This is a genomic window from Pedobacter sp. KACC 23697, from assembly GCF_045348445.1.
Taxonomy (GTDB): Bacteria; Bacteroidota; Bacteroidia; order Sphingobacteriales; family Sphingobacteriaceae; genus Pedobacter.
Window position 1 is genome coordinate 4,556,046 of record NZ_CP157485.1, and the last position, 57,671, is coordinate 4,613,716.

At 39.2% G+C, this 57,671-nt stretch carries 59 protein-coding genes (2 of these 59 cut by a window edge); 24 read left to right on the plus strand and 35 right to left on the minus strand.

Annotated elements, in window-relative coordinates; all coding sequences use genetic code 11:
- Together ABEG20_RS18425 and ABEG20_RS18430 are read left to right on the plus strand one after the other, a co-directional pair.
- On the plus strand, positions 1–477 hold the final stretch of the coding sequence (locus tag ABEG20_RS18425) for a DHA2 family efflux MFS transporter permease subunit (RefSeq protein ID WP_406824710.1). Its footprint begins 1,071 nt before the window's first position; the window shows 477 of its 1,548 coding nt (coding positions 1,072–1,548); its start codon lies beyond the left edge, outside the window; it ends in the stop codon at positions 475–477.
- 262 nt (positions 478–739) lie between these two features.
- A complete protein-coding gene (locus ABEG20_RS18430) occupies positions 740–3,325 on the plus strand; it encodes a phosphoenolpyruvate carboxylase (protein WP_406824711.1) in 2,586 nt (861 codons plus the stop codon).
- Between the two features lie 263 nt (positions 3,326–3,588).
- On the opposite strand, the gene ABEG20_RS18435 is transcribed toward ABEG20_RS18430, so the two are convergent.
- From ABEG20_RS18435 to ABEG20_RS18455, 5 genes are all read right to left on the minus strand, one after another.
- Positions 3,589–3,837 (minus strand): DUF6952 family protein, encoded by a 249-nt coding sequence (locus ABEG20_RS18435; protein WP_406824712.1) that lies wholly within the window; start codon positions 3,835–3,837, stop codon positions 3,589–3,591.
- A complete protein-coding gene (locus ABEG20_RS18440) occupies positions 3,837–4,145 on the minus strand; it encodes a thioredoxin family protein (protein WP_406824713.1) in 309 nt (102 codons plus the stop codon). The genes ABEG20_RS18435 and ABEG20_RS18440 overlap by 1 nt, the downstream gene beginning before the upstream one ends.
- Positions 4,146–4,159: 14 nt before the next feature.
- Entirely contained in the window at positions 4,160–4,792 is a 633-nt protein-coding gene (locus tag ABEG20_RS18445) for a peroxiredoxin (RefSeq protein WP_039479644.1), read from the minus strand.
- Positions 4,793–5,049: 257 nt separating this feature from the next.
- A complete protein-coding gene (locus ABEG20_RS18450; RefSeq protein ID WP_406824714.1) occupies positions 5,050–7,434 on the minus strand; it encodes a prolyl oligopeptidase family serine peptidase in 2,385 nt (794 codons plus the stop codon).
- Between the two features lie 158 nt (positions 7,435–7,592).
- Complete coding sequence (locus ABEG20_RS18455; RefSeq protein WP_406824715.1) at positions 7,593–8,777, minus strand: hypothetical protein; 1,185 nt, start codon at positions 8,775–8,777, stop codon at positions 7,593–7,595.
- 98 nt (positions 8,778–8,875) lie between these two features.
- Between ABEG20_RS18455 and ABEG20_RS18460 the strand changes: the two genes are divergently transcribed.
- The 4 genes from ABEG20_RS18460 (at position 8,876) to ABEG20_RS18475 (ending at position 12,495) form a co-directional block, all read left to right on the plus strand.
- Positions 8,876–10,273, plus strand: a complete 1,398-nt coding sequence (locus ABEG20_RS18460) for an aldehyde dehydrogenase family protein (protein WP_406824716.1) — start codon at positions 8,876–8,878, stop codon at positions 10,271–10,273.
- Between the two features lie 168 nt (positions 10,274–10,441).
- Complete coding sequence (locus ABEG20_RS18465) at positions 10,442–11,494, plus strand: fibrobacter succinogenes major paralogous domain-containing protein (RefSeq protein WP_406824717.1); 1,053 nt, start codon at positions 10,442–10,444, stop codon at positions 11,492–11,494.
- 3 nt (positions 11,495–11,497) lie between these two features.
- Positions 11,498–12,022: a YfiT family bacillithiol transferase gene (locus ABEG20_RS18470; protein ID WP_406824718.1), complete on the plus strand. Its 525-nt coding sequence runs from the start codon at positions 11,498–11,500 to the stop codon at positions 12,020–12,022.
- Positions 12,019–12,495 (plus strand): DUF6265 family protein, encoded by a 477-nt coding sequence (locus ABEG20_RS18475; RefSeq protein WP_406824719.1) that lies wholly within the window; start codon positions 12,019–12,021, stop codon positions 12,493–12,495. Before ABEG20_RS18470 ends, ABEG20_RS18475 begins: the two co-directional genes overlap by 4 nt.
- 1 nt (position 12,496) lies before the next feature.
- On the opposite strand, the gene ABEG20_RS18480 is transcribed toward ABEG20_RS18475, so the two are convergent.
- The 8 genes from ABEG20_RS18480 to ABEG20_RS18515 form a co-directional block, all read right to left on the minus strand.
- Positions 12,497–13,216 (minus strand): heavy-metal-associated domain-containing protein, encoded by a 720-nt coding sequence (locus tag ABEG20_RS18480; protein ID WP_406824720.1) that lies wholly within the window; start codon positions 13,214–13,216, stop codon positions 12,497–12,499.
- A gap of 221 nt (positions 13,217–13,437) precedes the next feature.
- Positions 13,438–14,262 (minus strand): 4,5-DOPA dioxygenase extradiol, encoded by an 825-nt coding sequence (ygiD, locus tag ABEG20_RS18485; protein WP_406824721.1) that lies wholly within the window; start codon positions 14,260–14,262, stop codon positions 13,438–13,440.
- 123 nt (positions 14,263–14,385) lie between these two features.
- A complete protein-coding gene (locus ABEG20_RS18490) occupies positions 14,386–14,958 on the minus strand; it encodes a YceI family protein (protein ID WP_406824722.1) in 573 nt (190 codons plus the stop codon).
- Positions 14,959–15,229: 271 nt separating this feature from the next.
- Positions 15,230–15,790, minus strand: a complete 561-nt coding sequence (locus ABEG20_RS18495; protein WP_406824723.1) for a helix-turn-helix domain-containing protein — start codon at positions 15,788–15,790, stop codon at positions 15,230–15,232.
- Entirely contained in the window at positions 15,790–16,293 is a 504-nt protein-coding gene (locus tag ABEG20_RS18500) for a DUF3347 domain-containing protein (RefSeq protein WP_406824724.1), read from the minus strand. The genes ABEG20_RS18495 and ABEG20_RS18500 overlap by 1 nt, the downstream gene beginning before the upstream one ends.
- Positions 16,294–16,298: 5 nt before the next feature.
- Positions 16,299–17,111: a hypothetical protein gene (locus tag ABEG20_RS18505; RefSeq protein ID WP_406824725.1), complete on the minus strand. Its 813-nt coding sequence runs from the start codon at positions 17,109–17,111 to the stop codon at positions 16,299–16,301.
- Position 17,112: 1 nt separating this feature from the next.
- Complete coding sequence (locus ABEG20_RS18510; RefSeq protein ID WP_406824726.1) at positions 17,113–17,649, minus strand: heavy-metal-associated domain-containing protein; 537 nt, start codon at positions 17,647–17,649, stop codon at positions 17,113–17,115.
- 114 nt (positions 17,650–17,763) lie between these two features.
- Entirely contained in the window at positions 17,764–18,165 is a 402-nt protein-coding gene (locus tag ABEG20_RS18515) for an HYC_CC_PP family protein (RefSeq protein WP_406824727.1), read from the minus strand.
- A gap of 94 nt (positions 18,166–18,259) precedes the next feature.
- On the opposite strand from ABEG20_RS18515, the gene ABEG20_RS18520 reads away from it, so the two are divergent.
- The 4 genes from ABEG20_RS18520 to ABEG20_RS18535 all read left to right on the plus strand — a co-directional run bounded on the left by ABEG20_RS18520 (position 18,260) and on the right by ABEG20_RS18535 (position 22,223).
- On the plus strand, positions 18,260–18,958 hold the full coding sequence (locus ABEG20_RS18520; protein ID WP_406824728.1) for a peptidylprolyl isomerase: 699 nt from the start codon (positions 18,260–18,262) through the stop codon (positions 18,956–18,958).
- Between the two features lie 214 nt (positions 18,959–19,172).
- On the plus strand, positions 19,173–19,940 hold the full coding sequence (locus ABEG20_RS18525) for an exodeoxyribonuclease III (RefSeq protein ID WP_406824729.1): 768 nt from the start codon (positions 19,173–19,175) through the stop codon (positions 19,938–19,940).
- Between the two features lie 83 nt (positions 19,941–20,023).
- On the plus strand, positions 20,024–21,262 hold the full coding sequence (gene hutI, locus ABEG20_RS18530; RefSeq protein WP_406824730.1) for an imidazolonepropionase: 1,239 nt from the start codon (positions 20,024–20,026) through the stop codon (positions 21,260–21,262).
- Positions 21,240–22,223, plus strand: a complete 984-nt coding sequence (locus ABEG20_RS18535; RefSeq protein WP_406824731.1) for a formimidoylglutamase — start codon at positions 21,240–21,242, stop codon at positions 22,221–22,223. Before hutI ends, ABEG20_RS18535 begins: the two co-directional genes overlap by 23 nt.
- Before the next feature lie 135 nt (positions 22,224–22,358).
- Here ABEG20_RS18535 and ABEG20_RS18540 read toward each other — a convergent pair whose 3' ends face one another.
- The 10 genes from ABEG20_RS18540 to ABEG20_RS18585 form a co-directional block, all read right to left on the minus strand.
- On the minus strand, positions 22,359–22,517 hold the full coding sequence (locus tag ABEG20_RS18540; protein ID WP_167354761.1) for a hypothetical protein: 159 nt from the start codon (positions 22,515–22,517) through the stop codon (positions 22,359–22,361).
- Between the two features lie 10 nt (positions 22,518–22,527).
- The gene (locus tag ABEG20_RS18545; RefSeq protein WP_406824732.1) at positions 22,528–23,088 is read right to left on the minus strand and encodes a 5-formyltetrahydrofolate cyclo-ligase; all 561 of its coding nucleotides are present in this window, start codon (positions 23,086–23,088) and stop codon (positions 22,528–22,530) included.
- A gap of 346 nt (positions 23,089–23,434) precedes the next feature.
- On the minus strand, positions 23,435–23,995 hold the full coding sequence (efp, locus tag ABEG20_RS18550) for an elongation factor P (RefSeq protein ID WP_138819317.1): 561 nt from the start codon (positions 23,993–23,995) through the stop codon (positions 23,435–23,437).
- Between the two features lie 131 nt (positions 23,996–24,126).
- Positions 24,127–24,687 (minus strand): elongation factor P, encoded by a 561-nt coding sequence (efp, locus tag ABEG20_RS18555; protein ID WP_406824733.1) that lies wholly within the window; start codon positions 24,685–24,687, stop codon positions 24,127–24,129.
- A gap of 471 nt (positions 24,688–25,158) precedes the next feature.
- Positions 25,159–25,773 (minus strand): ATP-binding cassette domain-containing protein, encoded by a 615-nt coding sequence (locus tag ABEG20_RS18560; protein ID WP_406824734.1) that lies wholly within the window; start codon positions 25,771–25,773, stop codon positions 25,159–25,161.
- Positions 25,763–26,254, minus strand: coding sequence for a GNAT family N-acetyltransferase (locus ABEG20_RS18565; RefSeq protein ID WP_406824735.1), 492 nt, complete (start codon positions 26,252–26,254; stop codon positions 25,763–25,765). The genes ABEG20_RS18560 and ABEG20_RS18565 overlap by 11 nt, the downstream gene beginning before the upstream one ends.
- A gap of 43 nt (positions 26,255–26,297) precedes the next feature.
- Positions 26,298–27,083 (minus strand): acyl-ACP--UDP-N-acetylglucosamine O-acyltransferase, encoded by a 786-nt coding sequence (lpxA, locus tag ABEG20_RS18570; RefSeq protein ID WP_010599175.1) that lies wholly within the window; start codon positions 27,081–27,083, stop codon positions 26,298–26,300.
- A complete protein-coding gene (locus tag ABEG20_RS18575) occupies positions 27,083–28,495 on the minus strand; it encodes a bifunctional UDP-3-O-[3-hydroxymyristoyl] N-acetylglucosamine deacetylase/3-hydroxyacyl-ACP dehydratase (protein WP_406824736.1) in 1,413 nt (470 codons plus the stop codon). Before ABEG20_RS18575 ends, lpxA begins: the two co-directional genes overlap by 1 nt.
- Entirely contained in the window at positions 28,485–29,561 is a 1,077-nt protein-coding gene (lpxD, locus tag ABEG20_RS18580) for a UDP-3-O-(3-hydroxymyristoyl)glucosamine N-acyltransferase (RefSeq protein ID WP_406824737.1), read from the minus strand. Before lpxD ends, ABEG20_RS18575 begins: the two co-directional genes overlap by 11 nt.
- Positions 29,562–29,683: 122 nt before the next feature.
- Positions 29,684–30,907 carry an HD domain-containing protein gene (locus ABEG20_RS18585; protein ID WP_406824738.1) on the minus strand — a complete coding sequence of 408 codons (1,224 nt, stop codon included), beginning with the start codon at positions 30,905–30,907 and terminating at the stop codon, positions 29,684–29,686.
- A gap of 111 nt (positions 30,908–31,018) precedes the next feature.
- On the opposite strand from ABEG20_RS18585, the gene ABEG20_RS18590 reads away from it, so the two are divergent.
- Entirely contained in the window at positions 31,019–32,572 is a 1,554-nt protein-coding gene (locus tag ABEG20_RS18590) for a PglZ domain-containing protein (RefSeq protein ID WP_406824739.1), read from the plus strand.
- 308 nt (positions 32,573–32,880) lie between these two features.
- Here ABEG20_RS18590 and ABEG20_RS18595 read toward each other — a convergent pair whose 3' ends face one another.
- A complete protein-coding gene (locus ABEG20_RS18595; RefSeq protein ID WP_406824740.1) occupies positions 32,881–33,930 on the minus strand; it encodes a C39 family peptidase in 1,050 nt (349 codons plus the stop codon).
- Positions 33,931–34,037: 107 nt separating this feature from the next.
- Between ABEG20_RS18595 and tsaE the strand changes: the two genes are divergently transcribed.
- The 3 genes from tsaE to ABEG20_RS18610 all read left to right on the plus strand — a co-directional run bounded on the left by tsaE (position 34,038) and on the right by ABEG20_RS18610 (position 36,533).
- Entirely contained in the window at positions 34,038–34,454 is a 417-nt protein-coding gene (gene tsaE, locus ABEG20_RS18600; RefSeq protein WP_406824741.1) for a tRNA (adenosine(37)-N6)-threonylcarbamoyltransferase complex ATPase subunit type 1 TsaE, read from the plus strand.
- Positions 34,455–34,527: 73 nt separating this feature from the next.
- A complete protein-coding gene (locus tag ABEG20_RS18605) occupies positions 34,528–35,754 on the plus strand; it encodes an alanine dehydrogenase (RefSeq protein ID WP_406824742.1) in 1,227 nt (408 codons plus the stop codon).
- Positions 35,755–35,852: 98 nt separating this feature from the next.
- Positions 35,853–36,533: a M15 family metallopeptidase gene (locus ABEG20_RS18610; protein ID WP_406824743.1), complete on the plus strand. Its 681-nt coding sequence runs from the start codon at positions 35,853–35,855 to the stop codon at positions 36,531–36,533.
- Between the two features lie 208 nt (positions 36,534–36,741).
- Here the strand turns inward: ABEG20_RS18610 and ABEG20_RS18615 are convergent, their stop codons facing one another.
- From ABEG20_RS18615 to ABEG20_RS18630, 4 genes are read right to left on the minus strand one after another with little or no spacing between them, the layout of a single operon-like run.
- Positions 36,742–37,242, minus strand: a complete 501-nt coding sequence (locus tag ABEG20_RS18615; RefSeq protein WP_406824744.1) for a phosphoglycerate mutase family protein — start codon at positions 37,240–37,242, stop codon at positions 36,742–36,744.
- Positions 37,243–37,279: 37 nt separating this feature from the next.
- Entirely contained in the window at positions 37,280–38,326 is a 1,047-nt protein-coding gene (locus ABEG20_RS18620; RefSeq protein ID WP_406824745.1) for an aminotransferase class I/II-fold pyridoxal phosphate-dependent enzyme, read from the minus strand.
- A 1-nt stretch (position 38,327) separates the two neighbouring features.
- Positions 38,328–39,353, minus strand: a complete 1,026-nt coding sequence (locus tag ABEG20_RS18625) for a glycosyl hydrolase family 18 protein (RefSeq protein ID WP_406824746.1) — start codon at positions 39,351–39,353, stop codon at positions 38,328–38,330.
- Positions 39,354–39,383: 30 nt separating this feature from the next.
- Entirely contained in the window at positions 39,384–40,712 is a 1,329-nt protein-coding gene (locus ABEG20_RS18630) for a D-alanyl-D-alanine carboxypeptidase/D-alanyl-D-alanine-endopeptidase (protein ID WP_406824747.1), read from the minus strand.
- A gap of 51 nt (positions 40,713–40,763) precedes the next feature.
- On the opposite strand from ABEG20_RS18630, the gene ABEG20_RS18635 reads away from it, so the two are divergent.
- The 5 genes from ABEG20_RS18635 (at position 40,764) to ABEG20_RS18655 (ending at position 47,092) form a co-directional block, all read left to right on the plus strand.
- Positions 40,764–42,011 (plus strand): aspartyl protease family protein, encoded by a 1,248-nt coding sequence (locus tag ABEG20_RS18635; RefSeq protein ID WP_406824748.1) that lies wholly within the window; start codon positions 40,764–40,766, stop codon positions 42,009–42,011.
- A 91-nt stretch (positions 42,012–42,102) separates the two neighbouring features.
- On the plus strand, positions 42,103–44,619 hold the full coding sequence (locus ABEG20_RS18640; RefSeq protein WP_406824749.1) for a zinc-dependent metalloprotease: 2,517 nt from the start codon (positions 42,103–42,105) through the stop codon (positions 44,617–44,619).
- A gap of 305 nt (positions 44,620–44,924) precedes the next feature.
- Positions 44,925–45,800, plus strand: coding sequence for a phosphodiester glycosidase family protein (locus ABEG20_RS18645; protein ID WP_406824750.1), 876 nt, complete (start codon positions 44,925–44,927; stop codon positions 45,798–45,800).
- A gap of 69 nt (positions 45,801–45,869) precedes the next feature.
- Positions 45,870–46,796, plus strand: coding sequence for a hypothetical protein (locus ABEG20_RS18650; RefSeq protein ID WP_406824751.1), 927 nt, complete (start codon positions 45,870–45,872; stop codon positions 46,794–46,796).
- Between the two features lie 104 nt (positions 46,797–46,900).
- Positions 46,901–47,092 (plus strand): cold-shock protein, encoded by a 192-nt coding sequence (locus ABEG20_RS18655; RefSeq protein WP_010599196.1) that lies wholly within the window; start codon positions 46,901–46,903, stop codon positions 47,090–47,092.
- Between the two features lie 344 nt (positions 47,093–47,436).
- Here the strand turns inward: ABEG20_RS18655 and ABEG20_RS18660 are convergent, their stop codons facing one another.
- The 4 genes from ABEG20_RS18660 to ABEG20_RS18675 form a co-directional block, all read right to left on the minus strand.
- A complete protein-coding gene (locus tag ABEG20_RS18660) occupies positions 47,437–47,922 on the minus strand; it encodes an anti-sigma factor family protein (RefSeq protein WP_406824752.1) in 486 nt (161 codons plus the stop codon).
- Positions 47,919–48,500: an RNA polymerase sigma factor gene (locus ABEG20_RS18665; protein ID WP_406824753.1), complete on the minus strand. Its 582-nt coding sequence runs from the start codon at positions 48,498–48,500 to the stop codon at positions 47,919–47,921. The genes ABEG20_RS18660 and ABEG20_RS18665 overlap by 4 nt, the downstream gene beginning before the upstream one ends.
- A gap of 700 nt (positions 48,501–49,200) precedes the next feature.
- Positions 49,201–49,521, minus strand: coding sequence for a DMT family transporter (locus tag ABEG20_RS18670; protein WP_406824754.1), 321 nt, complete (start codon positions 49,519–49,521; stop codon positions 49,201–49,203).
- 64 nt (positions 49,522–49,585) lie between these two features.
- Positions 49,586–50,158, minus strand: a complete 573-nt coding sequence (locus tag ABEG20_RS18675) for a Crp/Fnr family transcriptional regulator (RefSeq protein ID WP_406824755.1) — start codon at positions 50,156–50,158, stop codon at positions 49,586–49,588.
- Between the two features lie 207 nt (positions 50,159–50,365).
- Here ABEG20_RS18675 and ABEG20_RS18680 point away from each other — a divergent pair, with 207 nt between their 5' ends.
- Both ABEG20_RS18680 and ABEG20_RS18685 read left to right on the plus strand, forming a co-directional pair.
- On the plus strand, positions 50,366–50,728 hold the full coding sequence (locus tag ABEG20_RS18680; protein WP_406824756.1) for a DUF6249 domain-containing protein: 363 nt from the start codon (positions 50,366–50,368) through the stop codon (positions 50,726–50,728).
- A gap of 13 nt (positions 50,729–50,741) precedes the next feature.
- Entirely contained in the window at positions 50,742–51,842 is a 1,101-nt protein-coding gene (locus ABEG20_RS18685; RefSeq protein ID WP_406824757.1) for a serine hydrolase domain-containing protein, read from the plus strand.
- 43 nt (positions 51,843–51,885) lie between these two features.
- Here ABEG20_RS18685 and ABEG20_RS18690 read toward each other — a convergent pair whose 3' ends face one another.
- The 3 genes from ABEG20_RS18690 to ABEG20_RS18700 are packed head-to-tail and all read right to left on the minus strand — an operon-like array spanning position 51,886 to position 53,996.
- Positions 51,886–52,308 carry a hotdog fold thioesterase gene (locus tag ABEG20_RS18690; RefSeq protein ID WP_406824758.1) on the minus strand — a complete coding sequence of 141 codons (423 nt, stop codon included), beginning with the start codon at positions 52,306–52,308 and terminating at the stop codon, positions 51,886–51,888.
- Entirely contained in the window at positions 52,298–52,807 is a 510-nt protein-coding gene (locus ABEG20_RS18695; protein ID WP_406824759.1) for a DinB family protein, read from the minus strand. Before ABEG20_RS18695 ends, ABEG20_RS18690 begins: the two co-directional genes overlap by 11 nt.
- The gene (locus ABEG20_RS18700) at positions 52,788–53,996 is read right to left on the minus strand and encodes a sensor histidine kinase (protein ID WP_406824760.1); all 1,209 of its coding nucleotides are present in this window, start codon (positions 53,994–53,996) and stop codon (positions 52,788–52,790) included. Before ABEG20_RS18700 ends, ABEG20_RS18695 begins: the two co-directional genes overlap by 20 nt.
- Positions 53,997–54,219: 223 nt before the next feature.
- Between ABEG20_RS18700 and gltX the strand changes: the two genes are divergently transcribed.
- From gltX to ABEG20_RS18715, 3 genes are all read left to right on the plus strand, one after another.
- Entirely contained in the window at positions 54,220–55,728 is a 1,509-nt protein-coding gene (gltX, locus tag ABEG20_RS18705) for a glutamate--tRNA ligase (RefSeq protein ID WP_406824761.1), read from the plus strand.
- 162 nt (positions 55,729–55,890) lie between these two features.
- Positions 55,891–56,733: a neutral zinc metallopeptidase gene (locus ABEG20_RS18710; RefSeq protein WP_406824762.1), complete on the plus strand. Its 843-nt coding sequence runs from the start codon at positions 55,891–55,893 to the stop codon at positions 56,731–56,733.
- A 103-nt stretch (positions 56,734–56,836) separates the two neighbouring features.
- Positions 56,837–57,671: the 5' portion of a sensor histidine kinase gene (locus tag ABEG20_RS18715; RefSeq protein WP_406824763.1), read on the plus strand. It continues 299 nt past the right edge of the window; the window shows 835 of its 1,134 coding nt (coding positions 1–835); it begins with the start codon at positions 56,837–56,839; its stop codon lies beyond the right edge, outside the window.

Genomic DNA, 57,671 nt, shown 5'->3' on the forward strand with positions numbered 1-57,671 from the left:
GGAGATTTCTTTTTGCCATTGGTCATCAGGGGGATAGGTATGGCCTTATTGTTTGTACCCTTAACCACGCTGGCTATCCAGGATTTGAAAGGACCAGAAATTGGTCAGGGATCGGGTTTAAATAATATGATGCGCCAGTTGGGCGGTTCGTTCGGTATAGCGGCTTTAACCACGTTGATCCACATCCGATCAGGTTTCCACAGAAGTAACCTGTTGACTAACCTTAACGATTATAACCAGCCATTTGTTGATCGTTTTAATGGTCTGATCAAAGGTTTTATGGCTAAAGGCCAGACCTTGTTTGATGCCAAAATTATGGCAGCAAAGGCGATGGAAGGAATCGTAACCAGGCAAACGATGTTACTTACATACGACGATGCCTACTGGGTTGCAGGATTGATCATGCTGTTCTCCATCCCTTTATTATATCTTCAAAAGTTTAAGAAAAATGCAAACATTCCTGCCGATGTGCACTAAAATTTGCAAGGAAATGCCATAAATAATGGCAAAAAATAAAAACAGCCGGTGTATTTTATTACATCGGCTGTTTTAACCCAAAAAATTAACAATCAATGCAATGCCCTTAAACATTGCAAATGTTCTTACTTAACCACATCGTGGCCAAATAAGATTCTAAAAATAAAATTTATTCTACAATTTTCCAAATTGTAAGCTTTAGAATTTTAATACCTTATGCATTTTTTGTAGTATTACGGTACACAAAACTATTGCATAACCTATGCCGAAACTTCGTTTAACTACGCAACGTGAATCTATTTTCAATAATGAGGTCATCTCAAAATTCGAACTGTTTAACAGTTTATTTCTCACCTTGCCTTTTTACAAAATTAAGGATACCGGAACGTTGCTTCCGTTGTTTTTTAAGAGCTGTGAAGAAGGAATCGCCAACGGAGAAAAACCCGCACAGATTATTGAAGAATTTTTCGCCAAGTATACCAGTTATACCGAGCCTAAGGATATTATTGATCTTCTTTTCAGGTTTATCCAATATATCGAACGTCAGGTAGTACTTTTTGATGCGGTTGAAGATGCTTCTTTTACCAAATTAAATACCACTGATGAGCAGAGTACACTGGCCTTTATTTTAAAGAAGAATGCGGATAATAAACCTGTACTGGCCAAAATTGAAAAACTGATTGATGAACTTTCGCTCCGTTTGGTTTTAACCGCACACCCTACCCAGTTTTATCCCGGAAGTGTTTTAGCCATTATTACTGATTTGACCAAAGCGATTAGGGATAACGATATTACCTCCATGAATTCGCTTTTACAGCAGTTGGGTAAAACGCCATTTTTCAATAAAAAATCGCCAACACCGGTTGATGAAGCCTTAAACCTGGCCTGGTTCTTAGAAAATACTTTTTATTTTGCCGCGGCAAATATACAGGAAGAAATAGACCAGAACCTGGATGAATACAACCTGGAAACCAAGAAAATTTTAGAACTGGGTTTCTGGCCGGGGGGTGATCGGGATGGAAATCCGAACATCCATGCCGATACCACATTGGAAGTTTCTAAGATGTTGCGACAGATCCTTTTCCGCTGTTACTACCGCGATTTCAGAGTGATTAAACGCCGCATTACTTTTAGGGGAGTTGAAGAAAACATTGCCAAACTGCATAATGTACTTTATCAGAATGCTTTCGATCAGACCTGCGAGCTTCATGATATTTCTGATGAATTAAGGGATAACCTGAATAAAATCAAAGATACATTATTGGCAGAACACGAAGGTTTGTTTGTTGATCTGGTAAACAATCTGATCCGTAAAATAGACTTATATGGCAATTACTTCGCCTCGTTGGATATCCGCCAGGATAGCCGTGTATTGAGAAAGGTGCATGCCTATTGCCGCGAAAATAAACCAATTTCTTCTTTATACCCTGCTAATTATGATCAACTTTCGGAAGCAGAGAAATTAGCACTGATTTCATTTAAGGAAGCAACTGTTGTTTACGCCAGTGAGGCTGATGCCTTAACAAATGATACGATTGAGGTCATTAAAGAAATTAAAGGCATCCAAAAACGAAATGGCGAAAAAGCCTGTCACCGTTTTATTATCAGCAATTGTCAGCAGGCCAGTGATATCCTTCAGTTGATCGAGCTTTTCCTTTGGAACGGTTGGAGCAAAGATTCGTTAACCATTGATTTTGTGCCGCTTTTTGAAACGGTAAACGATTTAAAAGGTGCTGCGGCCATTATGGAAACCTTGTATAGCAATCCGTTTTATAAGGCACATCTGGCTAAGCGTGGCCATAAACAACACATCATGTTGGGTTATTCTGACAGTACCAAAGATGGTGGTTATTTAATGGCGAACTGGTCTATTTTTAATGGTAAAACGTCGTTGTCGGCCGTTGCGGCAAACCACAATATCCAACTGTCCTTTTTTGACGGACGTGGTGGCCCGCCTGCACGTGGGGGAGGTAAAACACACCGTTTTTATGCTTCAATGGGTAAGGAAATTGCGAACAAAAATATGCAGTTGACCGTTCAGGGGCAAACCATCAGTTCTCAATACGGTTCTGTAGAAAGTGCTGAATTTAACATTGAGCAATTGATCAATGCGGGATTAACCTCCGGACTAAAAGAAAAACATAATGTGCTTTTAGATCCTGAAAATAAAGCCCTTCTGGATGAAATGGCAGAAGATGGTTACAAGGCTTTTGTAGACCTGCGCGAGCATCCGCTGTTTGTAAGTTACCTGGAAAAACTTTCGCCTTTAAAACTATTATCGCAAGCCAATATCAGTAGCCGCCCGGTAAAAAGAAATGGTGGCGGCGAAATGAAACTTGAAGATTTAAGGGCTATCAGTTTTGTAACGGCCTGGAGTATGCTTAAACAGAACGTACCGGGTTTTTATGGAATGGGTACGGCAATGAAAAATCAGGAAAAGGCGGGTAACTGGGATAAGGTGGTTAAAGTTTATGAGGATTCTGATTACCTGAAAACCATAGTCGATAACTGTATGATGAGTATGAGCAAATCAGATTTTGTGATTACAGCTCATTTGGCCAACGATAAAGAGTTTGGTGCCTTTTGGACCCAATTACATGAAGAGTTCAATTTAACCAAAGAGATGCTCTTGAAACTCTCAGGACAGCCAACTTTAATGGCTAACTACCCGGTTGATAAAAAATCGATCGCCACACGCGAGAAAATTATTCTGCCTTTGGTTTTGATCCAGCATTTCGCGTTAGAGAAACTGCAGCACGATCAGAACGAGAAAGACCAACAGGCTTTAGAAAAACTTGCGGTAAGAACGGTATTTGGTATTGTAAATGCAGGTAGGAATTTGGCTTAGTTAAGCCAAATCTGTAAGGTGTTTAATATATTTCCAAGGTCTGTGTCCTCACAGGCCTTTTTTTTGGAAGCAAATTCGGTCGTCACCCTGAATTCAGTTCAGGGCCTTAATAGCACGAAAAGATTGCTTCCCCGAAATCTGGGCAGGTTATGAGTTGAAAAAGCCTCCTCACCAAGACGAATGTAATAAAACAAAAATCTCCCGCTGATTTTCATCAACGAGAGATTTAATATTTCGAAAAGCCAGATTAAGGCTTAAGACGATTATCGATCAATCGAACCTATCACTTTTTGGCCGAAGGCATTTAATGCGTCTTTTTCGGCAGCACCTTCACTTACCATCTGGTGCACTTCCAGTGCGCCACAGATATTGGTAATCATTTCACCTGCCACATCAACTTCATGTTCGCTAACGCCTCTAAATTCACAGAAAGCCTCTAAAACCTCTAAAGTAGTCTCCAGCTGTGCAGGAGTGGTGTTTTGAAATAACTGTCTTATAACCGGAATCTTCATTACTTTATCTTATTAAATAGTTCAATCAAGCCCTCTGCTTTGTTGGTTTGTACCTGGTCTACCAAAGCACCACTCTCAAAGGCTGCAAAGGTTGGTAAATTATCAACGTTTGCAAATTTGCGTGAGTTTGGAAGTTTTTCGGCATCAACAATCAGGAAAGCTACCTCTTCATTTTCTGAAGCCAGTTTTTTAAACTTAGGTTTCATGATCCTGCAGTTTCCGCACCAGGATGCAGCATACTGAACCATCACCTTTGGGTTATCGGCTAAATATTGTTGAAGATTATCTTCTGTTAATTCTAAAAACATAATGTTTTGTTTAATTAGTTAGCGGCTAAATATTCAGCTACGCCTGTTCTGTTTGCGTTCATTGCTTCTTTTCCTTCTTCCCAGTTTGCAGGGCAAACTTCGCCATGTTTCTGAACGTGAGCATAAGCATCAATTAAGCGTAGATATTCTTTAACGTTTCTACCGAGTGGCATATCGTTAACGCTTTCGTGGAAAACCTTACCGGTTTCGTCGATCAGGTAAGTCGCTCTGAAAGTTACGTTAGAACCTGAGAATGATTCATTGCCTTCTTCGTCGTAATTAACTTCCTGATCTAAAATATCTAAGATACCTGATAATTGTCTGTGGGTATCTGCTAAAATCGGATAAGTAACACCTTCAATACCACCATTATCTTTTGGCGTATTTAACCAGGCGAAGTGAACTTCGTTGGTATCGCAAGATGCACCAATAACGATTGTATTTCTTTTTTCAAATTCAGGTAGCGCCGCCTGGAAAGCGTGTAATTCTGTAGGGCAAACGAAAGTAAAATCTTTTGGATACCAGAATAATAATACTTTGCTATTTTTGTTTACAGCTTCTTCAAATACATTGATTTTTAAGTCATCACCCATGTCTGACATTGCATCAATACTAACACTCGGGAATTTTTTACCTACTATTGCCATAATTTTTTGTCTTTAATTTTGTTGGCACAAAGGTAAGGCTAAAAGCGGAGTCAGTCAACCCTGATCTACCAATAGTTAATTGTATTTATTGATAACGATATAGAAGAAAACTATATTGTTTTTGTAAAGAATAGCAGAGCTCTATTTTGCTTTTGTCGTCACAGCGAGCGGAGGGCAGCGCCGTCGAGAAATCTTCCTTGAGAAAGATCTCTCCACTCCACTGCGTTCCGGTCGAGATGACGGTGTTTTATTAAAAACTATCTCTTCAACGTATTCTCGTATAATTTAAATATCCTTTTGTATTCATCTGTCCAGCTGCTTGGCTCGATAAAACCATGGTCTTCTACCGGGTAAACCGCAAGTTCCCAGTTATTTTTGCCCAATTCGATAAAGCGTTGCGTTAGGCGTACAATATCCTGAAAATGCACATTTACATCCACCATTCCATGTGCCATTAACAAATTGCCTTTTAATTTATCCGCGAAGTAAATCGGAGAGCTTCTTTTATAGGCAATCGGATCGTTGAAAGGTTCGTTTAAAATATTCGAAGTATAACCATGGTTATAATGTGCCCAATCGGTAACCGATCTTAAAGCGGCACCGCTGGTAAAAACATCCGACTGGTTAAACATCGCCATCAAAGTAATAAAACCACCATAAGAGCCGCCATATAGGCCTACATGCCTCGGATTAACACCGTATTTCTCTACCAAAAACTTAACCCCATCTGCCTGGTCGGTTAAATCTTTTCCACCCATATGGCGGTAGATACCTGTACGGTGATCGCGGCCATAGCCCGAACTTCCGGTATAATCGATATCGATTACGGTGTAACCATTATCGGCCAGTAAATTATTGAACATAAACTCACGGAAGTAGGTACTCCAGCCAAAGTGTACATTTTGAAGATAACCTGCGCCGTGAACAAAAACTACCGCTGGATGGTTAGGATGCGGATTTTCCGATTTATAAACCCTTGCATACACATCTGCACCGTAACGGTTTTTAAAAGAAACCATATCGGGCTGGCGCCATTTGTAGGAATTAAATTCAGCTGATGTAGATTGGGTAATTTTTACAGCTTTGGCGCCAAATTTATTGGGCTGGAGATATAACTCTCCGGGTTTGTCTATAAAGGAATAATTAATGGCAAGGTATTTCTCATCTGGGGAAAGGGTAATTTCATTTAAGCCCTTCATGGTGGTAATCTGTACCAGTTCACCACCATTTACGCCGATTTTGAAGAAATTGGTAATACCGGGGTGCTCCTTATTCGCTTTGATATAAAACGTATTTCTATCTTTTGATAACTGTACCGATTGTACCTCCCATTTGCCAGATGTAAGCTGTTTTTTATCTCCGGTATTTACATTGGCTACATAAAGGTGTGAGTACCCTGTTGCTTCGCTTTGGTAATAAAAACGGTTATTGTCTATCCATCCCGTATTGCCCTGGTAAAAGCCACTAATGCCCGGGCCTCCAATCCAGGCTTCATCGCGTTGACGGTCGACCACAGAAAACGTTCCTGTTAAAGCATCTAGTTTTAAAATCCAGCGGTCTTTATTATCAGTAGAAGTAGCCACAACAACTGCATAACTTCCATTATCATTCCAAAGCGGGCCAAAGAAATTTACAGGCCGGTCTGCATTTTTCTTTTTTAAGGTATCCAGTTCTTTCGGATAATCTTTCAGATAATCGGGAAGATCTTTTATTCCGGTAATGGTCGAAGTTTGGATGGCATACACCGTATCCCGTTGTGTATCATATATAAAACCCTTTGAGATATTTTCGTTTTCTCCAACCTTGGTTCTTCCGGGGATATCTTCTGTGTAACCAGAAGAAGTTACATAATTCGGAACGATGGTACTGTGGTTATTCTGTGCGGGTGTAGTTAATTTATAAGTAATAAAATGCCCATCCGGACTGATGATTACGTTATTTAAGAACTTGTCTTCAGTGTATAGTTCTTTTAATGATTTTGTATCTGCCGAGCTATTCCCAAAGCGGCCTCTTCCGCCGCGGGAACCGTTTTTGGTTTCGGCATTTCGTTTTTTAATAATATCGAATAGTTCTGTCTGTTGTGCTTTTAACCATTTATCCTGTTCGGTGGCTGGTTTGATTTCCGCTCTTCCAGCTTTTTTACCTTTAACAAAATTGGTAAGCTGCTTGGTTTCTGCTGATTTTAAATCAATCATGAAAAGATTATCGCCCAATTGATAAACAACATTTCCATTGGTTAAAAAAACCGGACTGCTTTCCCTCTCCTGTGTGCTGGTTAAGCGCGTTTCTTTATTCGTTTTGAAGTTCTGTAAATAAATATCTCCGCTTTTTTCTACTAAGCCAAGAGAGCGATCAGCATTGTAGGTATAATTTAAACTCAATAGCTTTTCATCTTCCTTTTCTGCTGCTTTAACAGGTTTAGCAGAAGTTGCAGAAACTTTGAATAATTCTTCTTTGGCTTTATTTTCGGGGTTCCAGTTAAAATAAAGGGTTTTGCTATCTGCCGTCCAGCGAAAGTTGGTTGGCGCAATGCCCATCCACTTCGGATCGCGCATTATTTTTTCGACTGTTAAGGGCGCTAGTTGTTGCGCAAAAGTATATTCGCCTGTGCAGAGCAATAGGAAAAGTAAATATTTCTTCATGAATTTTAGGTTTGGATGCAATTTAGATAATGGCAAGGTTAAATCCAGAAGGAAATGGAAATGTTACACCATCCAGTATATCAGTTGCCACAGAGGCACATAACTTATAGAAAAAATTTAATAATATTCCGTGTAATCCAGTTTCCGCAGCCAGGAAATTATCGGATTACTCTTCCGGTTTTATCTATATTCACATCATCAAAAGGCTTCAGATAGTCGTTAATGATAACGGCAAACTCTCTTCTGGTCAACACCTTTTTAAGGTCGTATTTGGAACTAAATTTATAATTTTTATTCCACTTCTTTTGCAATTCGGTTTTGGTTGCCTCAACTGATTTATTCCCCACATAACAAAGCATGGCAATGGTGTTTTCTAAATTGATGGGGATATTCTGATGATCATCGAACCAGATCTGGGCTTTGTAATAATAATCTTTGATGGGTTGCTTAATCTCATCGTAAGTTATTTCTTTTTCAGGATTAAAATAAGCTTTGTTTTGCTTTATTTCAGCCTTAATAATGCCGGTTACACCAACTTTTTGAATGGCCAGCCAGTTAGTATCTGTCGCATTTACATCTTCAAAGGGCATTAGTGCATGTTTGTAGGCCAATAACTCGCCCTGGATTCTTTTTAAACTTGATAAACTGGTTTTGGTGTCAAAAAATGCGGCATAAGCTGCGGTTGCGCCAGCGGCTTGTCCAATTTCAATTTGATCTTTAGCAATGTATAGCAAATTTTCCTGATCTGGGATCAATAAGCCGTATAGAGATAAAAAGCGAGCTCCTGAAGAAATTTTGGATACAGTTGTCCTGTAAGTATTTTCGTTATAGTTTAATGGACTTGAAAATGCCGGATTTAAAGTGGAAATTTTTAATGCTGTAAGCAATTTTTCAGAATTATCGGCCAGCACAAGAACTTTGGCTTTAATGCTTTTATCTTTGGTCAACTTAGCTTCCCAACCAATTCCAGAACGTTTAATTTCTGTATAAGGAGTGTTGTTAATGACATTCAAAAGTAAGGTACTATCTACAAGATTTACTTTCGGCCGGTTTTTTTTATCGGGTTTAGGTTTTGGAGCTTCTAAGCTTTTTGAATTTTCAGTTTCCCGCTTTAAAAAATTTTGGTAAAAAGGCAGTAGAGCCCTTTTATTTTCAGTTATTTTATTTAAATCCAACTGCTCTTTTTGGGTAAGCAGGATGGTTTTTACTCCCGATTTAAAAGCCTGAAAAGACGCGGCATAAGCGGCATCACCGTTACCGATAACCAGTACATCTGTTTTTATGGTTTGGGCATGAATAACCAAAGGAATTATGAATGCGAAAACAAAAAACAGTCTTTTCATCTTTATATTAAAATTTGCTGCAATATGCTTTAAATGAATGAATTTTTAATGAAAAGGCTGCATTTTAAATAAATTTAACGCGTAATTTCAGGTAAACTATGGAACAAGAGATCAAATCGGTTTTCGATTTACAGCAAAAGCATCAATTCAGTTTACGTAAAACGGATGCAAAAACCCGTATAGATAAGCTGAAATTACTGAAACAAGCCTTAGCAGGAGCAGAAGAGGCCGTATTTACGGCGTTGGAAAAGGACCTGCGTAAAAACCGTTTCGAAAGTGCTGTAACTGAACTGTATTTTACCTATGCCGAAATCGATTTTGCCATTAAAAAACTGAAAGGATGGATGAGCCCCAAATCCGTAGGCAAAACCATGAGTAATCTTTTTGCGCAGAACAAAATCTATTATGAACCCAAAGGCGTTTGCCTGATTATAGCGCCCTGGAACTACCCGTTACAATTGATGATGAGTCCATTGGTTTCGGCAATTGCCGCAGGAAACTGCGTAATGTTGAAACCATCAGAATTAAGTGAAGCAACTGCTGGCGTAATCAGTAAATTAATTGCAACCACTTTTGATCCTAAAGAAATTGCCTGTTTTGAAGGCGATGCTGATGTTTCTACCGAATTGCTAAAACTCCCGTTCGATCATATTTTTTTTACCGGAAGTACCACAATTGGCAAAGTGGTGATGGAAGCTGCTGCAAAAAACCTGACTTCGGTTACGTTGGAGCTTGGCGGAAAATCGCCGGCTATTGTAGATGGAACCTGTAATATTAAAAAGGCTGCCGAAAAAATTGCCTGGGGCAAATTGGTTAATGCAGGGCAGACCTGTATTGCACCGGATTATGTCCTGATCGAAGAAAATAAGCGGAATGACTTTATCGAACATTACAAAATTGCAGTCGGAAGAATGTTTGGTGAAGGCGCTGGAATTAATAAAAACGATTATGCTAAAATAATTAACGATAAACAATTTAAGCGTTTGGCTAAATTAAAAGAAGATGCGATTGCCGATGGAGCAGTATTGACTTTTGGTGGTGAAACAAATGAAAAAAGTTTAACCGTATTGCCCACACTTTTAACTTCAGTAAACGAAAAAAGTGCCATCATGCAGGAAGAAATTTTTGGTCCCATTTTGCCTGTTATTACTTTTAAAAACTTAGAGGAAGCTATCAATATTGTGAACAGCAAAAATAAACCTTTGGCACTTTACATCTTTTCAGATAACAAACAGCATCAACATAAAATCATTAATGAAACCAGTGCTGGCGGAACTTGTGTAAATGATGTATTAGTTCATATCAGCAACCCCAATTTACCATTTGGAGGTGTGAACAGCAGTGGGATAGGAAGCTGTCATGGCTTTTTTGGCTTCAAAACCTTTTCGCACGAAAGGGCGGTTGTTTTTCAATCAAAATTGGGTGTGACCAAAATGATTTATCCGCCTTATGCACCAAAAATGGGTTTGTTAAAATGGTTGAAGAAGTTGATGTAATATTTATTATGTTCCTTAAGCTGACGTAATTATATTTGCAATAAAAAGATGAAAAGACGCTCATACCTCTTAGTATTTTTTCTTTTGACAATTTTTACGGGATGTCAGAAGGAAAATAATCCAATGCAATCACCTGAACTTTCTGATTTTAACCTAAATATAGTCAGAGTGGGAGAGCCTTCCTTTACGCTCACCAATCCGAAAAGTAAAAGCACCGGAGCTTTTACTTTTAAAACGAATGATGCGTCGTTGGTTACTATCCAGGGGAATGTTGTTACGATAAAAAAAAGTGGTACTTGTGTGATAACGGCTATACAACAAGCAACAGAAAGCTTCAGTAAAGATTCTATTACGGCAAAGCTGATCATTGCCCCTCGGCTTTGGCCTTCACTTGGGTTTGTAATTCCTGATAAAAAAGTAGGCGATCCGCCATTTATTTTAACGCCTAAAAGTAATAGTAATGCAGAAATCACTTTTAAAAGTGACAATGCTGCTGTTGCAGTTATTGAGGGGCATCTGGTAACCATTAAGGGCCCGGGGAAGGCTGTTATAACGGCTTATCAGGCTCAATCCGGGATTTACGAAGCATCTAGTGTTTCTGAAAATCTTATCGTTACCGAAGCATCAACAGCTGAAACATTGAAGGATATAGATGGGAATGTATATAAAACGGTAAAAATAGGGAATCAGGTGTGGATGATGGAAAACTTGCGGACAACGCATTACAGAGATGGAACGATAATACAAAATGTGACAGACAATTCCAGCTGGGCCGCACAACTAAATGGGGCGTATTGTAACTATAATAATAGTATAGAACTAGGCAAAACATATGGATTTTTATATAATTGGTATGCGGTAAATAGTGATCATAAGCTTGCGCCACAAGGATGGCATATCCCAACCAGTGCTGAATGGACTATTTTGTATAATTATATTGGGGGCGACCGTTATAGTGGCGGCAAAATTCAGGAAAGTGGCATCAGTCATTGGAGTAATGATACAGGTGCTTCAAACATAACACAGTTTACAGGCTTACCTGCAGGAAGTAGGAATGCAGATGGGACATATCATGGTATAACTTCTGATTCTAATTGGTGGACTGCTACGGCTAATCCTAATGGAACAGCATCGTATTACAATTTATATGTTAAAGGTTATATTGAAATTGCGGAGAGCATTAAAAGTTTTGGTTACTCGGTAAGATGCATTAAAGATTAATTAATGGATTTAGAACAGCTTAAATACCCTATCGGTCAGTTTGTTATGCCTGATATCTTTGATCAAAAACAGATTGATGCCTGGATTTCTGATATAGAAGCATTACCAGGCCAAATAAAAAAGGCTACAGAAAATCTGACAGATGAAGAACTGGAGCAGACCTATCGTCCCGGAGGCTGGACATTGCGGCAGGTTGTTCATCATGTTCCGGACAGTCATATCAATGCCTATATCCGTTTTAAGCAAGCCGTTACTGAAGACATTCCGGTAATCAGGTCATATTTTGAGGAACGCTGGGCAGAAACCGAAGAGGCCAGGAATGGTGATATTAAATTGTCAGTTGAGTTGTTAACAGGTTTACATCAGCGTTGGGTTGCTTTTTTAAAAACATTAAAAATAGAAGATTATCAAAGGAAATACATTCATCCGGCCTATAATAAAGAGCTAACTTTGGCCAATATGCTTGGCATGTATGCCTGGCACGGGAAACATCACCTTGCTCACCTCGCTAATACCATATATAAATGAAAAGAATCTATTTATACTCCCTGATTTTATTTCTTGCCAGTTTTTATAGCAATGTTAAAGCGCAAAAAAATTCATCAAAAACCTTTTCATTTGTATTGGGCTCATGGGAAATGCAAACGCCCAAAGGAAAAATTGTGGAACAATGGATCCAGGGGGCTGATAAAATAATGAAAGGCAAGAGCTATCGCGTTAGCATAAAAGGAGATAGCATACTTACTGAAACATTACAGATCAGAAAAACTGGAAAAGATGTTTTCTATTGTTCAACTGTTGCTCATCAGAATGAAGGAAAAGAAGTATGTTTTAAGCTTATTTCCACAAAGGATCGAATTTATATTTTCGAAAATGCGGCACACGATTTTCCACAAAGAATAGTTTACCAAAACCTGGGTAAAAATGAAATGCTCGCCTGGATTGAAGGCGAGCTTAATGGCAAAAGCCGGAAATCGGAGTTTAGGTATAAGCGCCAATAGCTTACATCAATATCAACATGGCTGCGCTCATGGCCATCATAATCGCATCTTCCACAATGGTTACGGTACTCATCGGCAAGTTAAAAACAGCCCCTAAACAAGCACACTGAATCTTTTTCTTATTTAAAACGCTTTCTAAAACTCCAAGTATACTGATGGTCATGACGATCAGGGTAATCCAGTTTACAATATTTGGCGAAAGGTTCAATGCAAAGGATAAACCTAGGCCTAATTCGATAAAAGCATAGATATAACCCCATGCGCTGAATTTTTTAGCTACAACATCATACATGGCATAACTTTCGGCAAAGGCCTTTAAGTTGAGCATTTTAAAGAAAGAAAAGGTCAGGAAGAAACCTGCCATAAAAATGCGCATGAATACCATAAAATTGATTGTATTGTCCTGCCAGGAAACGACTAAAGATATTGCGGTAACATATCCGAATATCAATAGAATGGGTTTGTAGGTTTCGGCCCACGATTTTGCATCTTCAAGTGTTTCATTATGGTGCGCGGCAGAAATTTGATATTTACTGCCGGAGCCGCCTAAAGCTTGCTGCAAAGTCTCCAAGCCAATATGTTTATCCATGCTGATGGTAGCCGTATTGGCATCTTTAGAAACCTCTACAGCGGTTATATCTGGTAAAACAAGCAGGTTACTTTTTACTTTATTTTCGCAACCACCACAGGTCATGCCCGTGAGTTGATAGGTATGTGTCATGATTAAATTCTTTCAGGCAAATTTACCGCTTCTGGAGGCCAAAAGCGTTACAGAATAATCATAAAGTTTTATAGAATTTTAGTTTATGTTGTTCCACTGGAAGTCGTCATTTCGAGCGGAGTGTAACGTAGTCGAGAAATCTTTCTTGAGATAGATCTCTCCGCTCCACTGTGTTACGGTCGAGATGACGCATTTTTGCTTCGCACTTCATTTAAATCCTATTACCCCACCAAAACCGAAGTCATTGTTAACGAACCGCCCACTGCCTTATCATTAAAAAACGAAACCTCTTCTTTGTCGTTTTTCATGCCAAGGGTATAAATAAGCGGCAAATAATGTTCTGGCGTAGGAATGGCTAACATCGCATCATTGCCAAGGTTACGGTAGTTGATTAAAGGCTGATGATCACCGTTTGCAATTAGATTTTTAAACTTATCATTCATTTCAATTGCCCAATCGTAACCGCCTCCATTAATCATTTCCCAACTGAGCATGCGCAGATTATGGACCATGTTGCCACTGCCGATAACCAGCACGCCTTTTTTTCGGAGCGCGTAAATTTCTTTGGCAATTTCATAATGTTGTGCCGGCGATTTGGTATAATCGATACTCAGTTGCAAAATAGGAATAGCTGCATCAGGATACATGTGCCTTACCACCGTCCAGGTGCCATGATCGAGGCCCCAATCGTGGTCTAAGCCAACAGGAGTGGAGTGGATTAAGCCAGGTATTTCTGCAGCCAGTTTCGGATCTCCCGGTGCAGGATACTGAACATCGAAAAGTGCCTGAGGGAAACCGCCAAAATCGTGAATGGTAGCCGGGAAATTCATTGCCGTTACAAAAGTACCGTGCGTGTACCAATGCGCCGATACCACCAAAACAGCTTTTGGAACAGGAATATGTTTGGCCAGATCTGCCCAGCTCTCACTAAACTCATTGTTTTCGATACCGTTCATTGGTGAGCCGTGGCCAATAAAAAGCGTTGGCATTAAATCCGTTTGAGACAGGCGTTGAGTAAAGTTTCTGAATTGGGATAGTGCAGACATGGATATTCTATTTAAGTAATCGTCATTTCGACTGAAGTGGAGAAATCCTTGAAGTTTGTAACTATTACGGATTAAAAGATCTCTCCATTTCGCTGCGCTCCAGTCGGGATGACGATTTATGAATTATTTTCCCTGAACAAATTCCAGGTTTAATTTGATCGCAACATCTTTTGCAACACCCGCACCAGTTGGATCATATTTTATATTATAATCTAAACGGTTAATGGTTGTAGTAGCGCCGAAACCTGCTTTCGTATTGCCTTGCTGATCTTTAGCTGTACCGCCATAAACAACCGCAAATTTTACATCTTTAGTAATGTCGCGGATGGTTAATTTACCGCTTAACTCATAATTGTTACCATTTAGTTTTTTGAAAGAAGTGCTCTCGAATTTCATGGTTGGAAATTTCTCCGCGTTAAAGAAATCATCTGTTTTTAAATGGCCATCTCTCATATCCACACCTGTAGTAATGCTGTTTACATCAACCGTAAAGCTGATTTTAGCGTCAGTTAAATCTGGTTTAGCAGCGGTAACCGTTCCATCGAATTTTTTGAATGAACCATCAACAAAAGAAATGCCCATGTGTTTAACCGAAAAGTTTACAAACGAGTGCATTGGATCTATTTTCCAGCTTGTTTGTGCAAATGATGCCACACTGATTGAGGTAGCGATCAGAAATAAAAATAATTTTTTCATATTTAGTGATTTTATTTAGTTGCAAAAATAGCTGATTATCAGCCGATCAATCTTGACGTATGATAAGAAATTGTTTAGAGAAATAAGTTAACCGGTTAACTGCTTAAATCGGTTAATTGATGGATAGTTAAATGGTTAGAATTGCAGATAAGTGGTTAATGGTTTTTTGGTTCATAGTTCATAGCCGATAGGCTCATTGGCCATCAACCATAATCTATCTAACCATAAACTTTAAGCCCGTTCTCCATCTTACCTTTTCCATTTTATGTCCTCAAACCTCGTCCAGTGTTTTCCGGCTATCTGTTGATGTTAATTTATAAACAGAAGGCGTAATTCCGGTAACTTTTTTAAATTGTGCCGATAGGTGTGCTACACTGCTGTAATTCAGTTGGTAAGCAATTTCGCTCAAGTTAAGTTCGCCGTAGGTAAGCATTTCTTTTGCCTTTTCTATTTTTTGAGCAATAAAATATTTCTCAATTGTTTGGTTTTCGATTTCAGAAAAAATGCTGCTTAAGCTGGTATATTCCTGTTTTAAGTGCTTGCTGAGATAGACAGAAAGATTGATTTTTAAAGGTTCTCTGGTATAATGAACCAGGTTAATGATGGCCGTTTTAACCTGCTCCGCAATTTGGGTCTTTTTGTCTTCCAGCAGTTCGAAACCAAAATGGGTTAATTGCTCTGCAATTTTAATTTTATCTTCAGCTGTTATGTTTTCGGCAAGGGTGACTTCGCCAAGTTCAACCAATAGCGGTTTAAAGCCGAGCTTTTCCAGCTCGGCCTTAACCACCATTTTACAACGGTTGCATACCATATTTTTGATATGCAAGTACATTATTTCGACTTTATGGTTTCAGAAACATCGCCGCAATCAAACATCATGCTTCCATAATAAGGGTTTTCGATGTTTTCTTTTTCATTTAACCAGCTTGCCTTAGCCATTGGGCAGTGTTGAACATAAACGGTCTGGCTGTTAAACTTCAGGGTTTTCAATGTTTTGATCATTGCATAAGAAATCCCTTCAAATGCTTTTCTTTGTGTTTTAATGTTGTTCGAGCCAGCAAGTTCAGCAGATTTACTTTTAATAATTGCAGCTTGTTCCATGAATATTTTATGCTGCTCTGCTGGCAAATCTTTGTGGTTTACCGCATTTACCTTTGCCGATAAAACTTTCACTTTTTCGATGGCGATATCCTTTTTATCTGTGGCTAATGCGTTTTTTACGTCATAATAAGCCGTTAATACCTGGTTTAATGCTACATCTGTTTTGGTTTGTGCATAAGTGAATGCTGTGGTAGCGATCGTCATGATGGCAACCAATCCTAATATTTTTTTCATCTTTTTTATTTTAAAACGTTAAAGAAATTGAATTCTGCACGAAGCAGGTACATGTTTTTGGTATATCGGTTATCCATGTTTCCAATGGCCTGAAAACGATAGCCGAAATCGATGCGGGTGGTACTGTTTAAAATCATTTGTACAGCAGGGGCAATGTCTAAATAAGATTGTCCGCTACCTGGATCGGTTTTGCCCAATAATTCCAAATAGACATTAAAGTTAGGCTGCTTATAATCTTTGTAAACCACGGGTAGCACCAAATAACCCGACGATAAGCTATAAGACAACATATTCTTTGGCTGCGGCATTCCCGCAATTTGCCTGTCGCTATTTTCGAAAGCATGTGCATAACCTAATGTTGATGATAAAGCCAGTTTGTGTAGCAATTGGGTGAAAACTAATCCGCCCTGTAGGCCACTATTGTCGCCCTCAAGGTTAATGTCTTTGGTATATGTTGGTCTTCTGCTGGTACTAATCCTTCCAAAAGCCGCAGCCCTGAAGTGGCTTTGCGCTTCATCCAATGATAGAAACCGGTATTTGGCATATAAACTTCCGCCTTCTAGACGGTACCGGCCATCCATGTCAGACATAAAACCTTGCGCATGCATCATCAGGTTTTTATTGAATCCAATCATCACTTCCGGAATAGTACGGCTTACGTAACCGGGGTAGTTGAACATACCCTCGTTGGTTATCCTTACGCCAATCGATTTGGTTGGCATATTACTGGCAGGCTCTGTAAATACATATAGTTCTTGTGCAAAACCATTTGTATAGGCGCCGATCATCATCAGCGCCAATACGAATATCCGCTTCATTTTAAGAAAGAACTAAATGGTAAATACGTATCTTTTTTCCGTTAATGATGCCTGTTCCACTGGCATAAGCATCAGAATTAGCAGTTGCGGCCTGTTTTTTAAATGCAGAACCAGATATAAAATCTTTATCCACTACACTGGCCTTAACAGTACCACTAAGCGTTTTACCTTTTACATTTACAAAACGGTATACATTGCCATTAATAACGGCCTGACCTTTGTCATCTACCTTAACATCGTTAAAATTGAAGTTAGCAGTTAATCCACCTACTGAAAAACCTGCATCCTGAACTTTTTTACGAACCAGGTCGAGATTAACATTGGCTTCTTTCTTAAAGGTTAAAACAAATATGTTTTTATTTAAATCAGGCTTAACGCTGCTGATAAAGCCTAGGGTTTCTAAAGATTTTTGTGTTGCATTTGAGCACATGGAACAGGTTAAACCGGTTACCTGTAAATCAGCTGTAGAGATTTGTTGTGCCGAAATATTAACGGCAAAGAATAGCATAATAATGCTGAATATTTTGATTGCTTTCATGATTTTTTTGAATTAGAATAATTTTTAAACTGTCGTCTCCCTGGATTCATTTCAGGGGCTTATGACAAAATAGATCCTGAAATAAGTTCAGGATGACGGAAAAGTAGAAAAATCCTAATTTCTAAAAATACAATTGAAAATGTGCAGGGCAATCCGCGAGGAAAGTGGCGGCGCTTTATTTGAAATTTTACTAAAAAATTTCGGGGTAATATTATTTAAAAACGTTAAAACGGGTGGATGAAGAAAAAGCTGGATAGAAAAGAGCTTTGGCATTTTTACTTGCGCCTCTGCCTGGTGACTATCTTTTACCTTAACCGTTAACTGGGTGTTTTTGCAGCAACCATCATCTTTCTTATCGCTAGGGATATCCTTACAGAACTTACAGGAAACTTCGTTGCTGAACAGTTTAACATTTTCGAGTTTGCCTCCACAGAAATGCAGGCTTAAAGCCAAACCCATAACACTAACTGCATAGAATACAGCCAAAGAAAGTGCTATTTTTTGTTTTAACTTCATTAACACAAAGGTAAAGCAAAAAATGTCGAATAATGCCAGTAATTATTTACTGAATTTCATTTTTTAGCTTACTTTAGCCTTAAACACTGATTAAATGAAGAAAATATTATTATTCCTCTGCACCTTTTCTATTCTTTCGGCCTTTGCTGCAAAACCCAAAAATCAATATGTAAGGATTAAAACTGAATTTGGAGAATGCATCGTTAAGCTGTATAATCAAACCCCATTGCATCGCGATAACTTTTTGAAGCTGGCTAAATCTGGATATTATAACGGGGTTTTATTTCACAGGGTAATTAATAATTTTATGATTCAGGGTGGCGATCCGGATTCTAAAAATGCCAAACCAGACTCTCTTTTGGGCGAAGGTGGGCCAAAATACACCATACCGGCAGAGTTTAATGATAGCTTATTTCACAAAAAAGGCGTTTTAGGCGCGGCCAGGGAAGGTGATGACGTTAATCCGGCCAAGGCATCGAGTGGTAGTCAGTTTTACCTGGTGCAGGGAAAAGTTTTTACCGATCAGCAATTGGACAATTTGGAAGAAAAACGGCTAAAATTCAAAATTCCGGAATGGCAGCGTGAAATATATAAAAAGATAGGTGGAACACCACATTTAGACCGTAATTATACGGTTTATGGAGAAATTGTGGTAGGTTTGGATATGGTTGATAAAATTGCCGCTCTGGCTACCGATAAAAACAACCGCCCGAAACAGGATGTAAAAATGGATATTACCATTTTAAAACGAAGAGCCGCGAAAAAACTGGAGAAACAGTTGTTGATGGGTTAATCAAAGATAATGGTCATTTAGATGGTCATTTCCCTGGTTAGCGTCATCTCGAGCGGAGTGGCAAAGTAGCCGAGAGATCTATTGAAGCAGATATCTCCATTCCACTGCGTTTCAGTCGAGATGACGGTCGCTAATAAATATCATTAATTGGATTACTAAGCATTTATTCAATTAATTTCTAAATTTACCACCCACAACAACTGAAATTTACTGAATGAAGATTATCTCTTATAATGTTAATGGGATCAGGGCAGCAAGTACCAAAAATTTTTTTGGCTGGTTACAGGCTACGAATGCCGATATGGTCTGTTTACAGGAAGTAAAGGCGCTGCCTTCGCAGATCCCTGAAATTATTGCTTTGATTGAGCAACTGGGTTATCACCATTACTGGTTCCCGGCAGAGAAAAAAGGATATAGCGGCGTAGCCATTTTATCTAAAATTAAACCCAACCACGTAGCATTTGGCTGCGGTGAAGAATGGATCGATAAAGAAGGACGCATTTTAAGAGCTGATTTTGACAGCTTTTCTTTAATGAGCCTTTATATGCCTTCGGGTTCAAGCGGAGATGACCGGCAGGTAAAGAAATATGAATTTATGCGGTTTTTTGATGCCTACATTGGAGAATTGCGTAAAGAAATCCCAAATTTGATTGTGAGTGGTGATTATAATATTTGCCATACCGCTATTGACATTCATAATCCTAAATCCAATGCCAATTCATCTGGCTTTTTACCAGAAGAAAGGGAATGGATGCAATTATTCTTAGATAATGGTTTCATAGATACTTTCCGCCATTTTAACAAAGACCCACATCACTATACCTGGTGGAGCTACCGTGCAGGATCGAGAGGGAAGAACCTGGGCTGGCGGATCGATTACCACCTGGCTACAAAACCAATGGAAAACCGTTTGAAAAATGTAAGGATTTTACCCGATGCCATACATTCAGATCATTGTCCGGTTCTTTTGGAAATGGAATAATGTAAGATGTAAAATGGATCAGGGTTTACAAACTCGGATCCAGATACTTATTACTCGATCATTTTACTCAATAAGCGAACCAAATGCTAATCACCAATATAAAAGGCCTTGTGGGCGTTCACCATCGAGATCAATTAGTGCTTCAAGGCAGCGAACTGGATCATTTGCCTGTCCTTGAAAATGCCTGGCTTTTAATAGAAAATGGCCTGATCAAAGATTTTGGAAAAATGGATACTTTCCCATCTTCCATTGCAAATCTTCCAGCTCACAGCGCCGAAGGCCGCTACGTTTTTCCCTCCTGGTGTGATAGCCACACACATATTGTTTTTGCAGCCTCACGTGAGGAAGAGTTTGCCATGAAAATACAGGGTAAAAGTTATGAGGAAATTGCAGCGGCAGGTGGTGGGATTTTAAATTCTGCGAATAAACTTCAACAAGCAACAGCAGATGAATTGTTTCAAAGTGCTGCGCTTAGGTTAAAACAGATGGTTCTGCAGGGCACAGGAGCGGTTGAAATTAAAAGTGGTTATGGATTGACCACTGAAAGTGAAATCAAGATGCTCCGCGTAATCCGCAGGCTGAAAGATCAATTTCCTATTCCGATAAAAGCAACCTTTTTGGCGGCACATGCATTTCCGGCCGAATTTAAAAATAACCATCAAGGTTATATTGATTTGATTATTAATGAAATGCTGCCGCTCATAGCCAAAGAAAAACTGGCGGATTATATTGATGTTTTTTGTGAAAAGGGGTTCTTTTCTGTTGCAGAGACCGATCAGGTATTAAAAGCTGGAGCGAAATATGGATTGAAGCCGAAAATACACGCCAACCAACTTTCTGTTTCAGGAGCAATAGAGGTTGCTGTTGACCATGCGGCCATTTCGGTTGATCATTTAGAGGAAAGTAACGAAGAAACAATTGCAACGTTAAGAAATGCCAATACGATTGTAACATTGCTGCCTTCTTGCTCGTTTTATTTAGGGATTCCGTTTGCCGATGCCAGGGGCTTTATTAAAGCTGACTTACCAGTGGCTTTGGCTACGGATTATAACCCAGGCTCAACACCTTCCGGAAATATGAATTTTGTAGTTTCATTAGCTTGCATTAAAATGAAGATGTTTCCGGAGCAGGCGATTAATGCCGCAACATTAAACGGTGCTGCAGCAATGGAGTTGAGTAAAGATTATGGAAGTATTGCTGTTGGGAAAAAGGCAAATTTATTGATTACCAAACCGATGCCTTCAATTGCTTATTTGCCTTATAGTTTTGGCGAAAGCCAGGTAGATCAAGTGATCTTAAATGGCGAAATTTATAATGGATAACCTTAAAATATATACCCAGCACGACATCGATCGTTTGATTATTCACCGCAAGGGCGAAACCAAACTAGGTGAAAAAGTAGCGGTTTTATCTACATGGGAAGAATTGCCAACTACAAATGCAAAATTTGTGTTGCTGGGCATTCCTGAAGACATTGGCGTACGCGCAAATGCAGGCATTGCAGGAGCCGCATCGGTTTGGCGACCGGCACTAACGTCCTTTTTAAATATTCAAAGTAACCGGTTTTTAAATGGTGGGGAGGTTTTGGTTTTGGGCCATTTCGAGATTGACGAGCCGGCTGATTCTTCCATAAAAGGCCTGCGGGATAAAGTTGCTGAAATTGATGCATTGGTTTATCCTGTAATTGAGAAAATCGTGGCTGCGGGTAAAATCCCGGTTGTAATTGGTGGCGGGCACAATAATGCCTATCCAATTATTAAAGGGACTTCTTTAGCAAATAAAAAGCCAATTGATGTATTAAATATTGATGCACATGCCGATTTAAGGGAATTAGAAGGCCGGCATAGCGGAAATGGGTTTTCTTATGCTTTAAATGAAAATTATCTTGATAATTATTTGATGTATGGGCTGCATCAGAATTATAATAACGAGGCTATTTTAAGCCATATCGATCACCATCCTAAATTAAAGGCTGTATTTTTTGAGGATATTTTAACCGGGCAGGATTATAGTGGTTTATTTGATGAGTTAGGATCAATAATCGGTTTGGAAATAGATCTGGATTGTATGGAGAATGTACTTTCGAGTGCCGAAACGCCCTCTGGGTTTGGGGTTAACGATATCAGAAAGCTAATCATCTTGCGCAAAGCCAATAAATTTTCTTATCTACACATTTGTGAAGGGGCTACGCGGATGCTGGATGGAAGGGTGAGTAAGCTCACATCTAAGTTAATCGCATATTTAGTGAGTGATTTTGTGAAAGCAAATATCTCTTCGGTTTAGGCACCTGATACGAAAAAACACGGAGTATTTTGCGCGAGTCGTCATCCTGAACTTGTTTCAGGATCTTTCTTGCTGTAAATGCCTTATAAATAGACCCTGAAATAAATTCAGGGTGACGATTTGAGAGTAGGCCCTTTACAAATGCTCCGCTTCATATTTTTCTCCGGCTTTGAGCATCAATTCAATCTGTTTCAGGTCTTCTGCCGTTAAATCTTCCTTTTCCTGAAGTTCAAATACGGCAATCATATTGTCTTCGTACTGTTTTTCGGTTTTGATTACGATTTCCTGTGGCATGCCGGTACGCTTAAAACTTTATAATTTCTGTTGGTGTAATGCAAAAATCGAGTTTAATATCATGTTCATGTACATCATCGATTTTTTCAATTGCAGGATACAAAGATAAACCTATTTTTTGAGCATTTAAACCTTTAAGAAAACGATCATAAAAACCTTTGCCATAACCTACACGGTAACCCTGTTTATCAAAGGCTAACAGTGGGATAACAACCATGTCTATTTCTCCTTCGTGCAAGTTTCCTTTTTGTGGCTCCAATATGTTGTAAAGGTTTTTTTTCAGGTCTTTTTCGCCCAGGTATTCGTGGTGGGTCATCAGGGCTGTTTCAAAATCAGCCTTGGGTATAATAATTTTAACTTCAGGATAGGTTTTGCTTAGCCATTTGATCAATAAAAAAGTATCCGGCTCTTTTTTTTCTGTAATGGGTAAAAAGATATGAAGGGTTTTAATTCGGCTAAAATCGATTGTTTTAAACTGTTTTAAAAGTGATTCGTTCAACGCATAATAGGTTGGGTCGTTTAGTCGCAACCTGTCTTTTAATGCTAGTTTTCTGATTTCGGCTTTTAACATAAAACAAAGATAATATTTTTCAGACCTCGCAGGTTTTGAAACCTTGCAAGGTTTTATGACCTAAGACCTCAAGGCTTTAGTTAAATAAACCCGATAGCAGCGTAAAACCCGAAGGTGAGACACAAGCCGAGGTTTTGAAGCGAATAGCGGGACAGTTGTATCCCCATGCGCACGAACCCTGCTTTTCTTAAAAAAAAGACCACCTAAGTCATCTCAGTAAATCTAAGCGTTACGGTTACTTAGCATTATGGGTTTAAGCCTCACAGATTTTAAAACCTTATGCTTCTTAAACAAAAAAAGCCCCTAAAAAATTAATTTTAAGGGCTTTTAGGATATGAGATCCAAATTATTTTACACGCTCAACGTAATCGCCGGTACGGGTATCAATTTTAATTTTATCACCCTGGTTTACAAACATCGGAACTTTAACTTCAACACCATTTTCTAATGTTGCTGCTTTTAAGGCATTAGTAGAAGTATCACCTTTAACTGCTGGTTCCGAGTAAGTAATTTCAAATTCAGCAAAGTTTGGCAATTGTGCCATAATGGCTTCATCGCTTTCCATAGAAACGATAATATTCATGCCTTCTTTTAAGAATTTAATAGCTGAACCAAATAAAGATTTCTCTACATTAAACTGCTCGTAACTATTATTGTCCATTACTACCAAATAATCACCTTCTTCGTATAAATATTGGTAATCATTGGTTTCTACGCGGCATATTTCTACAGCCTCGTCGGTATTCATACGTGCTTCAACAATTCTGCCCGATTTAATATTACGGAATTTACCGGTATAAAATGCGCCACCTTTTCCTGGTGTACGGTGATTCCATTCGTCAACAGTAACCAGTTCATTGTTTATGCGAAGAATGTTACCTGTTTTAATTTCTGATGCTTTTGCCATATTGTCTGATCCTAAATTGGATTTATATTTCCGTTTTTCGTGACGGCAAAGGTAAAATTATTTTGATAAAAAACGATAAAGGTTTAAGGTATAAGGCTTAGGGTTTAAGAAAATTTAGACCTTTAATCAGGCTATTTTACCCGCTCCATATATTCACCTGTTTTGGTGTCAATCTTTACCCTGTCTCCTTGATTGATGAATAAGGGGACCCTGATTTCTGCACCTGTTTCTAGGGTGGCATATTTTTGCGCACTGGTAGAGGTGTCGCCTTTTACAGCGGGTTCAGAGTAGGTGATTTCCAATTCAACGCTATTAGGCAGCTGGGCCACAATAGGCTCATCACTTTCAAAGGCAATAGTCACATTCATACCTTCTTTTAAGAATTTAATCGAACTGCCAAAAAGCAGTTTTGGGATGTTGTATTGTTCGTAAGTGTTATTGTCCATCACGACCAGATAATCGCCATCTTCATATAGGTACTGATAGTCGTTGGTCTCGACACGGCAAATCGTTACCTCTTCATCGGTGCGGAAACGGTATTCTACAATTTTGCCGGTTTTTACATTGCGCATACGGGCCTGATAAAAAGCCCTTAAATTTCCGGGGGTACGGTGGATGTATTCTTCTACACTTACCAACTCTCCGTTAAAACGAAGCACATTTCCGCTTTTTACTTCTGATGCCTTAGCCATTTTATGATCGTGAATATTGTTTTTGTTTTGGATTAAAAATCAAAGTTAAAAAATGCATACAGATTTGAAAAGTAAAATCTGTGGTTCATTGGTTCACTAGTCATGAGTTTATTGGGTTCGAAGCAGAGATAAGATAATTCAGTTTTTGTTTTTGCCTTTTTTATGGAGCCTTAATTAACAAAATCCCCGTATAAAAGAAATGCCTTTGGGAACCACTCCAAAGGCATAATCAACCTAAACCTCAAACTAAACTATGAAAAACTCTTTGCCTTTTACGGGCTATTTATTTTGATCCGAATAACGGAAATATAATCTTTTACTTGGAGAGATAAATTAAATAATTGTTTCTCTTTTTGGTGGTGCAAAGGTAGATATAATTTTTGAATTACAAAATATTTTTTTCAAAAAGTATTTATAATACAAATGTATGACAAAACAGACTAGTTGATAGCAGTACTTTTTAGAGCTAAGTTACTTATAGTCTGATATTTGTATTTGATTTGTGCAAAAATCGTATTCTTGTATTTGATTGGAGCCAATTATGGTAAGCCGCTCTTTTCCAAAATTTTCGATAAGTTCGCGGTACCAACTTATTCCCTGAACGTCTAAATTGCTGGTTGGCTCATCTAAAAATAAAATGGGTGTACTTGCACAACATGCCAAAGCTAGTTTGGTTCTTTGCTTCATTCCAGACGAAAAGTATTTGATTTGTTTGTTTGCTGCTTTTTCTAATCCCAAAATACTGATCAGCTTTTTTGCATCCAGGCCAGTGGCAAAATTTTTAAACTTAAAATGAAAATCAATGAGCTCTTTTAGCGTAAAAGTTTCAACCAGTTCGAGATAGGGTGCGGCAAGGCTGATGTATTTATAAATATTTTCTACCGGAATATCTTTCGTATCAGAAAATGAAATCTTTCCTTCTGACGGTGATAGGCTGCCGGTTAGTACGCTCAATAAAGTCGACTTACCGGAACCATTAGGCCCGAGTATGGCGTAACTGTTTCCTGTAGAAAATTCAGTGTTTAAATTCCTGAAAATCCACTCTTTATTAAACCTTCTTCCAACGTTTTGTAAACTAATATTCATTTGTGCCAGGCGTTTGGGGTTTAGCGATAAGCGATTTAGTCATGCAAACGCTATTATCAATGCCGATATATTGTCCATAGTTGGTCGTGATGTGATAACCTGTCTTTTGATAAAGTGCAATGGCTTCGGGCTGTTTTTTCCCTGTTTCTAAAACGCATGAAGAAAAACCGAGTTCAATACCCCAGTTTTCTAATTCTTTTAAGACTTTAGCAGCTATGCCTTGCTTCCTATGATCTGGATGTACAAACATCCTTTTTACTTCGGCTGCTGTAGTGGAGAAAGGTTTAATGGCGCCACAACCCACGGGTACATCATTCTGGCAGGCAATAACCACTTCTTTAATGGCATCAACTTTGTTAAACTGCGCATAAAAAGCATGATCATCACCATCTCTAACAGCCAAATCCTGATCCAGTAAAGCAACCAACTGCCTGAAACCGGCATGGTCTGAACCTGTTCTGATTAGCGTTAACTCACCCATGAATATTTGTTTTGCTTTAAGCTTTGCTCTTTTTGCTTTAGGCTTAGCTTCCCATGCCGAAACCCTTCATTACCCCACGGTTGGAATTGCGGATAAAATCAACAATTTCATCACGGATTTCGGTAGGTTTAAATTCAGCTTCGATCATGTCTAAAGCTTTCGTTACGTTATTGTGCTTTACAAAAAGTACCCGGTAAATTTCCTGAATTTCATCAATCTGCTCGTTGGTAAAACCTCTTCTACGCAAACCCACAGAGTTGATGCCGGCATAAGAAAGAGGCTCACGGGCTGCTTTTACATATGGCGGAACATCTTTGCGCACCAATGAACCACCAGTTACAAAGGCATAAGAGCCTACCTTAACAAATTGATGTATGGCCACCAGACCTGCTAAAACCACATTGTTTCCAATTGTAATGTGGCCGGCCAAGGTGGTACTGTTCGAAAAAATACAGTTATTTCCAACCTCGCAATCGTGCGCAATGTGCGAATAAGCCTGGATAAGGCAATTGCTGCCAATAACCGTTTTCCATTTATCCTTGGTTCCGCGGTTAATGGTTACACATTCGCGGATGGTGGTATTATCGCCAATTTCGGCTGTGGTAACTTCACCGGCAAATTTTAAATCCTGTGGCTCGCCAGAAATAACCGCACCAGGAAAGATTCGGCAGTTTTTACCGATCCGTGCGCCATCCATAATGGTCACGTTTGAACCGATCCAGGTTCCCTCTCCAATTACAACGTCTTTATGTATCACTACAAAAGGTTCAATGACCACGTTTTCGGCAATTTTTGCCTGAGGGTGTATGTATGCTAAGGGTTGTATCATTATTGAGCGGGTTCTGCTTGTTTAACTTTTGAAATTTGGGCCATCATTTCGGCTTCTACCACGATTTTTTCGCCAACCATACCTACGCCTTTCATCTGGGCTATGCCTCTTCTGATGGGTTCAAGTAAATCGCAACGGAAAACAATCGTATCGCCAGGAAGTACCTGGGCCCTAAAACGTACATTATCTATCTTTAAGAAATAGGTAAGGTAATTTTCAGGATCTGGAACAGTACACAGTACAAGGATACCGCCTACCTGCGCCATGGCCTCTATCTGTAGTACACCCGGAAACACCGGAGCGCCAGGAAAGTGCCCTTTGAAAAACTCTTCGTTCATGGTAACGTTTTTAACGCCTACCACGTGGTTTTTAGAAAGTTCCAGTATTTTATCAACGAATAGAAATGGCTGACGGTGTGGCAAAATTTCCATGATCTTTACTACATCGAACAATGGTTTTGCACTTGGATCGTACACCTTTTGTACTTTTTTATTTTTCTCTTTTCTAATGGCTGCTTTAATCTTTTTGGCAAAAGCAACGTTTGCTGCATGGCCTGGACGGGCCGCCATGATGTGGCCTTTTAAATGCATACCAACCAAGGCCAAGTCGCCGATCATATCCAAAAGTTTATGACGTGCAGGTTCGTTCTGATAACGCAGTTCCATGTTGTTCAAAATCCCTTGCGGGGCAACATCGATATCTTTGCGGTTAAATAATTTAGCCAGGTGACTTAATTCATCCCTGGTAACTTCTTTGTCTACAATTACAATGGCGTTATTTAAATCGCCCCCTTTAATTAAATTGTGAGATAGCTGGTATTCCAGTTCATGTAGAAAACAGAAGGTACGGCAAGAAGCAATTTCTTTCTTAAATTCTGCAATGGTATTAATGCCTGCATGCTGGCTACCCAAAACAGGAGAGTTATAATCGATCATGCAGGTAAAACGATAATCGTCTAACGGCATGGCCACAATTTCTACTTTTCTATCTTCTTCGGTATAGGTAATGTTATGTGGAATGGTAAAATACTCGCGATCTGCATTTTGCTCAACTGTTCCTACTTCTTCCAACAAATCAACAAACTGAATAGAACTTCCGTCCATTATTGGTGTTTCCGGACCGTCTAATTTAATCAGTACATTATCAAGATCCATACCAACCAACGATGCCATTACGTGCTCTACAGTACTTACGCTGGCGCCGTTTTGGGTAAGTGTAGTGCCCCGTGAGGTATCGGTCACATTATCTGCATCAGCTTCGATAATCGGGTGGCCATCTAAATCAATACGCTGAAATTTAAAGCCATGATTTTCAGGGGCGGGGCAAAATGTTAAAGTCACATTGGCACCAGTGTGTAAACCTACACCAGATGCTGATATTTCTTGTTTAATCGTTTTTTGTCTAACGTTCATTGTGTATTGTATTCTTTTCCAGTTCAGCGGTGAGTTTTTTCAACTCCTCTTCGAGCTTATTTATTCTTTTCTCTACATCTGGAAGATGTTTGAAAATGACTGATGCACGCATCCAGTTGCGCAATGGTTGCGCCGGACTGCCGTGCCATTGTTTATTTTCTTCTGTGATATTAAAATTTATACCTGCCTGTGCCCCAATCTGCGTTCCTTTAGCTAAAGTTAGGTGCCCGGCTATACCAACCTGTCCGCCAACCACGCTGTTAGGGCCAATTTTTGTACTTCCAGAAATACCTGACTGTGCTGCTACAACAGTATTCTCGCCAATTTCTACATTGTGCGCAATCTGGATCAGGTTGTCAATTTTTACACCTTTTTTTACAATTGTTGATCCCATTGTTGCACGATCTACTGTAGTATTTGCGCCAATTTCTACATCATCTTCGATAATAACGTTTCCAATCTGCGGGATTTTATTGTAAGTGCCGTCTTTTTGTGGGGCAAAACCAAAACCATCACTTCCGATAACCGTATTGGCATGGATGACCACTCTGCTACCGATTATAGAATTGTGATAAATTTTTACACCAGGAAAAAATGTGCTGTTTTTGCCAATTTTAGAATTTGCACCAATAAAGGTTTGTGCGTTTATTTTACAGCCATCTGCGATCTCTACATTTTCGGCAATATAGGCAAAAGCATCAATAAATACGTTGTTGCCGATTTTGGCTGTAGGATGAACGAAGGCCAGTTTATCAATACCAGATTGTACGGCTTGAGCGTTAATGGCTTCGTTATATTTATCCAATAAGATCGTAAACGCGCTGTATGGATTTTCAACACGGATGAGGGTGCTGGTATACTGTTGTGTAGGCGCAAAGTCTTTTGATACGATAACAACTGACGCCTGAGTAGAATATAAAAAGTTTTCGTACTTAGGGTTCGAGAGAAATGACAAGGAGCCTTCCTTTCCGTCTTCTATTTTAGAAAGTTCGGTAACGGCTACATCTGGGTTACCATCAATGGAACCGTTTAGAAACTGACTTATCTGCGTGGCAGTAAATTGCATCGTACAAAGGTATATGTTAAATTGATATGAACAAAAAAACCTGCATGGGTTAAACGGGGTATTACTTGCACAATAATAAGAGTTAAAACGACACTGAAAGTCAAATATTTTGTTAAAAAAACTTAAATCCCTCTTGGGTAACAGAGTATATATTTTTCTACAGTTTTCTGTAACGACTCCAGATTAGACAAATCAGAAGCCTTTGCAATATCAACAATGTCGTTATTTTTCATTAAAATCTTAATATTTCCAACACCTGCATTATATGCACGGTTTTGTATAGAATCGGTGAAAACAAAATACCTGGCCTCTTCTGGTTTAATTTCCAATAAATTAATTGCCGCATCCTGCAAAAAGTTTACACGGTCGGTATCAGCCCTTTCGTTGCCCATTTCTACCTTGTAGAGGTTTCTGGAGGTGAGCATTTTACATAACGCAGACAAAATTTTATCTTGATGTTTGGTCCAAACCTTAACAGCTGCATAAATATCCTGATCATCAAGGTTGGTAAAATGTTCCAGATTTTCGTGCTGCGCAAAGAAATTAGCCTCGTTGATATCGTTTTTTAAAAAATAATTTAAAGATGGCGAAGCAAATAAGTTTTCTCCGGCGGCTGATAATTCTTTAGCGCGTTCTAATAATTTTACCAGGATCATCTCGCCCGATATGACTGTTTTGTGCAGGTAAACCTGCCAATACATCAGTCTGCGGGCAATTAAAAATTTCTCGATGGAATAAATGCCTTTCTCTTCAATTACCAGGTCATCATCATACACATTGAACATTTTAATGATCCGGTCGAAACTGATTACGCCTTCACTTACACCTGTAAAAAAGCTATCGCGGTTTAAATAATCCATTCTATCCAGATCTAATTGGCCAGAAATCAATTGATGAAGAAATTTTTTAGGATAGGTGCCATTAAAAATCTCGATAGCGTGGGTTAAACGGTCATCAAAATGAGCATTCAGGTCCTGCATCAGTTTTGCTGAAATATCCTCGTGCCTGATTCCGGTCACCAAAGAGTGCTCCAATGCATGCGAAAAAGGCCCATGACCGATATCGTGCAATAAAATGGCCAAAATGGCGGCTTCTTCTTCGCCTTCGGTTATGATGTGTCCTTTACTTTTTAACAGATTGATGGCCAGACTCATTAAGTGCATGGCACCCAAAGCATGGTGAAAACGCGTGTGTAAAGCCCCTGGATAAACCAAATGTGTCATTCCAAGCTGTTTGATGTAGCGCAAACGTTGGAAATAAGGATGGGATATCACATCGTAAACCAATTCGGACGGGATACTGATGAAACCGTAAACCGGATCATTTATTATTTTCTTCTTATTCAATCGTTAAAAATAGTTAAATAGATAGATACGGTACAAAAATTGCTATTTTTATTTATAGTTTGAATTACCTGCCGTAATTAAACGGCAATACTGATCTATTTTTACAAAAACATGCAAGAAACTAAAATATTATGGGCCGATGATGAAATCGACCTGTTAAAACCTCATATACTATTATTAAATGATAAAGGTTACCATGTAACTACTTTTACCAATGGTAACGATGCTCTTGAAGCATTTGGGAAAGCCCATTTTGATCTGGTTTTCCTTGATGAAAACATGCCTGGCATGAGCGGTATCGAAACGTTATCGGCCATTAAGAACTTAAACCCCGATGTTCCTGTGGTGCTGATTACAAAGAGTGAAGAAGAAAACCTGATGGAAGATGCAATAGGCAGCAAAATTGATGATTACCTGATTAAACCGGTTAATCCTAAACAGGTTTTGCTGACCATTAAAAAATTGATTGATAATAAACGTCTGGTGAGTGAAAAAACCTCTATGGCTTATCAACAGGATTTTCGCCGTTTGGGAATGACATTGGGCGACAGGCTTAATTATGAGGAGTGGATTGATGTTTACAAGAAAATCGTTTTTTGGGAGCTTGAATTAGAAAAACTGGACGATCCGCAGATGCATGAAATTTTAACCATGCAAAAACAGGAGGCCAATACCCAATTTACAAAATTTATTGAAGAAAATTACCTGGATTGGATTAAGAACAGAGATCAAGCTCCTCTGCTTTCGAACGAGTTACTGAAGAAAAAAGCCTTTCCGCTTATCAATGATAATACACCTGTATTTTTTATCCTGATTGATAATTTAAGATATGATCAATGGAAAATTATTAATCCATTGATATCAGAATATTTCAGGATAGACGAGGAAGATATGTACACGAGTATTTTGCCAACAGCAACACAATATGCCCGTAATGCAATTTTCTCTGGGATGATGCCTTTAGATATGGAAAAGCGGTTCCCTCAACTTTGGCAAAACGACGATGATGAAGGTGGAAAAAACATGCATGAAGAGGCTTTCCTGTCTGACAATATTAAACGTAACTTAAGAAAGGATTGTAAATTCAGTTATCATAAAATCCTGACTTTTGAGCAGGGGAAAGATCTTGTTGAGCAGACAAACAACTTATTGCACAATGATTTCAATGCCATTGTATTCAACTTTGTAGATATGTTGAGCCATGCCCGTACCGATATGCAGATGATACGTGAATTGGCCAATGATGATGCGGCTTACCGTTCATTAACCTTATCATGGTTTGAGCACTCACCTCTTTGGGATTTATTGAAGAAAATTTCGCAGAAAAAAGTTAAGGTGATCATCACCACCGACCACGGAACCATCCGTGTTAAAAAACCGGTTAAAGTAATTGGTGATAGAAGTACAAATACCAATTTAAGGTATAAGCAGGGCAGAAACCTTAATTTTAATGCGAAAGAAGTATTTTTGATTAAAAACCCCCACGATGCTTTGTTGCCGAAGATCAATATCAGCAGCAGTTATATTTTTGCAAGGGAAGATAGCTATTTCGTTTACCCGAACAACTACAATCAGTTTGTAAACTACTATAACGAAACCTTCCAGCACGGCGGGATCTCGTTAGAGGAAATGATTATTCCGGTAGTGACGTATTCGCCGAGATAAGTGTAGATGAATTTCATCATTTCGATTGAAGCATAGCGGAATGCAGAAATTTTTGGTTAAATCATTTGAAAAAATGATTTTTTTAATGCCGTCAAAATAACGATTTATAATAGGCAAAAGCAATGCAGTTTATGTATTACTTTTGCCTTTCATTATAACTATTGTTATAATAAAATTAACCTGTTTTTTGGCAAACCGGGGTATTTTCTTAATTTTTATTCGATAATTCAATTTAATGATTATCGGCCTTTATTTTAAAGGTTAATTCTTAAAATGATCAATGATATAATTAAACTTTCTTGATCACTTTATCCACCATGTTGGGCGGGAACTATTGATAATAATTGTGCCTTAGGGCTTAATTGATTTAGCTTTTCTACAGTTTTTCCTTTAGGAGCCACAATAATGGCGTAATCCCACCATATATTGGTAGCTGTTTCCAGGTCATCGCTTCTGTAATAGCGGTCTTCTCCTTTTAACTGATTACTAGCGGCATAAGTAGCACCATAGGACCAGGGATCGTACACTTCAAAATAAAACTGATTATCCACCTGCCTGTAGCCTTTTACGATAATGAAATGGCCCGATGCTGCGGCATTAACTTTATAATATTTATCTACTCGCTGGGTAGCATTTGCATTGTAACGCAGGTAATAGTTATCAAGGCATAAAATTACAATATAATTTTTGTCAATATATTTCTTAATGGTTTGATAATTATCCGGTAATGCTGTGTAAGAAGAATTGATGCCATATTTATTCAGGTAATTTACAATATCATCTGTATACCACCAGCCTCCGGTTGAACGATAGGTGTTACGGGCATCCTGAGGTGTTTTGGTAAACGTAGAATCGCTCCATTTAACAGCCATGGTAGCCACAGTTGGTCCACAGTTGATAGATGAAAATAGCCCTGTTCCGGCTTGATCGTAATACCATTTAAATGTTTTTTCAATACTTTTTGATGCGGTTACCAACCTGCCAAGTCCGTAATCTTCCCAAACGATATTAACGATAATGGTCCAAACGCTCGTATTTCCGTTAGCTGCTAAAATATGCAGTGTAGCAGGTTTAGAGAAATCGACAATTGCCGTATTAGCGGCAGGCTTAATGCTGTTAAAAGTTACCAGTGCACCATCTGAAACAGCAAAACTGCAGTTTAAAGCGCTCAAATTGGCAACAGGTGTAACGGTTACGGTAATTTTGCGCAAAGTTTCATCAATAACCGGAGCCGATACCTGGTCTGTAATGGAGAAAGAAAATAGTTTGTTTTCTCCGCTAAGTTTGGTTGTTTCTTTTTTACAAGAGATAAAAAGTATTAAAAGAAGCACAGGGAAAGAGAGGTGAATTTTTTTCATGGCATAATAATCGGCATAATTATCAACTGAACAAAATCTGTTGCTAAAATCACCGGGTGTTACAAAATCAAGATATTTTAGTGTTATTTTTGCCTTTATTTTATTAAATGGATATCGAAGTAAATAGTTTAGCCGGTTTACCTGCTGTTGCACAGCAGCTTTCTGATTTTGCCAGCGATCAAAAAGTATTCATTTTTGAAGGCGATATGGGTGCAGGAAAAACCACTTTTATCAAAACTTTTTGTGCTGCCCTGGGCGTAACCGATGTGGTTTCGAGCCCAACTTATTCTATCGTTAACGAATATGATAGCCCTAACGGATCTGTATTCCATTTCGATTTTTATAGGATAAAAGATATTTATGAGGCCTATGATCTGGGTTATGAAGAATATTTTTATGGTGGTGGTATTTGCTTAATAGAATGGCCTGAGCGTGTAGGGGAATTATTGCCTGAAAGTTTTATTAAGGTTGAGATTAGTGTGCTGGATGAAAACCGCCGATTATTCAAACTCTCGAAGGTATAACATTTAGTTATCAATAAATTAACAGATTTTCCGTACCTTGAACAACCTAAAACTATCATAATTTTAATTTAACATGGCTACAGGATTACGGGAAGGAATGGCCGATATAGCTCGTCAGGGTTTACTACAAACGCAAGAAGCAACGCTAGAAACCAGAAATAAAAAAAACAGTCTATACATAGGAATACCCAAAGAAATTTCTTTTCAGGAAAACAGAATCGCATTAACCCCTTTATCTGTTGCGTTATTGGTAAACAACGGACATCGGGTTGTTCTAGAAAGCGGTGCAGGTATTGCTGCTAATTTTTCCGATACCGAATATGCAGAGCAGGGTGCAAAAATTGCCTATAACAAAAAGGAAGTTTTTGATGCTGATATCCTGGTGAAAATTGCCCCTCCAATGCTGGAAGAGATTGAAATGATGCATAAAGGCCAAACACTTATTTCTTCTTTGCAGACCGGAACGCTAAAGCAGGAATATCTTAAAGCTTTGATGCATAAAAAAATTAATGCACTATGTTTTGAGAACCTCCGCGACGAAGGTAATATCCTGAGTGTAGTACGCGCCATGAGCGAAATAGTAGGTTCTACCTCTATTTTAATTGCTGCAGAATATTTAAGCAATGTAACCGGTGGCAAGGGCTTGATGTTAGGTGGTTTTACCGGGGTTCCTCCTACAGAAATTGTGATTTTGGGTGCCGGAACGGTTGGCGAATATGCTGCCAGAACAGCTTTGGCATTAGGGGCAGAGGTAAAGGTTTTCGATAGTTCCATTTACCGTTTACGCCGCCTGCAGAATAATTTGGGGAGCAGGGTATTTACCTCAGTAATGCAACCTATTGTTTTGAATAAGGCTATCATAACCTGCGATGTAGTCATTGGTGCCATTAGGGCTACACACGGCCGTAGTCCATGTATAGTAATGGAAGAAACTGTTGCCCGGATGAAACCACATTCGGTGGTTATTGATGTGAGTATTGATCAGGGTGGTTGTTTCGAAACGTCAGAGGTGACTAACCACACCAATCCGGTTTTTAGAAAATACGATGTAATTCACTATTGTGTGCCTAATATTGCCTCACGTGTTCCAAGAACAGCATCTTATGCGCTTACCAATATCTTTGCTCCGATTTTATTGGATATTGGTGAATTTGGAGGCTTAATGAATATGGTTTGGAATAACCCGGGCATCCGCGAAGCACTTTATATCTATCAGGGTAACTGCACCAATAAAGATCTGGCAGATATGTTTAATTTGCCATTTAAGGATTTGGAACTGTTAGTCGTTTCTAATCAATAAAAGATGTAAGATGGACAATGTAAGACGGATGATGTGAGATAGAAATATTTTGATACTTGTATCTAACATCTTGATACTTATTTCTTATGCTACTAAATATGAAATTCAATCTGCTCGTTTTATTCGTTTTCTCTGTTGCTGTAAATGCTCAAAATAAACCGGTTCCGATAAAAAAGCTGGTTATCGTAAATTCTTATAACCAATATCAGGCTTCTGTAAAATCGAATCCGAATAACGAACTGGTTGAGATCAAAAAAGCCATTCCAACGATTAAGTTAGATATCCGCTATGCGACCAGGAATAATTTTATGCAACAGGTGATGTATAAACAGGCGAGGGCTTTTGCCCGGAAACCTGTTGTAGATGCCTTAAAGAAAATTCAAAAGGAACTCAGTAAAAAAGGTTACGGGTTAAAAATATATGATGGCTACCGGCCGTATGCCATTACGGTTGAGTTTTATAAAAAAGCGAGTGATAAAAATTTTGTGGCCAATCCGGCAAAAGGATCTAAACACAATAGGGGCTGTGCGGTAGATTTGACATTGATTCATCTGAAAACGGGCAAAGAACTATTGATGCCAACACCTTACGATAGTTTTTCGGGAGCCGCTGCGGCCAAATATGAAAAAGTATCACCAGAGGCGAAGCAAAATCGTGATTTCCTCATTGCCATCATGGCTAAATACCAGATGAATGTACTGGAAAACGAATGGTGGCACTATGATTTTACTGCTTGGAAAAGTTACGATTTAATGGATATTCCTTTCGAGAAATTGTAGTTCATTAGTTCAATTGTCATTGGTTCATTGGTGTTGGGCGCATAACAATTAGTTGCGTTATTTCGACTGAAGCGCAGCGAAACGGAGAAATCTGTTCGTCGTATAATAACCGGCCTAAACTAAATTATTATCCGTGGTGTAAGGGTGTTAACATCTTACACTAAATTTATCTTTCCAATTACCAGGTGGTCACAGCTGACAGCACAAACTACAAGTGGTGCGGCCTGCCGTATTGATCCATTTTAACCCTCGCTTTATCTTCTTTTACCGATAATTCGAAAATGTAATCGTAATCATCGTCAGTTAATTCCTCTTTTGGCCTTTTACCGCCAAAGGCTTCAATAATCTCCAGCACCGTGTTAGAATGGCCGGCAATTATAACGTTTTTGCCAGCATAATTGGTTTTAACACTATCCACAAGCGATTTGATATCTTTATAATCAATCACTTTCGGAATCACCAATGAATCTAATGTTTGGTGTGTTCTTTTTGTGGGTGTGGCAAAAGCAACATCAAATTTCACCTTTTTGAGGTACGTTGCTAAATCTCCTGCCCGGATTCTCCCCTCATCAGATAGGTTGGGATTGGTATCCTGCGGGTTAGATTTGTCTTTCTCTGCATGCCTAACAATCCAAACCGTAGTGGTTTGCGCAGAAACGATATTGGCAAAGAGCAGCGTTAGCGCCAGGAATACGAACAGTTTTTTCATGTCATAAATATTGAAAAATTAATTGGATAAGGAAAGGCTAAAAATTTATAGCCGCCACCAGCTTTTCAATATCTTCTTTTTCATGCCAACTGCTCAAAATAATTCTATTGATCGGTTTAGATTCCGGCTTAGGGTAAGGAAAAGATGAAATCAGGATTTTTTCTTTTAACAAGCGGTCTGCTAAAGTTGAGTCTCGAGTCAAAAATGCAGGAAATGCTGGTTCAAATGTCCATGTTTTATTTAAATTGGCAGTAAATAGCTTTATATTCTCCTGTAATCTCGTCCATGCATGGTGGTATATTTTATCAGCCTTGATAAAGGCAAACAGGCTGGCAGCAGAAGGAGGTGATGCCCCAATAAAAATATTGCCGCTTTTTAGTTTGGCAATAAGGTCAGCAGAACCCAAAACCAAACCGGCATCTACCCCTAAGGCTTTCGCCATTGAGGCCACAACAAGCCGTTGGATATTGGATTTAACCGGAAGGTTGATCAATGCACCCCATCCATTATTATTGATCCCTATACCATGCGAATCATCAACAATTAAAATAATTTCTTTTTCCGCATGTATTTCAGTGAGGAAGTTAAAATCATAAATTTCAGGGAAAAGATTATTCATGGAATTACTGATCAGTACCCATTTTTTTTCTTCTGAAGCATTGATGACCTTAACTGTTTCCTGCTTCCAGTCATTAAACGTTTGTAGCGGATTTGCCGGCTGATCGGTTAACCAAAGTGCAGGGTGCGTAGCCGGAGCATAGATTATTTTGCCTGATGTGGACAAGCCTTTAACAGTAAGCTGTGCGGCTAAATATCCGCTCGAAGTAATGATCGCGGCTTCTGCTCCATATCGCCCGGCAGCTACTTTTTCGGCATCATCATAAATGCCCAGTTGAATATTGTTGGTGCGACTTGTTCCGTTGTTTAAACCGAACTTTTTAATTCCTTCGATATATAAGTCAATGAAATCCTGGTTTTTGGGAATGCCCAGATAAGCTGTTCCACCAAAATATAAATAAGTGCTTCCCTCAGTATTTATTTGGTTAGAAAAAGGCTGGTCAATCGATTTAAAGTTGGGTTTCATATTAATTATAGTTCCTCCCGAGCTCATCGTTGGCAGCGCGGATAATAGATTTATCGCCATTGTCATCATGGTAGAATTCCCAGAACATAATTCCATTTGCCATATCTTTGGCGAGTTTAGCTTTTTTTCTGGTGGTGATCGTTCCGTTAAAGTAAAATTGAACGCCATTAATTAATGCATTATCTAAACTTACATCGGCACCCTCGGTTACAAAATCACGATAGGCCTTAGCCGAGTTACCGGCATTCCTACCATAAGCCGGGATACCTAAAATGGCTTTCTCCCTTGGCATACCCCGTGTGCTTAGCCAATAATTTAAACTGGCAACCGCCATGTTGTATGATGCATGTTGAATAGGTTCATTTTTATCCCAGCCAATACCATCATAAACCATAATATTAAAGAAATCTACAGATGGGAAAACTTCAGATTTTAATCCATCTCTAATACTGCCGGCATATACACCCGGGGTGATGGCCGCACTTAAAAATTTATGGTATTTGTGTAGCGAGTCTGAAAGTTCCTTCATCAGGAGCACATAATTGTCTGCTGAGCCATCGCTGGTACTTGGGTATTCCCAATCCATATCTACACCATCCAGATTGTTTGTTTTGGCAAAAGTTAGCACATTTTTTACAAACAGATTTCTGGCCGTTGCAGATGCAGCCATGGTTACAAAAATACTTTTCGTACCCGATATCGATATGCCTGTTTTTACACCATTAGCCTTTGCCTTTTGCATTACGGTTGTAAATCGACCAGGTTGTTCTAATGCCGCTAAGCTTCCGTCGGTATTGGGGTTTAAAAAAGCATAAAAGAGGTGCGTAATCATTTTAAACTTCGAATCTGCCACACCGGCCGGATCCCGGTAGCTTGGAAAATAGCTTACAATTTTAAAACTATTGTCTGGCATATATGGTATTGTGGGTATAGGATTCCCGGTAGAATCGGTTATGGGATCGTTTTTCTTGCAGGATGATATGACCAGCAGGGTAGAAATGCCCATCAATAAATAGATTTTTTTCATAGTTAGGGTATTAATTGATGTTACATATACTTAAAAATTATCGTGTATATAAGTGATTATCCTCACCATTTCTGCACGTACCTCGGCAGTTGGTTTGACAAAGCTGTTGTTCATAAAAGAAAAAATATAGGTTTTACCCTTCTTGGTGAGCACATAGCCGCTTTGATTATGAACACCGCCCAGCGAACCGGTTTTCCCAAAAACAAAAGGTTTATCGGTTTTGGGGTAAGCATTTTTTAAAGTGCCGCTTTTTCCGCCTGCAGGTAACAGATCAAAAAGCTTTTCCGGATTGTTTACCAGCCTGTAAATGGAATCCAGAAGGTATACATTATCGCGCGGTGTAAATAAATTCTGGCGGGACAATCCAGATCCATCAACCCATTTTACTGGATCAGGCAGAAAAGAAAGGTAGTTTTTGATCATGTAATCAATCGCTTTGGTGGTGCTTAATGTATCGCCAATCTGGTTAGCGCAAACCAATAACAAATGTTCGGCAATAAAATTATCGCTGGGTAACATCATATGCTTTAGCACCGAATCGCGCTTTGCGCCAGGTAATGTTTTAGCATCCTGTGGGATCTTTAAATTTACGATACCTACGGGTTTGTGTAAAGTATCAGCCAGTATCTCAACAGTAACCTGCGCACTGGTTTTATAAGGGTTTTGCTGATTATAACCGGGCTTTACCGCAACAGCAGAGTAGTGAAAGCAGTTACTTAAGAAATCTCTTCTCACCTGAAAATCCCCTGTTCTACGGGTAGAATCTATTTCGAAACAGGGCGCAAAAACCTTTGGTTCAATATTGATTTTATTTGGGCTGAGATAGGTAGAGGTCACCATGTTATCCATAATAGGCATTTCGGTAATTTCTGGCTGGTAATAATAATCGTAATCATCCCAGGCCCAGCCTTCGCCAAAAAAATTGCCCGAATATCTTCCTGGTGAAAAGAACAGTTTTTTATTGGAGGCCAGGAGAAAATTATATGCCGATTTGTCTTTTACCGCAAACTGTAAAAAAGCCGGATCTCCGGTTCCCCAAAAAATCAACGAATCATTCCGTTCGGTATATTTTAATGCAGGCATTAAATCTGGCAGCATTTTTAAGCTTGCAAAAAACGTATATAGTTTGGTATTAGATGCCGGGGTAAAATACTGGTCTGCATCTTTCTGAAAAATCATTTTTTTATCTGCGGGATTGTAAAGGGCGAAGCCCACCTGGTATTGTTTAATCACCTGCGAATTTTTAAATGCTTTAGCTACTTTTTTTGAAATGATCTTATTGGTTGAGCAGCCTGTTAACAAACAGAGTGATAGAATAAATGTGATAAAAATAGAATTATACTTTTTTAAAAGAAACATGTGCTAAATTTAGGTGACATAAAGATTAACTAATTTATTAAATTTAGTTTAATGTTAGCCAAATATAACCCCGGTGTAATAATCTGTTTACGTAAACTGACCATTTGCCTGGGGTTTATATTTCTTGCTTTGTCCGGGTTCGGACAGGAATTTCTTTTTAAAAGAAACCGGCAAAAACAGTCTATCCCTTTTAAATGTATCAAAAACCTCATGGTTATTCCGGTATATGTAAATGGAAAAGGACCATATGATTTTGTTCTTGATACCGGCGTTGGTCCGATGATTATTACTGATCCATCTATCATCGATTCATTGAATTTTGGTATGCTCCGTAAAATTAAAGTTTCTGGCTTAGGCATTGAAAGTGTTGATGCTTATGTTTCTCAAAGTCTTGATGTTAAGGTAGGCAATGCCAGTATGAAGTATATACCGGCGGCGATCTTAAAAGAAGACTTGTTTAACCTGTCTGGACATTTAGGAATGCAGATTTATGGTTTGCTGGGCTACAGTTTTTTTAATAGTTTTATTGTTGATATCAGGTATAGTGAAAACAGGCTGATTATTTATAATCCTGATGCCAAAATTAAATACCGCGGAAAAAAAATACCTATCGGAATAGAAAACCAGAAGCCTTATATTTTAGCCACAATTGATGTGCCTGACGGGAAAACAGCTGAAGCCAGGTTTTTAATAGATAGCGGAGCGAGCCATGCTTTATCGCTCGAAATGCTCAATGGCAAAGAATTCCCCCTGCCTGAAAAGAAAATCAAAGCTAATTTGGGAATGAGCTTAAGCGGGCAGATTAAAGGATATGTTGGTCGAGTAACCAGATTTAGTATTGGAGGCAATGTTTTTAAAGATGTTGTTGCCGGATTTCCTGATTTCAAAAGTATTGCAAATAAAATAGATTTATCCAAAAGGAATGGCAATTTAGGCGCCGATTTACTCCGGAAATTTGACATTCAGTTTAACTATCGGGATACATTTATTTATATTAAGCCCAATAAATTCAGGAAAATACCTTTCGAACATGATATGGTGGGTATGGTGTTATATCTCGATCAGAAAGCATTTAAAAGAGTGCTGATCGGAGAAATAGACGAAAATAGTCCGGCAGAAAAGGCAGGTTTGTGTCCTGACGATGAAATTATCGGGGTAAATTTTAAGAGCATTGATGCCTATTCATTAAACGATCTTACCGAAATGTTTAAATCGAAAGCAGAAAGCAATATCATTCTCGAAATTTTCAGGGATAATCAGGTCTATCTTAAAGTGGTTCGACTCGAAAAAAGAATCTGATAAACGTAATTTTCCGGTTACAAACGATTTGTCGTGTAACAAGATTTTAACTTTAACCTCTTATTGCCAAGCAAACTAACTTTATATACACATGAATAAAAATTTTAAGGTACTTGCCCTTGCAGGTATCCTGGCACTTGGTGTAGCCGGAACAGGTTCCGTATTTGCCCAGAAAAAGTCTAAAACAACTAAAGGAAGCACACCGGCAACGCCTACAGCAGCCCCGGCAGCAGCACCAAAAAAAGAGGGCATTAAACCATTTTCTGAAGTAGTTACCGCAAAGGCAAGAACAACAAACGGTTTATTTAAAACGCACAAAGTAGACGACAAATGGTATTTTGAGATACCGGATTCGATGATTAACCGCGAAATGCTCGTGGTTACCCGTTTGGCAAAAGCACCTGCAGGCGTAAAAGTAGGCAACCAGCAATATGGTGGCGAGGAATTAAACGAGCAGGTATGGAAATGGGAGCGTAAAGGTAAACAGGTGTACATCCGCGTTCCTAGTTACTCCACCAAAGCCGATCCGAACAGCGATATGTACGAATCGGTACAAAACTCTAATCTTGCGCAGATTTTAGCCAGTTTTGAAATTAAAGCCTACAATAAAGATACAACAGGCGTGGTGATTGATGTTACCGATTTTTATAATGGTGATATCATGGCCATCGGCGCTACTGATCAGATCCGGAAAGCATATAAAGTTACGATGTACGATGCAACGCGTTCTTATATCGATACGATAAAAACTTTTCCGATTAATGTGGAAGTCAAAACAGCTAAAACTTACCGTGCAGTAGAATCGCCAACGGATAACAGTAATGGAGCTGTAACTTTCGAATTCAATACATCGATGTTATTATTGCCAAAAACGCCTGTAAAAGCCAGGATAATGGATAGCAGGGTTGGTTACTTTGGTCAATCTCAAATCGATTACGGAAGCAACGCACAAAAGGCAGAGCGTACAGCCTACATTCACCGCTGGAATTTGGTTCCGAAAGATACAAACGCCTATAAACGTGGCGAATTGGTTGAACCGGTAAAACCTATTGTAATTTATATTGATCCTGCAACACCAAAAAAATGGGTGCCGTTTTTAATTCAGGGAATTAATGACTGGCAGGTAGCGTTCGAAGCTGCTGGTTTCAAAAATGCCATTATTGGTAAAGAAGCGCCAACGCCGCAACAAGATCCTCAGTTTAGTGTAGAAGATTCCAGGTATTCGGTTGTCCGTTATTTTGCATCAGATATCGCAAATGCCTATGGTCCGCACGTTAGCGACCCTCGTACTGGTCAGATTTTGGAAACGCATATTGGCTGGTACCATAACGTAATGAACCTGTTGCGTAACTGGTATTTTGTACAAACAGCAGCCACTAATCCTGATGTGCGTAAAGCACAATTTACCGATGCGCAGATGGGCGAGCTGATCCGTTTTGTTTCATCACACGAAATAGGCCATACTTTAGGTTTGCCACATAACTTTGGCTCAAGTTATGCTTATCCGGTTGATTCGTTACGTTCAAAAACGTTTACCGATAAACATGGTACAGCACCATCAATTATGGATTATGCACGTTTTAACTACATCGCTCAACCTGGTGATGGTGTAACCAAACTTCACCCTCAGATAGGGGAATACGATAAATGGTCTATAAAATGGGGCTATTCCTGGATTCCCGGCAACAAAAGCGCAGAGCAGGAAAAAGAAGTTTTAGATCAGTGGACATTGAAAAACGCCGGTAATCCTTTGTATTTCTATGGCCGCCAGGGAACTTCATTAGACCCTCGTTTGCAGAGCGAAGATTTGGGCGACAATGCAATGAAAGCGAGTACTTATGGTATTGCCAATTTAAAACGCATCCTTCCAAATGTAGAAAAATGGACCTATCAAAAAGGAAAAGATTACAGCGATTTAAAAGAAATTTACACTGAAATTGTTGGTCAGTTTAACCGCTACATGGGACATGTAGCTACAAATGTTGGTGGCTTAAGCGAAAATTTTAAAACCTATGATCAAAAAGGACCGGTTTATGCTTACTTACCAAAAGCAAAACAAAAAGAAGCTGTTGCTTTTTTCAATCAACAATTATTTACTACACCGCTCTGGTTAATCAGTAACGATCAATTAAGTAAATTTGATAATGGTGTATTGTTAAACCGGATCAAAGGTGTTCAAACCAATACGCTGGGTAATTTGCTATCGGCATCCCGTATCGCACGCTTGCTGGATAACGAAACCAAAAACGGCACTGCAAAGGCATATACCTTGCCTGAATTATTTACCGACTTAAGATCATCGGTTTTTGTTGCAGGAAGAGCAGATGCATTTAAGCGTAACCTACAACGTGCTTATGTAGACCGTTTGCAGGATCTGATGACTAAAGAAAATGAACTTCCGGTTGGTTTCCCTGCAGACTATGCAGCGAGTTATGGTTTAACCCCAATCAATGTTGGCTTATCTGATATCAGACCATTGGTGAGGGCAGAGCTGAAAACCTTATTGGCTACCACAAAGGCCAGGGCAGCTGCCGGTGATGCCATTACCAAAGCACATTACGAAGATTTAAATATCAGAATTAAAGATATTTTAGATCCGAAAAAATAAATGTTAGCATTAGGGGATGATTGAATAGCGATGCACCCATTCAATCATTCAAAAAGGCGGAGCAGATCAGTTAAATTGATCGCTCCGCTTTTTATTTACACCAAACCCCGCGATTCGTCCCCTCCACTGAAACGCAGTGAAATGGAGAGATATATCTTAATAGATTTAGTTTCGCTGAGCCTTCGGGTTCTCGACTCCGTTTCACTCTGCTCGAAATGGCGACGCTATTCATAGCCCTTTGTATAATTCTTGATGCTTTAACTTAAATAACATAACCGTTTTTAATTTTATGCCAAAACAAGGCCATGCTTAAAAAACTATTATTTTCCCTTGCATTATTTACCTTCGGTTTCTCCGCTTTTGGCCAAAATGCCGATTCTATTACCGTTGTAAAAGCTAAATGGCATAAAAACAGAATTGCCAGGCAGGTGGCTTTATTCCGGCATCACTTTGATCAGAAAAATCTTTTTGGCGCAAACCAAAATATTTCGTTTTTGGAAATAAAAAATACGGGTCGTAGGGCCATTTTTGCCATCGGAGCAGAAGAAAAAGAATTGCTTACCACCAGTAATTTTGGATTACGGGATACGGCTATTGCGGCGATAAATGGTAATTTTTTTGATGTTAAAAACGGCGGTTCCGTAGATTTTGTACGTGTGAACGGAAAAACGATCAACACGAACCGCCTGGGTAAGAATGGCAATAGGGCCGGGCATCAGGAAGCTGCGGTTGTAATTGAAAACGGAAAAATTTCGATCAAAAAGTGGGATGGAACAACGGATTGGGAAACCAGGCTGACCGCCGAGAATGTGTTGTTAAACGGACCTTTGTTAACTTTAGATCATATAGATGAAAAATTAGATACTACCGGTTTTAGCCGTTTGCGCCATCCGCGTACCTGCCTTGGTATAAAGCCAAATGGCAGGGTGATTTTGCTGACCCTTGATGGAAGAAATGAAAATGCTGCAGGCATGAGTTTGTTCGAACTAACCAAATTAATGCGGTGGTTGGGCTGTGCCAATGCTTTAAATTTTGATGGCGGTGGTTCTGCCACTTTGTGGGTGAACGGAATGCCTGATCATGGTGTGATCAACTATCCGGCAGATAATAAAAAATGGGATCATGAAGGGCAACGGAAGGTTGCCAATGTTATCTTAGTGAAAAAACAAGCCGATAGATAAAAGTGTATACCTAACAACCATGTTTGCCTCTGGTTAAAAAAACTTATTTTAGCCCAATATTTTGTTGAAATGATTAAAAATTCGATATACTTTATCTTTTTTATACTGATGCTTTCTGCCTGTAATTATGGCGCTAAAACCAGCAATCCAACGTTAAGGGATTTTACTTTCGAACCTGTAAAAGGCATCCGTTATGTTGAAGTAAAGCGACGGTTTAAAGATGGATACTCTTTTAACAGGGATGGTTTTATGCAAAAACCATCGTGGATTATCGAAGTGGTTAAGGAAGACACCATGTCGGCCTGGAGTCCGCAGAAAAGCAGGATGCAGAATTTTTACCTGCAATACGATCATGGTAATGTATATAATTTTGCAGCCGAATTTTTTAAGGTAAAGCACATCAGTAAAGATAGTTTGGTTTTTCAAAGAATCCAGGTGGATGGAAAGGTGATTGCCTCAGATGTACGTTCAGATGTAAACATGACTTTTTACGCTCAGGCTTATATAAAAAATAAATTAAAAGCCAAAGCCGAAGAGCTGCAAAAACCGACCAAAGCCGACACCGCTTTTATAGAGAGACGTTCGGCAGAAGTTAATGCCAATAGTGACAGTGCTTTTGCCGCTACAAGCCCGGTTCAGTTTATCCCTAAAAGCAAAATAGCCAGGGTTGAAAAAATCAGTACGGTAGACCGGACGAATAACAGAACTGAGGCTTACGATTATATGTTTCCACAGTATATTATCCGGATAGACCGTGCTTATAAAGATTTTGCTTACCAGGTTGCGGCTATTGTTGATTTTCAGGGAGGCATACATGTAAAAAAGATTTATAATGTGCTTCCCGAAAATGCCGAAGCGAAAAAAAAGGTGGCCCAGGGAATAGCGGATATCTATGTTAGAAACCTTTTTGATATAGCTCCGGGAACCACTTTAGCTGTTCCGCATAATAGCGAGATTACTTTGACCATGATTGGAAAAGCAAATAAAAAGCCTTAGTAATCTGTAGTTTACAAAATATTAATGTTAAAAAAGGTTAAAATTTTATTTTGATTTTAAAAATTAAAACTTACCTTGCATACTTAATTTTAATATTTAATACAATGCAAGAAGGCACAGTAAAATTCTTCAATGTAACTAAAGGTTTTGGCTTTATCATCCCTGCGAATGGCGATAGCGAAATTTTTGTTCATTCAACAGGTCTTATCGACGAAATCCGTGAAAACGACAAAGTTCAGTACGAAGTTGCTAACGGTAAAAAAGGCTTAAATGCCGTTAATGTGAAAGTAATTTAATTTATTTATCATATTTACACACGAGGCTGCTTTCATCCGATGGCGGCCTTTTTTATTTTATCTCTCCCCGGATTTGGTGAGCGGTCAAACGGATTGGAGATTTAGAAAACTCGGTTAAATAAATCGTCATTTCGACCGTAGTGGAGAAATCTATTTACCTGAACTTGGTGAACATGTCTTTAAATTTTCAGTAATAAGGTAAATCAATATCTTCACCCTGAATTACTTCAAGTGTTATCCAGCAGGAGGGGTGCTGGCCACGCAGTAAACTTAGGTTATCTATAATTTCTAAAAGATTTCTACGTTTCGTTGCACTCCAGTCGAAATGACGATCTAGCGCCCGATTAATGCTCTTTATGTATTCTTTTCCTTAAAAACTGATCAAGAAATACCAATCCTATCACCAGATCGAAAAATAAGAAGCTGTACAGAACAGCAGGTGTAATATATTGATTTAAATTAAAGTTACAATTAATATTAAACCCCAATTTAGGCATACTCAGGTTTGAGTTGTATAGTACATAGCCAAATAAGGATAGGATGGAGATGATAAAAAATCCGCCAATGCTGTAAATAATCTTTTTATCCACTTTGGTTTTCATCGCTACCGGGGCAGGAGCAAAGGCAATACTTTCCATCACATTTCTGGTAAAAGACATGGAGGGTTCTTCAAGATCAAGCGTATTGAAAACCAAATTAAGTTTTAGCAGCTCCTCATACTGCGCTTTAATCCCGGCATCAGATTCAATTTTTTCCTCAATGGCTTTTTTAGAAGATTCATCCAGATTCCCATCAATATAATCCCAAAGCTGTTGTTCTATTGTATTCATAGTAACTCCCTTACTTCATCTTTTAATAAATATTGTAATTTTTCTTTAAGTCTTTGCCTGGCCCTATGCAACTTTACTTTTATGGTATTGGGCTCCATACGCAATGCTTCGCCAATTTCTTCTAAACTCTGTTCGCCCTTATAAAACAGGGTAATAATGGCGGCATCATCTGGTAAGAGCTGTTTAATGGCCATATTTAAAAAAGCATGGCTGTCTTGCTTTTCGTACCCATTCGCATTAAAACCGGAGGTCTGATTTTCGAGTTGCAAAACGGCGCTTTCATCATGTATGGAAGTGGTATCTAATCGGTTTTTCCTTAAAAATGTCATGGCCGTTGTGTAGGTAATGGTATACAGCCAGGTGCTGAATTTAGCCGTCTGTTTAAAAGTACCCAAAGCCTTATATGCTTTTACAAAGCAATCCTGCGCAACTTCTTCAGCGTCTTCCCTGTTTTTCAAAAACCTTAGTGCAAGTGTAAATACAAACCGCTGATGGCGTTTAACCAATAAGGCATACTGATCGGTTTCACCGTTCAATACATTTTGGATCAGCGCTAAATCTGTGGTGTTTTGCTCCATGTTTAGTAGTAAGACTACATCAGGTAGAACGAGGTTACAGGTAAGGCACGATTAAAAATATTATTATGGGTAGTGAGGTGAATAACGTAAAAAGTAAATTTTTTGGAAATGAAAGGACTGCGCTTCATGGCGGATTACAGTCCCGCTGTCCGCTTTAGCCCTCATGCTTCGGGGCTGCCGCTGCCATCAGGTTTATGAACAACATTTGTACGGTTTGCAAACCCTTAAAATGAAACACTGTCTTCGCCAACCAGCCCTGGGTGCAGCGGTACCCTGCAGGGAGGAGGAACGACTCCCGAAGCGTACAAGCGCAACACAGGAACTCCGTTTTTTTCTTGCACAGGCATTGCGCTCCAAAAGGATAAACTAATATACATTTTACTTGGAAAAGAAAGGGCAGTATTGGATAGGGGATTGCAGTCCTGCTTTTCGCTATAGCCCTCATGCTTCGGGGCTGCCGCTGCCATCAGGTTTATGCACAGCGTTTGTACAACCTGCCGATCCTCAGAAATGAAACATTGTCCTTGCCAATTAGCCTTGGGTGCAGCGGTACCCTGCAGGGAGGAGGAACGATGCCCGAAGCGTACAAGCGCAACACAGGAACTCCGTTTTTTCTTGCACAGGCATTGCGCTCCAAAAGGAAAAATTAAGTGTTAGATAGATTGGTGGGGCCCTGGTAAACTTCGGAAGTTGGCGGCTGCTAATGTGAGGCAAAAAACTTGAGTCCGGCAATTGAGCCGATAAGTGTGCAGATAAAAAATATCCGCCAAAAGGTTGCCGGTTCATTGAAGTATAAAATCCCTGTAATAACCGTTCCTACAGCGCCAATACCTGTCCAAACGGCATAGGCCGTTCCCATGGGTAAAGTTTGGGTGGCTTTATTTAGTAAAAGGAAACTTAGAATGATACAGACAAAAAAAGCGGTACTCCATTTTATATTCGAAAAATTGTTCGATAATTTAAGGCAGGTAGTAAAACCAACCTCAAAAAGGCCGGCAGTAATTAAGATCATCCAGTTCATGAAAAATGTGTTTCTGCAAATTTAAGATGCATTTAACCGGTAACATTTTACAAATGTTAAAAAATCATTTTAGCAATGTGCTCGCCCTTATTCTGCTCAGTGTAACCTGAGTTACCCCCAGATACGAAGCAATATGTTTTAAGGCCACCCTTTTAATCAGTTCGGGAGATTGCACTACAAATTCATGGTAACGTGCAGCGGCGCCTTTAAAAGCTCTGTCAATTAATCTTCTTTCAGTAGCAATAAGCTCCTGTTCGGCAATTTTCCGGCCCCAGTTCGCTATTTCGAGGTTTTGTTTGTAAAGCTGAAACAGATCGGCCAGCTTAATCCTGATCAGCGTACTGCTTGTTAACAATTCGATATTCTCATAACCGGGGCCATTGTTAATATAGCTGTTGAACGAAAAAAGAACAGCACCGCTTTCTCCAAACCAAAAAGTAATCTGTTGGTTTTCGCCATCGCTATAAGCCCGGGCAATGCCGCTTTGAAGCACATAAAAATAGGGTTCTACCTTACCTGCATAAATGATTGTGGTGCTTTTTGGATATTGAACGCATGCCATGTAATGGCTAAGCTCATGCCACGATTCGTTACTTAATGCGCTAAAAAGTGGTGTATCTCTGAGTTGTTCAATCAAAATAAGAAGATTTATTACAAAAATAGAAATGTTTTTTAGCTTGCCTCTTCAGGTATTGATAATTTATGATGTTCATTATAGTGATTGATCATTGGTAGCTGAATATTTTTAACCTCGGGTGTAACCTGATTAAAAAACAGGTAGTCATAATACACAGAACACGGTTCAACAGACAATTAAATATTAACACCTTAAAAAATTATAATTATGAGCGGTATATTAGTTCCCATCTCACTTTTTTTAGGCGGATTTGCCATGGTATTTGGAATCCGTTATTTATCAAACAAAGAAAAAATGGCCATGATTGAGCGTGGGATCAACCCTGGGGTAGGTAAATCGGCACCCAAGCCTTATTTGAGTTTGAAGTTTGGTTTATTGCTTGTGGGCCTGGGTATTGGGCTGCTTGTGGCTCTTGCAGTAGTAAGAAGTATGTTTGGTGCCGGAATGACAGAAACCGAAACTTCGCAGGCTGTAGCTGTTTATTTTGGCTGCCTGGGTGTTTTTGGTGGTTTAGGTTTGATTGGTTCGTTTGTGGTGGAGAAGAAAGCAATTGAGAAAGATAAGTTTTAGTCATTTTTTACACGTGAAACCAGGACAATCCAAGGTATTTTGGGGCTTATTATCCATACTAGTCTGCTGCCTGCTCTTGCCGGCAGCAGTAAAGAGCCAAACGCTGAGCGGTGAGATTGATCATTTGATCAAAACGGTAATAACTGATCAGCAGGGTCCTGGAGGGGTATTTATGGTCGCCAGAAAAGGTAAGGTAATTTACCAAAAAGCTTTTGGCAAGGCCAATCTTGAGCTTGGGGTAAACCTAACTCCTGAAAATGTTTTCCAACTGGGCTCTATGACCAAACAGTTTACGGCTGTATCGGTGTTGCTTTTAGCGCAACAGGGGAAGTTAAATGTAAACGACCCCATTTCAAAATACATTACTGATTACCCAGCTGGAAATGAAATTACGATACACCATTTACTAACCCATACTTCGGGAATTAAAGATTTCACCAAAATGAAATCACTTGCCAGTATTGCCCAAAAGGAGATGACACCTAAAATGATGGTCGATTTTTTTAAGGATGAGCCTGTTGACTTTGCTCCTGGCGAGCGTTTTGAATATAACAACTCGGGCTATGCGTTATTAGGTTATTTGATCGAAGTCGTTTCCGGAGAGCGATATGCAGATTTTATTCAACATCACATTTTCGATCAGCTGGGCATGAGCCATTCTTATTATGCCAGTGAAAAGCAGGTAATCAAAAACCGCGCTTATGGATACCAGAAGAAAGAGCATGTTTATGTAAACAAAACAGCCATTAATTTTAGTGTACCCTTTGCCTCGGGTTCTTTAATGTCTACACCGGCCGATCTGTTGAAATGGCAAAATGCACTAACGCAGCATAAACTGCTAAATGCGGCGGAAAGCCTTAAGGCATTTTCAAGCTATAAATTAAATAATGGCACACCATTTAATTATGGTTATGGCTGGCACATTAAGGAGTTGGAAGGATTACCGGTACGCACACATGGCGGCAGTATATTTGGGTTCAAAAGTATGGGTGTTTATGTGCCCGGCGAAGACATTTATGTAGTTGGGCTGACCAACTGCGATTGCCATTCGCCAACCTCACTTACCGAAAATATAGCACGTTTGGTGATCACGCATTTAATCAAAAATAAGTAAGCCCATGTTATGGATAATAGGCGGACTCATGTATTCTCTTTCTTTATTGCGGTTTGTTAATAATCGCCACAGTTAGCCGGCTAATGCAGTTCATTTTGCCACGCTCATCGTAAATTTTTATTTCCCATACATGCGTTTTGGCCCCAATATGTAAAGGTTTGCAAATGCCTTTAACCAAACCGCTTTTTACCGGCCGCAAATGGTTGGCATTTACTTCCAGGCCAACCGCAACATATTTCTCCGGGTTGATGCACATATAAGAAGCGATACTGCCCAGCGTTTCTGCTAAAACCACCGAGGCACCGCCATGTAAAATACCTGCAGGTTGATGTGTGCGTTCATCAACAGGCATGGTTCCGGTAATAAAATCTTCGCCGATTTCGGTAAAGCAGATATCGAGGAGCCCGCCTAAATGATTTTTAGGTCTGCTGTTCAGCTCATCAACCGTAAAATTCTTAAACCACATGGTAACGTTCTTTTAAAATAGAAATATGGTGGATAATGTGGCCACCGGCAATAAACAAAATAGATTTTACATTAATTTCCCTGCCTGAGGCAATTCCTTTTCTGTTTAGTTCTTCTTCATTTAAAGATTTGAAAAGGTATAAATTGGCTTTACGCAGTGCTATAAACTCTTCAATCAGATCTTCCAGGGCGCGTTGTCTAAAACGGGCGTTTTTAACATAATCATCTTCTTCAAAACCGGGCAGGTGTTGCTGTTCGTTTCTTGCAAAACAAGTAATGCGGTAAGCAAAAACACGTTCAGCATCAATAATATGTCCGAGCATTTCCTTTAAAGTCCATTTACCTTCCGCATAAGCATAATCAGCTTTATCGGTATTTCTCCTGAACAAGGCCGGAAGACTGTGGGCCTGGTCGGTCAAAATTTCGACAATATCTCCGTTAACTTTACTGATGTAGGTTTCGCCCCAAGTTGGGTATTCGTTAGGCTGTGGTCGGTTCATATCTTAAACTGCTTTTTAATATTATTCTAAAAGTTGTGCCTTTGCCCTGTTCAGATTCTTTTACAAAAATTTCGCCACTATGGTAATTTTCTACAATCCGTTTGGTAAGTGATAAACCCAGGCCCCAGCCCCGTTTACGCGTGGTGTATCCGGGTTGAAAAACCGCATCGAATTTTGATCTTGGAATACCCTTTCCGGTATCGCTCACGTCGATAAAGACCTGCTCTTTGGCTAAATTTTCAATAATGTTGATGGAAATAGAGCCTTCATTTTCGATGGCATTTGCCGCATTTTTGAGCAGATTTTCAATTACCCAATCAAACAAGGGAACGTTTAACATTGCACGTACCTGTTCATCACCGGTAATGCTAAATTTAACCTTATCTGATGTGCGTACTTTAAAATAACGGATAAAATCGCTCACTACAATATAAACCGTATGATCTTCAAGTATAGGTTTAGAACCAATTTTGGAGAAACGGTCGGTAATAATTTCCAATCGCTTAATGTCGTTTTCCATTTCGGCAATCAGCGGATCATCTTCGGCATCAAATTTAGATTTCATCAGTTCTGTCCAGGCCATAAGCGATGATATCGGTGTACCTAACTGGTGTGCTGTTTCTTTAGCTAAACCTACCCAAACATGGTCTTGCTCATCTCTCCTGGCCGAGCTAAATGCTGCATAGGCCGTTAACAAAAAAAGGAAAATAACACCCATTTGGATGTATGGGAAATACCTTAACTGCGTTAAAATGAAAGAATCGCGATAGTAAGCTTTAAATTTTTTGCCCAAAAAATTCATTTCGTCTGGCTGATGCTGTGCTTTCATTTGCCTTAACTGCCGTACAAAATATAAACTATCGTAAGTGAGTTTAGTATCTGCAACAGGATAATTGGTTTTAGTGCTGTCTAAACCAAAAAAAGAAGTAATCGTTTCTGACGAATCGACCAGGATTACCGGCGTTTTCGTATTCTTTCTTACGGTTTCTACCACATCGCGGTAATCATCGTTATCATAAAGAAACATGGCCCGCTCCTGGATTTTCACCCAAAGATGAAACTGGTTTGCCTCCTCGCGTTCCATTTTTTTCACAAAAGAATCGGTGTAAAATACTGAAGCAATGCCAATTAGGATGGCAAAAATGAGAAGGAAAAACTTCCAGCGGCGTTTCTTTTGATAAGGATTCATGCTTTAGCTAGCCAAATTACAATAACAAAACGAAAAAAACATCAAACCATTATGCTTTTTCAAAACCTTTCAACAATCACCTCGAACGCCTGGTAGCTTAACCACAGATGAAAACTCGATAAAATGGATGAAAAATATATCTTTGTACCGTCTTGCGTTTTGCGTATGGAGATAGGCGTTTTATGCGCTTTATGCCTCGCGCCAACCGCTCAACAATTCAATCATGGATAAAAAAGTTAGAGTAAGATTTGCCCCAAGCCCAACCGGAGGTTTGCATTTAGGTGGTGTGCGCACTGCCCTGTTCAATTATTTGTTTGCAAAAAAAAATAATGGAACTTTTGTACTTAGAGTAGAAGATACGGATCAAAACCGCTTTGTAGAGGGCGCAGAACAATATATTGTGAACTGTTTAGATTGGTGCGGCATTACACCGGATGAAAGCCCTGATACCCCAGGGGTTTATGGGCCCTACCGCCAAAGCGAACGCAAACCCAGCTACCGTAAATTTGCCGAACAGTTAATCAGTGATGGTTATGCCTACTACGCTTTTGATACCCCGGAAGAACTGGATGCCAAACGTAAAGAAATTCCAAATTTCCAGTATGGGCAGGCCACGCGCATGCAGATGCGTAATTCTTTAACCCTTACCATTAGTGAAGTTGAAGATTTGCTGACCGCAAAAACACCGCATGTTATCCGCATTAAGGTGCCAGGAGATGAAATTGTACATTTTAATGATTTAATCCGTGGCGATGTAAGTTTCGAAACCGCTTTGGTTGATGATAAAGTATTGTTGAAAGCTGATGGAATGCCAACCTATCATTTAGCGGTTGTGGTTGATGATAAGGCAATGGAGATTAGTCATGCTTTTAGGGGAGAAGAATGGTTGCCCTCTGCACCGGTGCATATTTTACTTTGGAAATATTTAGGTTGGGAAACCGATATGCCGTCATGGGCACATTTACCTTTAATCTTAAAGCCAGATGGACATGGAAAATTAAGCAAGCGCGATGGCGATAGGTTAGGTTTCCCGGTGTATGCCATGAACTGGACCGATCCTAAAACCGGAGATGTAACCAAAGGATTTAAAGAAATGGGCTTTATGCCCGAAGCTTTTATTAATATGCTGGCCCTTTTAGGCTGGAATGATGGTACCGACCAGGAGTTATTTTCTTTAAAAGAGCTGGAAGAAAAATTCTCGATAGAAAGAATCAGTAAAGCAGGCGCTAAATTCGATTTCGAAAAAGCGAAGTGGTATAACCATGAGTGGATTAAATCGCAGGGCGCTGAGCGCTTAGCGCCAGGCGTAAAGGCGGAGTTGGAAAAAGCGGGTGTTGAAGTAAATGATCATACTTTTTTAAATACTGTTATTGATTTAATTAAAGACCGCTGTACACTATTGCCTGATTTTGTGGCACAGAGCCGTTACTTTTTTGCTTCGCCTGCAGAATATGATGTAAATTCGGTAAAACCAAAATGGACAGTAGAAAAAGCTGATTTTTTTAATGCTTTTGCTAATAGTTTAACCTTAACTGATGCGGTTATTGCTGAAGCAGCCTTTAAAGCCCTGGCCGAAGAAAAGGGTTTTAAACCGGGAGAATTGATGTTGCCTTTCCGCATTATGCTGGTAGGCGGTAAATTCGGCCCAGGCGTTTTTGATATTGCTGTATTATTGGGTGCAGAAGAAACTAAAGCAAGGATAACAAAAGCAATTACTGTTTTTAATAGCTAGTATATCCTTCAGGAATATATGAATATCATGAAAGAAGTCAGGTTTTAAACCTGACTTCTTTTTTGCCAAAAATGCGAATGGATAAATCAATAAAAATAATTTATACTTTAGCCTAACAATTATCCCATAATTAAGGTTATCCATTAAACTAAAAATTAAATTATGCAATGGTTTGGTAAAGGCAGTAATAATGTAGAAGACGGCAGAAGTGGCGGTGGAGGAAGAACCATCCTTGGTGGCGGGGTAGGTATCATCATTGTGGTACTCGGTTTAATTTTTGGGAAAGATTTAACAGGCTTGGTTGGTCAGATTCCGGCTACAACAGGTACTGAAGAAGTGAAACAGGGGGTGCCGGCGAACGATCCGCAAGCACAGTTTGTTGCAGGTGTGTTAGAATCAACCGAGCAGGTGTGGGATAAGGAATTTCAGGCAATGGGCAAACAGTATGAATATCCTAAACTGAGGTTATTTAGGGAAGCTGTGCAAACCGCTTGTGGAAATGCCAGTGCTAATGTCGGGCCATTTTATTGCCCGGGAGATCAGAAAGTCTATATCGATTTATCATTTTATGATGATTTAAAAAACCGTTTCGGTGCTGCCGGAGATTTTGCACAGGCTTATGTAATTGCACATGAGGTTGGTCATCATGTTCAAAATTTATTGGGAATTTCGGAAAAACTGGATCGGGCACGAGGCCAGGTTAGTGAAAAAGAATATAACCGCTTATCGGTGAAATTAGAGTTGCAGGCCGATTTTTTTGCCGGCCTTTGGGCACACAATGCCCAAAACCTGAAAGATTTTAAGCTGGATGAGGGCGATATAGAAGAAGCACTAACGGCTGCCAATGCCATTGGAGATGATAAATTACAAAAACAGGCTACCGGCGAAGTACAACCTGATTCTTTTACCCATGGTACTTCTGCACAGCGGATGTACTGGTTTAAAAAAGGTTTTGAAACAGGAGATATTAAACAGGGCGATACCTTTAATTCAAATAATTTGTAAAAAATCAAAACTTTTTTAAAACCGGATTGTTTGTTTACAGTTAATGAGATTTTATCTCTAAACCAAACATAATTATCCCGGCTTCTTATTTGTTTTAATCAAGATGATCCTTATAGTTGATGACAGGCCAGAAAACCTGATCTCCTTACAGAAAGTACTCCAGGCACACAATTTTGAGGTTGATACCGCATCATCTGGCGAAGAAGCGCTGAAAAAAGTTCTAAAAAATAATTATGTCCTGATTATTCTAGATGTACAGATGCCAGATATGGATGGTTTCGAGGTCGCTGAAACCATTTCGGGCTTTAGCAAGGCAAAGGATACGGCCATTATATTTCTCTCTGCTGTAAATACAGAATTAAAATTCATTACCAAAGGATACCTGAGCGGTGGATTGGATTACATCACCAAGCCAGTTGATATTAATGTATTACTCCTTAAAATAAAAACATTTTATCGAATATACGAGCAAAATAGAAAGCTCAACGAAGTGCAGGAAAAACTGCTCGAAGAAATTGAATTCAGAAAGCAGGCCGAACATAAAAAAGACGAATTCATCAGCATTGCCAGCCATGAATTAAAAACACCTTTAACCAGTGTGAAGGGTTATATCCAGCTGTTGCAGCGGAGCCTTAAAAGGGATGATAAAGCCATTGCCCAAAACCACCTCGAAAAAGCCAGTATCCAGCTCGAAAAGCTGAACGAATTGATTGTCGATCTGCTCGATATCTCGAAAATTGAAAGCGGAAAGATGAAGTTTAATATGAAAACTTTTTGCGCTGATGATATGGTAAATAATGCCATCGAGATGTTGCAGCAATCAAATCCCGATTTTAAAATCAGCAAACTGGGCAAAACTCATGAAATGATCTTTGGTGATGAAATGCGGCTGGAACAAGTGGTGATCAATTTTATCACCAATGCCATTAAATATGCTC

Bases quoted from the DNA above. Each gene is read 5' to 3' on its own strand.
- ABEG20_RS18430 (WP_406824711.1), top strand. From the start codon at position 740: ATGCCGAAACTTCGTTTAACTACGCAACGTGAATCTATTTTCAATAAT.
- ABEG20_RS18435 (WP_406824712.1), bottom strand. From the start codon at position 3,837: ATGAAGATTCCGGTTATAAGACAGTTATTTCAAAACACCACTCCTGCA.
- ABEG20_RS18440 (WP_406824713.1), bottom strand. From the start codon at position 4,145: ATGTTTTTAGAATTAACAGAAGATAATCTTCAACAATATTTAGCCGAT.
- ABEG20_RS18445 (WP_039479644.1), bottom strand. From the start codon at position 4,792: ATGGCAATAGTAGGTAAAAAATTCCCGAGTGTTAGTATTGATGCAATG.
- ABEG20_RS18450 (WP_406824714.1), bottom strand. From the start codon at position 7,434: ATGAAGAAATATTTACTTTTCCTATTGCTCTGCACAGGCGAATATACT.
- ABEG20_RS18455 (WP_406824715.1), bottom strand. From the start codon at position 8,777: ATGAAAAGACTGTTTTTTGTTTTCGCATTCATAATTCCTTTGGTTATT.
- ABEG20_RS18460 (WP_406824716.1), top strand. From the start codon at position 8,876: ATGGAACAAGAGATCAAATCGGTTTTCGATTTACAGCAAAAGCATCAA.
- ABEG20_RS18470 (WP_406824718.1), top strand. From the start codon at position 11,498: ATGGATTTAGAACAGCTTAAATACCCTATCGGTCAGTTTGTTATGCCT.
- ABEG20_RS18475 (WP_406824719.1), top strand. From the start codon at position 12,019: ATGAAAAGAATCTATTTATACTCCCTGATTTTATTTCTTGCCAGTTTT.
- ABEG20_RS18480 (WP_406824720.1), bottom strand. From the start codon at position 13,216: ATGACACATACCTATCAACTCACGGGCATGACCTGTGGTGGTTGCGAA.
- ygiD (WP_406824721.1), bottom strand. From the start codon at position 14,262: ATGTCTGCACTATCCCAATTCAGAAACTTTACTCAACGCCTGTCTCAA.
- ABEG20_RS18490 (WP_406824722.1), bottom strand. From the start codon at position 14,958: ATGAAAAAATTATTTTTATTTCTGATCGCTACCTCAATCAGTGTGGCA.
- ABEG20_RS18495 (WP_406824723.1), bottom strand. From the start codon at position 15,790: ATGTACTTGCATATCAAAAATATGGTATGCAACCGTTGTAAAATGGTG.
- ABEG20_RS18500 (WP_406824724.1), bottom strand. From the start codon at position 16,293: ATGAAAAAAATATTAGGATTGGTTGCCATCATGACGATCGCTACCACA.
- ABEG20_RS18505 (WP_406824725.1), bottom strand. From the start codon at position 17,111: ATGAAGCGGATATTCGTATTGGCGCTGATGATGATCGGCGCCTATACA.
- ABEG20_RS18510 (WP_406824726.1), bottom strand. From the start codon at position 17,649: ATGAAAGCAATCAAAATATTCAGCATTATTATGCTATTCTTTGCCGTT.
- ABEG20_RS18515 (WP_406824727.1), bottom strand. From the start codon at position 18,165: ATGAAGTTAAAACAAAAAATAGCACTTTCTTTGGCTGTATTCTATGCA.
- ABEG20_RS18520 (WP_406824728.1), top strand. From the start codon at position 18,260: ATGAAGAAAATATTATTATTCCTCTGCACCTTTTCTATTCTTTCGGCC.
- ABEG20_RS18525 (WP_406824729.1), top strand. From the start codon at position 19,173: ATGAAGATTATCTCTTATAATGTTAATGGGATCAGGGCAGCAAGTACC.
- hutI (WP_406824730.1), top strand. From the start codon at position 20,024: ATGCTAATCACCAATATAAAAGGCCTTGTGGGCGTTCACCATCGAGAT.
- ABEG20_RS18535 (WP_406824731.1), top strand. From the start codon at position 21,240: ATGGCGAAATTTATAATGGATAACCTTAAAATATATACCCAGCACGAC.
- ABEG20_RS18540 (WP_167354761.1), bottom strand. From the start codon at position 22,517: ATGCCACAGGAAATCGTAATCAAAACCGAAAAACAGTACGAAGACAAT.
- ABEG20_RS18545 (WP_406824732.1), bottom strand. From the start codon at position 23,088: ATGTTAAAAGCCGAAATCAGAAAACTAGCATTAAAAGACAGGTTGCGA.
- efp (WP_138819317.1), bottom strand. From the start codon at position 23,995: ATGGCAAAAGCATCAGAAATTAAAACAGGTAACATTCTTCGCATAAAC.
- efp (WP_406824733.1), bottom strand. From the start codon at position 24,687: ATGGCTAAGGCATCAGAAGTAAAAAGCGGAAATGTGCTTCGTTTTAAC.
- ABEG20_RS18560 (WP_406824734.1), bottom strand. From the start codon at position 25,773: ATGAATATTAGTTTACAAAACGTTGGAAGAAGGTTTAATAAAGAGTGG.
- ABEG20_RS18565 (WP_406824735.1), bottom strand. From the start codon at position 26,254: ATGGGTGAGTTAACGCTAATCAGAACAGGTTCAGACCATGCCGGTTTC.
- lpxA (WP_010599175.1), bottom strand. From the start codon at position 27,083: ATGATACAACCCTTAGCATACATACACCCTCAGGCAAAAATTGCCGAA.
- ABEG20_RS18575 (WP_406824736.1), bottom strand. From the start codon at position 28,495: ATGAACGTTAGACAAAAAACGATTAAACAAGAAATATCAGCATCTGGT.
- lpxD (WP_406824737.1), bottom strand. From the start codon at position 29,561: ATGCAATTTACTGCCACGCAGATAAGTCAGTTTCTAAACGGTTCCATT.
- ABEG20_RS18590 (WP_406824739.1), top strand. From the start codon at position 31,019: ATGCAAGAAACTAAAATATTATGGGCCGATGATGAAATCGACCTGTTA.
- ABEG20_RS18595 (WP_406824740.1), bottom strand. From the start codon at position 33,930: ATGAAAAAAATTCACCTCTCTTTCCCTGTGCTTCTTTTAATACTTTTT.
- tsaE (WP_406824741.1), top strand. From the start codon at position 34,038: ATGGATATCGAAGTAAATAGTTTAGCCGGTTTACCTGCTGTTGCACAG.
- ABEG20_RS18605 (WP_406824742.1), top strand. From the start codon at position 34,528: ATGGCTACAGGATTACGGGAAGGAATGGCCGATATAGCTCGTCAGGGT.
- ABEG20_RS18610 (WP_406824743.1), top strand. From the start codon at position 35,853: ATGAAATTCAATCTGCTCGTTTTATTCGTTTTCTCTGTTGCTGTAAAT.
- ABEG20_RS18615 (WP_406824744.1), bottom strand. From the start codon at position 37,242: ATGAAAAAACTGTTCGTATTCCTGGCGCTAACGCTGCTCTTTGCCAAT.
- ABEG20_RS18620 (WP_406824745.1), bottom strand. From the start codon at position 38,326: ATGAAACCCAACTTTAAATCGATTGACCAGCCTTTTTCTAACCAAATA.
- ABEG20_RS18625 (WP_406824746.1), bottom strand. From the start codon at position 39,353: ATGAAAAAAATCTATTTATTGATGGGCATTTCTACCCTGCTGGTCATA.
- ABEG20_RS18630 (WP_406824747.1), bottom strand. From the start codon at position 40,712: ATGTTTCTTTTAAAAAAGTATAATTCTATTTTTATCACATTTATTCTA.
- ABEG20_RS18635 (WP_406824748.1), top strand. From the start codon at position 40,764: ATGTTAGCCAAATATAACCCCGGTGTAATAATCTGTTTACGTAAACTG.
- ABEG20_RS18640 (WP_406824749.1), top strand. From the start codon at position 42,103: ATGAATAAAAATTTTAAGGTACTTGCCCTTGCAGGTATCCTGGCACTT.
- ABEG20_RS18645 (WP_406824750.1), top strand. From the start codon at position 44,925: ATGCTTAAAAAACTATTATTTTCCCTTGCATTATTTACCTTCGGTTTC.
- ABEG20_RS18650 (WP_406824751.1), top strand. From the start codon at position 45,870: ATGATTAAAAATTCGATATACTTTATCTTTTTTATACTGATGCTTTCT.
- ABEG20_RS18655 (WP_010599196.1), top strand. From the start codon at position 46,901: ATGCAAGAAGGCACAGTAAAATTCTTCAATGTAACTAAAGGTTTTGGC.
- ABEG20_RS18660 (WP_406824752.1), bottom strand. From the start codon at position 47,922: ATGAATACAATAGAACAACAGCTTTGGGATTATATTGATGGGAATCTG.
- ABEG20_RS18665 (WP_406824753.1), bottom strand. From the start codon at position 48,500: ATGGAGCAAAACACCACAGATTTAGCGCTGATCCAAAATGTATTGAAC.
- ABEG20_RS18670 (WP_406824754.1), bottom strand. From the start codon at position 49,521: ATGAACTGGATGATCTTAATTACTGCCGGCCTTTTTGAGGTTGGTTTT.
- ABEG20_RS18680 (WP_406824756.1), top strand. From the start codon at position 50,366: ATGAGCGGTATATTAGTTCCCATCTCACTTTTTTTAGGCGGATTTGCC.
- ABEG20_RS18690 (WP_406824758.1), bottom strand. From the start codon at position 52,308: ATGTGGTTTAAGAATTTTACGGTTGATGAGCTGAACAGCAGACCTAAA.
- ABEG20_RS18695 (WP_406824759.1), bottom strand. From the start codon at position 52,807: ATGAACCGACCACAGCCTAACGAATACCCAACTTGGGGCGAAACCTAC.
- ABEG20_RS18700 (WP_406824760.1), bottom strand. From the start codon at position 53,996: ATGAATCCTTATCAAAAGAAACGCCGCTGGAAGTTTTTCCTTCTCATT.
- gltX (WP_406824761.1), top strand. From the start codon at position 54,220: ATGGATAAAAAAGTTAGAGTAAGATTTGCCCCAAGCCCAACCGGAGGT.
- ABEG20_RS18710 (WP_406824762.1), top strand. From the start codon at position 55,891: ATGCAATGGTTTGGTAAAGGCAGTAATAATGTAGAAGACGGCAGAAGT.